This is a genomic window from Falsiruegeria mediterranea M17, from assembly GCF_900302455.1.
GTDB classification, from domain to species: domain Bacteria; phylum Pseudomonadota; class Alphaproteobacteria; order Rhodobacterales; family Rhodobacteraceae; genus Falsiruegeria; species Falsiruegeria mediterranea.
In genome coordinates this window covers 114,051-171,721 of record NZ_ONZG01000007.1, presented here as the reverse complement: position 1 = coordinate 171,721, position 57,671 = coordinate 114,051, and the positions used below count along the sequence as shown (strand labels likewise).

44 protein-coding genes, 1 tRNA gene and 2 pseudogenes (2 of these 47 cut by a window edge) are annotated in these 57,671 nt (G+C 57.9%); 16 read left to right on the top strand and 31 right to left on the bottom strand.

Features of this window, described 5'->3' with window-relative positions:
- From TRM7615_RS14745 to TRM7615_RS14730, 4 genes are all read right to left on the bottom strand, one after another.
- Positions 1 to 1,099, bottom strand: the 5' portion of a protein-coding gene (locus tag TRM7615_RS14745) for a pyruvate dehydrogenase complex E1 component subunit beta (RefSeq protein ID WP_108788848.1). The gene continues 284 nt to the left of window position 1, outside the view; only the first 1,099 of its 1,383 coding nucleotides appear in the window; the start codon lies at positions 1,097 to 1,099; its stop codon lies beyond the left edge, outside the window.
- Positions 1,100 to 1,113: 14 nt separating this feature from the next.
- Complete coding sequence (gene pdhA, locus TRM7615_RS14740) at positions 1,114 to 2,103, bottom strand: pyruvate dehydrogenase (acetyl-transferring) E1 component subunit alpha (RefSeq protein ID WP_108788846.1); 990 nt, start codon at positions 2,101 to 2,103, stop codon at positions 1,114 to 1,116.
- Positions 2,104 to 2,238: 135 nt separating this feature from the next.
- Positions 2,239 to 2,538, bottom strand: a complete 300-nt coding sequence (locus TRM7615_RS14735; RefSeq protein ID WP_108788844.1) for an FtsB family cell division protein — start codon at positions 2,536 to 2,538, stop codon at positions 2,239 to 2,241.
- Between the two features lie 139 nt (positions 2,539 to 2,677).
- Complete coding sequence (locus TRM7615_RS14730) at positions 2,678 to 3,874, bottom strand: phosphoglycerate kinase (RefSeq protein WP_108789106.1); 1,197 nt, start codon at positions 3,872 to 3,874, stop codon at positions 2,678 to 2,680.
- Between the two features lie 132 nt (positions 3,875 to 4,006).
- On the opposite strand from TRM7615_RS14730, the gene TRM7615_RS14725 reads away from it, so the two are divergent.
- The 4 genes from TRM7615_RS14725 to TRM7615_RS14710 all read left to right on the top strand — a co-directional run bounded on the left by TRM7615_RS14725 (position 4,007) and on the right by TRM7615_RS14710 (position 6,631).
- Positions 4,007 to 4,513, top strand: coding sequence for a peptidylprolyl isomerase (locus TRM7615_RS14725; protein WP_108788842.1), 507 nt, complete (start codon positions 4,007 to 4,009; stop codon positions 4,511 to 4,513).
- Positions 4,506 to 5,054 (top strand): peptidylprolyl isomerase, encoded by a 549-nt coding sequence (locus TRM7615_RS14720; protein ID WP_108788840.1) that lies wholly within the window; start codon positions 4,506 to 4,508, stop codon positions 5,052 to 5,054. The genes TRM7615_RS14725 and TRM7615_RS14720 overlap by 8 nt, the downstream gene beginning before the upstream one ends.
- 126 nt (positions 5,055 to 5,180) lie before the next feature.
- Complete coding sequence (locus TRM7615_RS14715; RefSeq protein ID WP_108788838.1) at positions 5,181 to 6,140, top strand: DUF3179 domain-containing protein; 960 nt, start codon at positions 5,181 to 5,183, stop codon at positions 6,138 to 6,140.
- 116 nt (positions 6,141 to 6,256) lie between these two features.
- Complete coding sequence (locus tag TRM7615_RS14710) at positions 6,257 to 6,631, top strand: hypothetical protein (RefSeq protein ID WP_108788836.1); 375 nt, start codon at positions 6,257 to 6,259, stop codon at positions 6,629 to 6,631.
- Positions 6,632 to 6,636: 5 nt separating this feature from the next.
- Here TRM7615_RS14710 and TRM7615_RS14705 read toward each other — a convergent pair whose 3' ends face one another.
- From TRM7615_RS14705 to TRM7615_RS14675, 7 genes are all read right to left on the bottom strand, one after another.
- Positions 6,637 to 6,963, bottom strand: coding sequence for a hypothetical protein (locus TRM7615_RS14705; RefSeq protein WP_108788834.1), 327 nt, complete (start codon positions 6,961 to 6,963; stop codon positions 6,637 to 6,639).
- A gap of 194 nt (positions 6,964 to 7,157) precedes the next feature.
- The gene (locus TRM7615_RS14700; protein WP_108788832.1) at positions 7,158 to 7,679 is read right to left on the bottom strand and encodes a bactofilin family protein; all 522 of its coding nucleotides are present in this window, start codon (positions 7,677 to 7,679) and stop codon (positions 7,158 to 7,160) included.
- Positions 7,669 to 8,997, bottom strand: coding sequence for a M23 family metallopeptidase (locus TRM7615_RS14695; protein WP_108788830.1), 1,329 nt, complete (start codon positions 8,995 to 8,997; stop codon positions 7,669 to 7,671). Before TRM7615_RS14695 ends, TRM7615_RS14700 begins: the two co-directional genes overlap by 11 nt.
- Before the next feature lie 237 nt (positions 8,998 to 9,234).
- Positions 9,235 to 10,083, bottom strand: coding sequence for a ferritin-like domain-containing protein (locus TRM7615_RS14690; protein WP_108788828.1), 849 nt, complete (start codon positions 10,081 to 10,083; stop codon positions 9,235 to 9,237).
- A gap of 39 nt (positions 10,084 to 10,122) precedes the next feature.
- Positions 10,123 to 11,139, bottom strand: a complete 1,017-nt coding sequence (locus tag TRM7615_RS14685) for a glutathione S-transferase C-terminal domain-containing protein (RefSeq protein ID WP_235824097.1) — start codon at positions 11,137 to 11,139, stop codon at positions 10,123 to 10,125.
- Positions 11,140 to 11,143: 4 nt separating this feature from the next.
- Positions 11,144 to 11,713: a hemerythrin domain-containing protein gene (locus TRM7615_RS14680; RefSeq protein ID WP_108788826.1), complete on the bottom strand. Its 570-nt coding sequence runs from the start codon at positions 11,711 to 11,713 to the stop codon at positions 11,144 to 11,146.
- A gap of 422 nt (positions 11,714 to 12,135) precedes the next feature.
- Complete coding sequence (locus TRM7615_RS14675; protein ID WP_108788824.1) at positions 12,136 to 13,239, bottom strand: alpha/beta hydrolase; 1,104 nt, start codon at positions 13,237 to 13,239, stop codon at positions 12,136 to 12,138.
- A 246-nt stretch (positions 13,240 to 13,485) separates the two neighbouring features.
- On the opposite strand from TRM7615_RS14675, the gene TRM7615_RS14670 reads away from it, so the two are divergent.
- Complete coding sequence (locus TRM7615_RS14670; RefSeq protein ID WP_108788822.1) at positions 13,486 to 14,535, top strand: alpha/beta hydrolase; 1,050 nt, start codon at positions 13,486 to 13,488, stop codon at positions 14,533 to 14,535.
- Between the two features lie 360 nt (positions 14,536 to 14,895).
- On the opposite strand, the gene TRM7615_RS14665 is transcribed toward TRM7615_RS14670, so the two are convergent.
- Positions 14,896 to 15,357, bottom strand: coding sequence for a peroxiredoxin (locus TRM7615_RS14665; protein WP_108788820.1), 462 nt, complete (start codon positions 15,355 to 15,357; stop codon positions 14,896 to 14,898).
- Positions 15,358 to 15,454: 97 nt separating this feature from the next.
- On the opposite strand from TRM7615_RS14665, the gene TRM7615_RS14660 reads away from it, so the two are divergent.
- The 4 genes from TRM7615_RS14660 (at position 15,455) to TRM7615_RS14645 (ending at position 21,973) form a co-directional block, all read left to right on the top strand.
- Positions 15,455 to 18,817: a YhdP family protein gene (locus TRM7615_RS14660; RefSeq protein WP_108788818.1), complete on the top strand. Its 3,363-nt coding sequence runs from the start codon at positions 15,455 to 15,457 to the stop codon at positions 18,815 to 18,817.
- 41 nt (positions 18,818 to 18,858) lie between these two features.
- A complete protein-coding gene (gene queA, locus TRM7615_RS14655; protein ID WP_108789104.1) occupies positions 18,859 to 19,908 on the top strand; it encodes a tRNA preQ1(34) S-adenosylmethionine ribosyltransferase-isomerase QueA in 1,050 nt (349 codons plus the stop codon).
- 107 nt (positions 19,909 to 20,015) lie between these two features.
- Complete coding sequence (locus TRM7615_RS14650; RefSeq protein WP_108788817.1) at positions 20,016 to 21,278, top strand: MFS transporter; 1,263 nt, start codon at positions 20,016 to 20,018, stop codon at positions 21,276 to 21,278.
- A 116-nt stretch (positions 21,279 to 21,394) separates the two neighbouring features.
- Positions 21,395 to 21,973: a DUF924 family protein gene (locus TRM7615_RS14645; protein ID WP_108788815.1), complete on the top strand. Its 579-nt coding sequence runs from the start codon at positions 21,395 to 21,397 to the stop codon at positions 21,971 to 21,973.
- Between the two features lie 9 nt (positions 21,974 to 21,982).
- Here the strand turns inward: TRM7615_RS14645 and TRM7615_RS14640 are convergent, their stop codons facing one another.
- Positions 21,983 to 22,408, bottom strand: a complete 426-nt coding sequence (locus tag TRM7615_RS14640; protein ID WP_125133694.1) for a hypothetical protein — start codon at positions 22,406 to 22,408, stop codon at positions 21,983 to 21,985.
- Between the two features lie 226 nt (positions 22,409 to 22,634).
- On the opposite strand from TRM7615_RS14640, the gene lpdA reads away from it, so the two are divergent.
- Positions 22,635 to 24,029 (top strand): dihydrolipoyl dehydrogenase, encoded by a 1,395-nt coding sequence (gene lpdA / locus TRM7615_RS14635; RefSeq protein WP_108788811.1) that lies wholly within the window; start codon positions 22,635 to 22,637, stop codon positions 24,027 to 24,029.
- Positions 24,030 to 24,077: 48 nt separating this feature from the next.
- On the opposite strand, the gene TRM7615_RS14630 is transcribed toward lpdA, so the two are convergent.
- Positions 24,078 to 26,006, bottom strand: a complete 1,929-nt coding sequence (locus TRM7615_RS14630; RefSeq protein WP_165821444.1) for a vWA domain-containing protein — start codon at positions 26,004 to 26,006, stop codon at positions 24,078 to 24,080.
- Between the two features lie 330 nt (positions 26,007 to 26,336).
- On the opposite strand from TRM7615_RS14630, the gene TRM7615_RS14625 reads away from it, so the two are divergent.
- Positions 26,337 to 26,897 carry a class I SAM-dependent methyltransferase gene (locus TRM7615_RS14625; protein WP_108788807.1) on the top strand — a complete coding sequence of 187 codons (561 nt, stop codon included), beginning with the start codon at positions 26,337 to 26,339 and terminating at the stop codon, positions 26,895 to 26,897.
- A 108-nt stretch (positions 26,898 to 27,005) separates the two neighbouring features.
- Positions 27,006 to 29,864: an excinuclease ABC subunit UvrA gene (gene uvrA, locus TRM7615_RS14620; protein ID WP_108788805.1), complete on the top strand. Its 2,859-nt coding sequence runs from the start codon at positions 27,006 to 27,008 to the stop codon at positions 29,862 to 29,864.
- A 58-nt stretch (positions 29,865 to 29,922) separates the two neighbouring features.
- On the opposite strand, the gene TRM7615_RS14615 is transcribed toward uvrA, so the two are convergent.
- On the bottom strand, positions 29,923 to 30,369 hold the full coding sequence (locus TRM7615_RS14615; RefSeq protein ID WP_108788803.1) for an excinuclease ABC subunit A: 447 nt from the start codon (positions 30,367 to 30,369) through the stop codon (positions 29,923 to 29,925).
- Between the two features lie 118 nt (positions 30,370 to 30,487).
- On the opposite strand from TRM7615_RS14615, the gene TRM7615_RS14610 reads away from it, so the two are divergent.
- A complete protein-coding gene (locus tag TRM7615_RS14610; protein WP_108788801.1) occupies positions 30,488 to 31,237 on the top strand; it encodes a helix-turn-helix domain-containing protein in 750 nt (249 codons plus the stop codon).
- Here the strand turns inward: TRM7615_RS14610 and TRM7615_RS14605 are convergent.
- From TRM7615_RS14605 to TRM7615_RS14590, 5 genes and pseudogenes are all read right to left on the bottom strand, one after another.
- The gene (locus TRM7615_RS14605; RefSeq protein ID WP_108788799.1) at positions 31,220 to 32,563 is read right to left on the bottom strand and encodes an MmgE/PrpD family protein; all 1,344 of its coding nucleotides are present in this window, start codon (positions 32,561 to 32,563) and stop codon (positions 31,220 to 31,222) included. The genes TRM7615_RS14610 and TRM7615_RS14605 overlap by 18 nt on opposite strands.
- Positions 32,564 to 32,682: 119 nt before the next feature.
- Positions 32,683 to 33,609, bottom strand: a complete 927-nt coding sequence (gene mmsB / locus TRM7615_RS26170) for a 3-hydroxyisobutyrate dehydrogenase (protein ID WP_503100520.1) — start codon at positions 33,607 to 33,609, stop codon at positions 32,683 to 32,685.
- A gap of 27 nt (positions 33,610 to 33,636) precedes the next feature.
- Positions 33,637 to 34,602 (bottom strand): annotated as a pseudogene (locus tag TRM7615_RS26165) (enoyl-CoA hydratase/isomerase family protein); the annotation flags it as partial.
- A 10-nt stretch (positions 34,603 to 34,612) separates the two neighbouring features.
- The gene (locus TRM7615_RS14595; RefSeq protein ID WP_108788795.1) at positions 34,613 to 35,755 is read right to left on the bottom strand and encodes an acyl-CoA dehydrogenase family protein; all 1,143 of its coding nucleotides are present in this window, start codon (positions 35,753 to 35,755) and stop codon (positions 34,613 to 34,615) included.
- 188 nt (positions 35,756 to 35,943) lie between these two features.
- Positions 35,944 to 38,205, bottom strand: a complete 2,262-nt coding sequence (locus tag TRM7615_RS14590) for an FG-GAP repeat protein (protein WP_108788793.1) — start codon at positions 38,203 to 38,205, stop codon at positions 35,944 to 35,946.
- Between the two features lie 515 nt (positions 38,206 to 38,720).
- Between TRM7615_RS14590 and TRM7615_RS14585 the strand changes: the two genes are divergently transcribed.
- The 3 genes and pseudogenes from TRM7615_RS14585 to TRM7615_RS26255 form a co-directional block, all read left to right on the top strand.
- Positions 38,721 to 38,795: transfer RNA gene (locus tag TRM7615_RS14585), tRNA-Asn, on the top strand.
- A gap of 624 nt (positions 38,796 to 39,419) precedes the next feature.
- Positions 39,420 to 39,854, top strand: coding sequence for a hypothetical protein (locus TRM7615_RS14580; RefSeq protein ID WP_207775240.1), 435 nt, complete (start codon positions 39,420 to 39,422; stop codon positions 39,852 to 39,854).
- Positions 39,851 to 39,931: pseudogene (locus TRM7615_RS26255) on the top strand (integrase core domain-containing protein); the annotation flags it as partial. The gene TRM7615_RS14580 and the pseudogene TRM7615_RS26255, both read left to right, overlap by 4 nt.
- 164 nt (positions 39,932 to 40,095) lie before the next feature.
- On the opposite strand, the gene TRM7615_RS14570 reads toward TRM7615_RS26255, so the two are convergent.
- The 11 genes from TRM7615_RS14570 to TRM7615_RS14520 form a co-directional block, all read right to left on the bottom strand.
- On the bottom strand, positions 40,096 to 41,736 hold the full coding sequence (locus tag TRM7615_RS14570) for a hypothetical protein (protein WP_108788791.1): 1,641 nt from the start codon (positions 41,734 to 41,736) through the stop codon (positions 40,096 to 40,098).
- Positions 41,723 to 42,499 (bottom strand): hypothetical protein, encoded by a 777-nt coding sequence (locus TRM7615_RS14565; protein WP_108788789.1) that lies wholly within the window; start codon positions 42,497 to 42,499, stop codon positions 41,723 to 41,725. Before TRM7615_RS14565 ends, TRM7615_RS14570 begins: the two co-directional genes overlap by 14 nt.
- 360 nt (positions 42,500 to 42,859) lie before the next feature.
- Positions 42,860 to 43,855 (bottom strand): hypothetical protein, encoded by a 996-nt coding sequence (locus tag TRM7615_RS14560; protein ID WP_108788787.1) that lies wholly within the window; start codon positions 43,853 to 43,855, stop codon positions 42,860 to 42,862.
- 7 nt (positions 43,856 to 43,862) lie between these two features.
- Positions 43,863 to 44,558 (bottom strand): hypothetical protein, encoded by a 696-nt coding sequence (locus TRM7615_RS14555; protein WP_108788786.1) that lies wholly within the window; start codon positions 44,556 to 44,558, stop codon positions 43,863 to 43,865.
- Between the two features lie 297 nt (positions 44,559 to 44,855).
- Complete coding sequence (locus TRM7615_RS14550; RefSeq protein WP_108788784.1) at positions 44,856 to 47,993, bottom strand: DEAD/DEAH box helicase; 3,138 nt, start codon at positions 47,991 to 47,993, stop codon at positions 44,856 to 44,858.
- Positions 47,986 to 49,299 (bottom strand): EH signature domain-containing protein, encoded by a 1,314-nt coding sequence (locus TRM7615_RS14545; RefSeq protein WP_108788782.1) that lies wholly within the window; start codon positions 49,297 to 49,299, stop codon positions 47,986 to 47,988. Before TRM7615_RS14545 ends, TRM7615_RS14550 begins: the two co-directional genes overlap by 8 nt.
- Positions 49,296 to 50,393 carry an OmpA family protein gene (locus tag TRM7615_RS14540; protein WP_108788780.1) on the bottom strand — a complete coding sequence of 366 codons (1,098 nt, stop codon included), beginning with the start codon at positions 50,391 to 50,393 and terminating at the stop codon, positions 49,296 to 49,298. Before TRM7615_RS14540 ends, TRM7615_RS14545 begins: the two co-directional genes overlap by 4 nt.
- Positions 50,393 to 52,477, bottom strand: coding sequence for a hypothetical protein (locus TRM7615_RS14535; RefSeq protein ID WP_108788778.1), 2,085 nt, complete (start codon positions 52,475 to 52,477; stop codon positions 50,393 to 50,395). The genes TRM7615_RS14540 and TRM7615_RS14535 overlap by 1 nt, the downstream gene beginning before the upstream one ends.
- Positions 52,478 to 52,599: 122 nt before the next feature.
- A complete protein-coding gene (locus TRM7615_RS14530; protein WP_165821443.1) occupies positions 52,600 to 53,265 on the bottom strand; it encodes a HEPN domain-containing protein in 666 nt (221 codons plus the stop codon).
- Entirely contained in the window at positions 53,262 to 56,594 is a 3,333-nt protein-coding gene (locus TRM7615_RS14525) for a TM0106 family RecB-like putative nuclease (RefSeq protein WP_108788774.1), read from the bottom strand. Before TRM7615_RS14525 ends, TRM7615_RS14530 begins: the two co-directional genes overlap by 4 nt.
- A protein-coding gene (locus tag TRM7615_RS14520) for an AAA family ATPase (RefSeq protein WP_108788772.1) crosses the window boundary here: on the bottom strand, positions 56,591 to 57,671 show its final stretch. The gene runs 1,544 nt beyond the window's last position; 1,081 of the gene's 2,625 nt are visible here — the last part of the coding sequence; its start codon lies beyond the right edge, outside the window — the gene reads right to left on this strand; its stop codon occupies positions 56,591 to 56,593. The genes TRM7615_RS14525 and TRM7615_RS14520 overlap by 4 nt, the downstream gene beginning before the upstream one ends.

The following is a 57,671-nucleotide window of genomic DNA, read 5'->3' as shown; positions in this document are numbered from 1 at the left end:
CCTCGGCTGAAATGCCCTCTTCGGCCAGTTTGTCGGCTGCTTCCAGAGCATATTGCATACCGATGCCGAAGGAGACGATGGTAACATCCGTACCTTCGCGCCAGATGCGGGCCTTGCCAAACGGCACGGTGAAATCATCCATCACCGGCACGTCAAACGAGCGACCATAGAGGATCTCGTTTTCCAGGAAGACCACCGGGTTGTTGTCGCGGATGGCGGTTTTCATCAGGCCCTTGGCGTCCGAGGCCGAATAGGGCATGACCACCTTCAAACCGGGGATCTGCATGTACCAGGCGGCGTAGTCCTGGCTGTGCTGCGCACCAACACGGGCGGCGGCGCCGTTGGGACCGCGGAAAACCATGGGCGCGCCCATCTGACCACCGGACATATAAAGCGTCTTGGCGGCCGAGTTGAGAATGTGGTCGATCGCCTGCATGGCGAAGTTGAATGTCATGAATTCGACGATCGGGCGCAGACCGGCCATGGCCGAACCCGTGGCAATGCCGGCAAAGCCGTGCTCGGTGATCGGTGTGTCGATGACGCGCTTGGATCCGAACTCGTCCAGCATCCCTTGTGAGACTTTGTAGGCGCCTTGGTATTCGGCGACTTCTTCTCCCATCAGGTAGACGTCTTCGTCGCGGCGCATTTCTTCGGCCATGGCGTCGCGCAGGGCTTCGCGGACCGTTTGCTGCTTCATTTCGGTGCCTTCAGGCCAATCCGGTGTCAGATCAACCTGCGGAGCGGCGGGGGCCGCTGCGGCAGGGGCAGGGGCGGGCGCCTCGGAGCCTCCTGCGGGGGCCGCCTCGTTGCCCGCGGCGGCGGCTGTTGGCGCGCTGACGATGGCATCGGCGCTTTCGCCTTCTTCGAGCAGCACCGCGATGGGAGTGTTCACCTTGACCCCTTCGGTGCCCTCGGCCACCAGGATCTTGCCGATGGTCCCTTCGTCAACAGCCTCGAACTCCATCGTGGCCTTGTCGGTTTCGATCTCGGCCATGATATCGCCCGAGGATACGGTATCGCCCTCTTTGACCAGCCATTTGGCCAGCGTGCCTTCCTCCATGGTCGGCGACAGGGCGGGCATGAGAATTTCGGTTGCCATGTCAATCTTTCCCCTCAGGCGTAAATGTCTGTCCAGAGCTCTTCAACAGCGGGCTCGGGGCTTTCCTTGGCGAAATCGGCGGCCGCGTTCACCACGTCCTTGATTTCCTTGTCGATGGCCTTGAGGTCATCTTCGCTGGCGTGCTTACCGGTGAGCAGCATCGAGCGGACCTGTTCAATGGGATCACGCTCTTCGCGCATGCGCTGCACCTCTTCGCGGGTCCGGTATTTGGCCGGGTCCGACATCGAGTGGCCGCGGTAGCGGTAGGTCTTGATTTCCAGGATGTAAGGGCCCTTGCCCGAGCGGCAGTGCGCCACCGCCTTTTCGCCAGCTTCCTTGACTGCCAGCACGTTCATGCCGTCGACCGCCTCGCCGGGGATGCCGAACGCCTCGCCACGGGTGTAGATGTCGGGTGTCGAGGTCGAACGCGCTTGCGCCGTACCCATGGCGTATTGGTTGTTCTCAATCACGAAGACCACCGGCAGATCCCAGAGGGCGGCCATGTTGAACGCCTCGTACACCTGGCCCTGGTTTGCGGCTCCATCACCGAAATAGGTGAAGGTCACGCGCCCATTGCCCTTGTACTTGTCAGCGAACGCCAAACCGGCGCCCAGGGGTACCTGCGCGCCCACGATACCGTGACCACCGTAGAAATGCTTCTCTTTCGAGAACATGTGCATCGAGCCGCCCTTGCCTTTGGACAGTCCACCTTCGCGGCCTGTCAGCTCGGCCATGACGCCGCCCGGGTCCATGCCACAGGCCAGCATGTGGCCGTGATCGCGGTAAGATGTGATGCGTTTGTCGCCTTCTTCGGCAGCAGCCTCAAGGCCGACAACAACGGCTTCTTGTCCGATGTAGAGGTGGCAGAACCCACCGATCAGGCCCATGCCATAAAGTTGACCGGCCTTTTCTTCGAATCGGCGGATCAGCAACATCTCTTTGTAATAATTCAAAAGCTCTTCAGCAGAAACGTTTGGTTTCTTTGTACTTTTTCGCGCGGCCATCGTGGCGATCTCCCCCTTCCGGCAAGATAGTTTAGCGTTAAACTATCTAATAGAGTATTTCCCACGACAAGGCGAGCGAAATTGTGACGCGGGGGAAAGTCGCGCTGATATCTGCTTGGGAGATGTGCGAAAGCTCTAGCGAATGACGATCTCGTCGGCCCGAAGCAGGCCCAGAACCGAGCGAGCCTGTTGGTCGAGAAGATCAAGATCCAAATAGCTGTCCGACAGGCGCAGGGTCAGGTTGCTCATCTGATCAATCTCGGCATTCAGCCGATCCAGATCGCGCGACAAGGCGTCGGCCTCGGCTGCAATCTCGGCCCGACGGAACAGCCCGAAATCCCCCTGCACGGCGGCAAAGGTGAAATAGGTGCCCAGGGCAAACGCCACTGCGAAAAAGATCAATGCACCAAAACTGGGTCTGTTGGAACGGGGCACGCCGTTGTCCTGCCTCTGGATTTATTCTGCTCGCACCCTTTGCGGGCGTCTGTTGTGCAGTATGGCACAGGCGAATCACCTTGTGAATCCCCAAAATGCAGGGAATTCACAATGATTTCAGCCGTTAAGGTTGTGTGGCTCAGCCTGCTTGATCCAAAGCGGCAACACCTGGCAGAGTCTTGCCTTCCATCCATTCCAGGAAAGCGCCGCCTGCGGTTGAAATATACGAGAAGTCGCCGGCCGCACCCGAGGCATTCAGGGCTGCCACTGTGTCGCCACCACCCGCGACCGATGTCAGCTGCCCGGCGCGGGTCATTGCGGCCGCCTTGAGGGCAGCTGCATTGGTCGCCGCGTCAAAGGGCTCCAACTCGAACGCGCCCAGGGGGCCGTTCCAGATCACGGTCTTGCTCTGACCGAAGATTTCGGTGATGCGCGCAACGCTGTCGGGACCCGCGTCCAGGATCATGCCCTCTTCGGGGCATTGATCGGCGGGCAGCACCTGATGCGGGGCGTGGCTTTTAAAGGTCTCGGCGACGACGATGTCGGTTGGCAGGATGATCTGGCAACCCAGACCTTCGGCTTTCTTGATGATCTCGGCGGCGGTGTCCTTCATGATGCGCTCGGCCAGCGATTTGCCGACACCCATGCCTTTGGCGACCAGAAAAGTGTTGGCCATGCCGCCACCGATCACCAGGTAATCCACCTTTTCGATCAGGTTGCTCAGCAGTTCCAGCTTGGTCGAGACCTTGGCCCCGCCCACAACGGCTGTCACCGGGCGCTCGGGCTGACCAAGCGCGCTTTCCAGAGCCTCAAGCTCGGCCTGCATCAGTCGGCCGGCGCAAGCGGGCAACAGGCGGGCAAGCGCCTCGGTCGAGGAATGCGCGCGGTGCGCTGCCGAAAAGGCGTCGTTGCAATACACATCACCCAGGCGCGCCATGCCAGCAGCCAGGTCGGGGTCGTTTTTGGTTTCCAATGCGTGAAAACGGGTATTTTCCAACAGCAGAACTTCGCCGGGCTGAAGCAATTCGGCGGCCAGCTCGGCCTCGGTGCCCACACAATCGGCGGCAAACAGCACTTTGGTTTCAAACGCGCGCTCGAGCGTTGGCACCAGTTGGTTCAGCGACAGGTTCTCGCGGCGTTCACCACCCGGACGACCAAAGTGCGCCAGCAGGATCGGACGGCCCCCGGCGGCCAGGATATCGCGCACGGTGGGGGCGATGCGGCGGATGCGGGTCGAGTCGGTCACGACGCCATCCACGATCGGCACGTTGATGTCCACGCGCACCAAAACGCGCTTGCCGTTCAGATCCATGTCGTCGAGTGTTTTCCAGGCCATCATGTGCTCCGCGTAAAATCAACAAATCTGCGTGCTCTTTCCCCGGAATCCGCTCTCAGGTCAATGCGCGACTTGGCATTCGGTCGGGGGGCGCTTAGGTATTCGCCCAACAACTTGCTACAGGAGGGCCCAATGGCCGAGATCAAGGATCCAGAAAACACCGTCATCGTCGAGCTGAAGGGCGGCAATGTCGTCATCGAGCTGCTGCCGGATGTGGCACCCAAACATGCCGAACGCATGAAAGAGCTGGCACGCGCGGGCGAATATGACAACGTGGCCTTTCACCGTGTGATCGACGGCTTCATGGCGCAAACCGGCGACGTACAGCACGGCGACATGGAAGACGGGTTCAACCTTCGCATGGCGGGCACCGGTGGGTCATCGCTGCCCAACGTTCCGGCCGAGTTCTCGAAACTGCCGCATGACCGTGGCACCCTGGGCGCGGCGCGTTCCGCGAACCCCGACAGCGCCAACTCGCAGTTCTTCATCAACTTCAAGGACAACCACTTTCTGAACGGCCAATACACCGTTTACGGCCGCGTCATCGAAGGCATGGAACATGTCGACGCAATCGTGCGTGGCGAGCCGCCTGCAAGCCCCGACCGCATGATCAGTGTCAAGGTGGCCGCAGATGCGTAAGCTGGCCGCTGCCTTTGCGCTGATGGCCAGCCCTGCGCTGGCCACTGGTTTGCAGATCGAGGTCGAAGGCGAAGGCGCCAATGGCACGATCACTGTCGACCTGCTGGAAGACGTGGCACCCAAGCACGTGGAACAGATCGCAGCTCTGGCGGCTGAGGGTCAGTATGACGGCGTGGTGTTTCACCGCGTGATCGACGGTTTCATGGCGCAGACGGGCGATGTCGAGTTCGGCAAGCTTGGGGGCAACATGGCAGCTGCTGGTCGCGGCGGCTCCAGCCGCCCGGACCTGCCGGCCGAATTCTCGGACATCCCGTTTGATCGTGGTGTCGTGGGAATGGCGCGCGCGCAAAACCCCAACAGCGCCAACTCTCAGTTCTTCATCATGTTCGACCCAGGCCATTTCCTGAACGGTCAATACACCGTAGTGGGCAAGGTCACCGGCGGCATGGACGTTGTCGACCAGATCAAGCGCGGCAAAGGCCAAAACGGCTCCGTCGTCGGTCAGCCGGACGTAATGAAAAAGGTCACCGTGACCGAGTGATGCTTTTGGCGGTGTCCCAAGCAATTGGGGCACCGCACCTTTGGTCAAATCTGCGTGTTGGGGGCTGTTCAGCAGTGCCTTGTGCCCGCAGACTTTGCGCGTCGTATCACTGAACAGGTGTGACCCATGCGCGGACTGCTTTTCTTACTCTTTTCTCTGATCGCCACCACCGTTCTTGCCAGCCCCGAGTTCTGGCGCAGCGAATGGCCGGATACCGACTTTTCCCGCAGCAGCGTCAAGAACTGGGGAGAGATCCTATCAGGCGGCCCGCCCAAGGATGGCATTCCGGCCTTGAGCGACCCCAGCTTCCTGCGCGTGGGCGATGAACGCCGGATCAAGGGCCGCGAGCCGGTGATCACGGTGGAAGTCGACGGGGCCGAGCCGCGCGCCTATCCGATCCGCTACCTCATGTGGCATGAGATCGTGAACGACAGCGTGGGCGGCGTCCCGGTGGCGGTGACCTTCTGCCCGCTGTGCAATTCCGGGATCACGTTTGACAGGCGGGTCAGGGGACAAGTGCTGACTTTTGGCGTTTCGGGCAAGCTGCGTAACTCTGACATGGTGATGTATGATCGCGAAACCCAAAGCTGGTGGCAGCAGGCCATTGGCACCGCTATTGTCGGAGAGCTGAATGGAACCCAATTGAGGGCGCTGCCGACCTGGATGGAAAGCTGGGCTGAGTATAAGGCCCGCAATCCCCAAGGCCTTGTCATGGCGCAACCCAGCTACAACCGGTCCTATGGCCGCAACCCTTACGAGGGCTACGACAGCCTGAGCAAACCGTTCCTGTACAACGGCGAGCTGCCGCCCCATGGCATTCCACCGCTGGCGCGGGTGGTGCGGGTGGGCGATCGTGCTTGGCCGGTGTCCAGGTTGCGCGATACCCCCGAACTGCGCGAGGCCGGAGTTGTACTGTCCTGGACTGCCGGTCAGGCTTCGGCGCTGGACACGGGTCGCATTGCGCGGGGCAAGGACGTGGGCAGCATTCGCGTGACAGACGGGCAGGGGCGTGATCTGCCCCACGACGTCATGTTTGCCTTTGCCTATCATGCGTTCTGGCCCAATGGTCAGTGGATGTTGAAGTAGCCCTCGCCATCGACCCCGGAATGCACTAACCGCGGCACCAAACACCCAGCTTTTCGTCAGCTAGCAATCAAGGACGCGCACGGCGCACTCCTGCCCCTGTTTGATGGCGAATGAACATGCTGAAAATTGCCTTGCTGGCCCTGACCCTGTCCGCGGACGGAGAGTTGCCGATGCAAGTTACGGAAACCAACGATTGGGTGGAAAACGCGATGCAGTATGAGCGCAGCGCTCAGCTCTACAAGGCCACTGGTGTCGAGGCCGTTGAAACCGTCTGTGGTGAACACGATCTACCGCTGAGCGAGATCCCGGCTTTTGCAGCCCCTGCGCCAGAGCCGTTCCGGTTTCGCATGACGATCGGTCAGAACGGACGCTTCCGCATTGACCCATTGGGCGAGCGACAAAGCTGCACCCTGTCGAACGACTGGCCGAACCGGGCCTCTTGCCCGCTGTCCGGCCAGACTGTTGATCTCGAGCGGTACGCCTGCTTCTGAACGGCTTAGCCGTCAGTGAAGGTGTAGGACCCCAGGTCACACAGATCGAGGCCATAGTCCTCGAACTCGGCCCCGTCCGAAAATTGGCCGCGGATGTCATAGACGCAGGTGCTCAGACCATCAGCAATCACGACGCCGATCTCATAGCCCGGAGCGAGGTAGCCGCCTTCGAGCAGGTTGCCTTCCCAAGCATCAGAGGTGGCCGCGCTGACGTTGAAGCCGATCAGGTCCGCGCTGGACTCATTGATCAAAAAGAACTCCAGATCTTCGGCTACAGCCGCCGAACCAAAGGTGAGTGCGGCCAATGTTGCCCCAAGCAGAATGCGTTTCATGATGATCCCCTACATGTGAATGCTGCAACTCATGCGATTTGCAGGGGCTGCATGATCGCTATTGTGCGGAATTCCGCCGAAGAGGGAAGGGGTTACGTTCAACTTCCGCGAATCTGGGACGCCAGGCACAAAAATCGCCGACACGGAGTCCCCGTATCGGCGCGTTCTGTTTCGTCTGCGAAATTGTCGCGAGATTACTTGCCTTCAGCCGGGGCCGCTGCAGGCGCTGCTGCCGGGTTGGCAGCGGGCTTGGCAGAGCGGCCGGGGTTCAGCGGGTCGTCCTGACGCTGTACGGAACCTTCGAAGTGGGCGCCGCTTTCGATCGCGATGGTCTTGTGGATGATGTCGCCTTCGACACGCGCGGTCGAGGTCAGGCGCACCTTGAGGCCACGCACGCGGCCCACGATGCGGCCATTGATCACCACGTCATCAGCGGTCACTTCGCCTTTGATTGTTGCGCTTTCGCCGATGGTCAGCAGATGAGCGCGGATATCGCCTTCGACGGTACCTTCGACCTGGATGTCACCGGTTGTCTTCAGGTTGCCGGTGATGTGCAGGTCCGACGAGAGCACCGATGCGGGCGGCTTGGCTTTGGGGGCACTGGCTTTGAAATCGCTTTGGGCAGGCGCTGTGGGCGCAGACGTCGGGGCCGCCGGCTTGGCGGCGGCTTCGGGGGCCTTGGCACCCGGCTCGTTGATTTTGCTCTTAGAAAACATTTCGTGCAGCCTTGATGTAGATCATGGGGTTTACGGGTCTCCCGTTCACGCGTACCTCATAATGCAGGTGGGTTCCAGTCGACCGTCCGGTGCTACCCATATCAGCAATATGATCCCCGCGCGAGACCCTTTGACCCTTCTTCACGCGAATCCGCGTGTTGTGGGCATAAAGTGTCTCAATTCCAAAGGCATGTTGGATTTTGATCATCCGTCCGAACCCCGACTGCCACCCGGCGTGTGTCACCACGCCATCGGCGGTGGCAAAGATGTCGGTGCCGTGGGGGCCGGCAAAGTCCGAGCCGTTGTGCATGCGCCGACCGCCGGTCTTGGGGTCTCGGCGGAAGCCAAAGCCGCTGGTATAGCGCACGGCGGTGCGCACCGGGCTGGCAAAGGGCGCCTTTTCGGCCGCAATGCGATAGAGGTTCAACTGATCCATCTGCTGTAGCAGTTGGTTCGCGCGGGCCTCGTCAGCCGAGGGCTCTTCACCGCGCGTACTCAGGGATAAAGGGGTCAGCGGACCGCCCTGACCGCTGTAACCCCGCCGGACCTGCTCGATGATGCGGTCGGTGGGCATGCCTGCACTGCGGAACATCTTGTCCAGCGGCTCGACCGAGATGGTCATTGCCTCTTCCAACTGACGGAAGATCTGGTCGTTCTGTTCCCGCATCAGGCGGATTTCCAATTCCAACTCATCGCGCTGATCCAGAGCGTCCTGAGCGTCGGTGATGACCTGATCGCGCTGCTGTGCCGTGCGTTCCAGTGCATCTGCCATAAAGGTCATCTGAACAGGGGCAGTGGCTGCCACGTGGTGGACCGTTGTCTCGTCCTCGTTCTGCGCCTCAAGCTGTGCCAGCGCGTCACGGGCCGCTTCGCGGTCTTTCATCGTGTTGCGCAGCGTGCTTTGGATCACGTCGATGCCGGTCTCCAGCTCGCGACGGCGCGTTTCGGACTCAAGCAGTTCAGACTGCATGACCGAGATCTGTGCCAGGGCTGCATTGAACCGCTCCTGGGCTGCGATGGCCTCTACAGCGCGGGCGTCGCGTTCATCCGAAAGGGCGTTGAGACGGTCCTGATAGGTCATCTGATCGCGTTTCGCCTGCTCGCGAAAGTTGCCCGACCCAATGCTGTCCATCAGCAGGATCGCGGTGGCCACAATGGCCCAGGCCACAACTACGGTAACGCCGGCATAGGCGATCAGCTGTGTTTCCGGCCTAAGCCGGATGAACCTGGTGTCGGTGTCGGATTTGAGAAACAGGCGGCGTTCGGGAAAGACACTTTCCAGAAACGCGTGTATCTTGATTGCCAGACGTGTTCGCACGCGTCTTTCCTTGTCTTACCCCTCTGACGGCGTTTTCGGTGAGTGACCGTCAGCCTTGGGGCGATTGAATAACCAGACAGGGCCGTTTGGGCAAGTTTGTTAACCTGTTGGTCGAAACTGACGGGGTTTCGTGCCGAACGTGAGCGGATTTCTGCCGATGGCGCGGTTTTTTATGCGGACGTTCAGGGGGTTGTCCCTGATCCGCATCAGAAAACCGTCAGCACGCACAGGGGCATATCACCGAACATGCGCCGGATACTGATCCGCCAGGGGCCAGTAGAAATCAGGTGGCAGGCCCGCAGCTGCGCGCTTCTCTTCGTTGAAAGGGGGCTTTAGCCCGCCTTTGAAGTAATGACGCACCAGTTTGTGAAACTCTTCCTTGGGGTCGATGTTGTCGCGCCCGCACAGGAAATTGAACCATTTCGAGCCATAGGCCACATGGCTCACCTCTTCGGCATAGATCGTTTCAAGGCATCCAACGGCTTGTGCCTCGCCTGCTTTCTTGAAGATGTCGATCATGCCGGGGGTCACATCCAGACCACGCGCTTCGAGGACCATGGGAACAATCGCCAACCGTCCCAGCAGATCCCCGGCGGTGTCGATAGCTGCACGCCACATACCTGCATGCGCGGGCAGCGCGCCATAATGGCTGTCCATCGCCTCAAGGCAAGCGCACATCATGTTGAAATGGTTCGATTCCTCATCCGCGGCCTGCACCCAGTCATCATAGAACCCCATGGGCATCGGCACATCGGTAAACCGCGCGATGATGTCCCAGTGCAGGTCCACCGCGTTCAGCTCGATATGGGCCACCGCATGCAGCAGAGCGATACGGCCCGCAGGCGATCCGGGTTTGCGCTTTGGCACGTCACGGGGGCTGAGCAGATCGGGCTTCTCGGGACGGGCTGGATGCTCGGGCGGCGTGGCTTCACCAATCTCGATGGCCTCACCGGCTGCGCGCGCGGCCTTCCACCGTGCGGCATAGGCGCGAGATTTGGCGGTTTTGGCGCGGCCATCTGCGGTGGTCAGCACATCGACGGCCATGGCGGCCAGGGTCTTGGGGGTTTGTGATGTGCTTTGATCCATCGGCTTGCCTGTTGTGTCTCTGGTTTCACGCGCTGCATATCAGGTTTCACCGCTGATCCAACCGCTATGGATCGCGCGCCAGCTCTGGATGGTCATAGGCTTGGGGGTAGGGCAGTGGCTTGTCTGGCCCCAAGGGGACAACACCATTCCAACTGCGCCCGAAGTATCCCTGACGGCAATGCTCCAGAGAGCAACTGTCCGCGACACCCGGCACAGCCATTGCCACAGACGCGGATAGTCCAGGATCTTGGCCCCGTTCAGTTTCATGCGCAGGTAATAGACCGGATCATGACGATAGAGCGTGGGGAAGAGGCGCAGGTCAGCCTCGGTAAAGCGGTCGCCCGTGAGGTAGGGACGGTCATCGCTCAGGCGGTGCTCCAATTCGTCGAGGGTATGGAAGTAGGCGGCATAAGCGCTGGCATAGACCGACTGGTCTGAAGAAAACCCTGCTTTGTAGGCCCCGTTGTTGATGGTGACATAGATTTGCTCGTTCAACGCGTCGACCTCGGCGCGCGCGTCCACCGGGTAAAGGTCAATGCCGCCGTCGCCGCCAAGGGCCTGCGCATGTTCCCCCAACATCCGAATGATCTCGGCGCTTTCGTTGTTCACGATGCGCTTTTGCAGTTTGTCGTAGAGGATAGGGACAGAGCGCTCGGAAGCCCCTTCGGCCTCATAGATCTGTTTGACCAGGCGAAACCCTTGCCCGGTGCCGGTTTCAAGGGTGCATTCCGATAGAGGAGCCCCTGTGAGAGTGGCCACCATATCCGGCGCGAACTGCCAGTTGTTGGGGCCGTCTGTGTCATTCTCATCCGTCCGATTGGGAAAGGCCACGTTCAGGGTGATGCTGTCCTGTAGCCCCAGCACATTGCGGGCTAGGGTCACGCGGTGGCACCAGGGGCAGTTCAACGCCACAAACAGATGATAGCGCCCGGGTTCTACTGGAAACTCGGGATCGCCAATGGCATGGCGGAACCCGCTGACGCCGCGCACAAATTCACCTTGTGCGCGGCGCGTTGTGGCACCGGTCTGGTCTTCTTGGGTAGAACGATCGCCCATGGGCTTATCCTCTCAGCCGGTGATGCAGGATGATTGGAACTGCCAGTTCCTCTTCATCGCTCAGGTGACGCTGCAGGAACGCCTCGATTGTTTCCGAGGTGCGATGCAGGGCGCCCACTTCGTCGCGGACCTGACCGGGATCAAGCTGCATCAGTTTGATCACACGATTTGCCGTTTTGGTGTAGCTGTCCAGTACCTTGTCCAGATCGGCATGGTCCTGTTCCAACACCTCCAGCCCCTGATCAAAGCGCGGATCGGCTTCAGACAGCTCAGGGAAATAGCTGTGGTCCTCCCACCCGTGATGACCGTGCAGGTTCCCGACGAGGGCGTTTCCATAGTAGGACAGCCGCCCGGCGTAATCTTCGTCCGACATGTCCTTGCCCAGATAGGTCTGGGCATCCGTGCGCAGCAGCTCGGCCAAGCGGCGGAACATCTGATGGGCCCCCAACCAATGGCGGGTCTTCTCGTGGAAGCCGGGGTGAGCATCCCAACTGTCGCGCGGATAGGTGTCGAGCAAGACACGCATCTCGTCCGGCATGTTGTGGGTTCTGATGTCAAAAGTGGTTTGGGTCATGATCTCGCTCCTTTCGCCACAGAAGGTGGGACTGGAGAGGGGCCTATCCTATCTCTGTTAATGCACAGGCTCTGTGCCCGGCGGAGCAGACATGAAAAAGGGGGGGTCTTTGAACCAAGCCTCTTACCAGAAGTGTTGCTGATCATGTGCGAGCGGGGGCGCGATCGGCGGCACGTTAATGTCCGGATCGAGCCCAAACCGGAAGTGCTCTGTCCTTTAATCTCGCAGTCGCAGCGATGATTTAGCTGAAGCTTTGGGCTGCGATGCAACAAGAAAAACCGACGTTCGGTTGAACTGCCGCGAGTTTAGGGTGCCAGGCGTCCGAGTTGCAGGACGGATCGGTTGTTTCTGATGATTGGTTCGAACGGCCGGTTCAGTGAAAAATGAAGGTCAACGTCGACGCAGATCCGAAGTATTGTTATTCATTCAAATGCTATTGTGATTGGGATACCGCCAATGACTTCGTCAAGTCGTGTCGCTCGTTGGCTGCGATCAAACCGACTGTTGTCATTCAGTCCATTTCCGATCAGCTTGACTACTTCGGGAGAGCCAGCAAACTTTGAATGACTGCCGGAACTGGAGTTACTGACCTTTGTTAGATCAATGGCGATAACCCCAAGCGTGGCAAGTTCGTCGATATCGGACGCACCGACTCGTGGCACTCCCCCAGCTATTTTTCGAGAAACGCTCAAGGCGCTGTCATCTCCAGATAACAGAACGAAAAACCGGTCGAATTTTGTGTCAATTTGCTCGAGTTGGGAGCGGAATAAGTCCATATCGATATCGGGTGCGGCCAGGATGATGGTTTGAAGTTTTCCGGTGGCATTGAACCTACCTGTCTGGACCGCATCCTTCATGGCTTCCATGGTGAGGAACGCGCCCATGGAGTGCGCGAAGATGTCGATTCCATCCGCATTTGTTCGGGCTACAATTTCACTTATTTCCGGAAGTCTTGGCCTTGCTATTAGGGCACTGTTCAAGTCGTAGACGTAGCGTGTAAGACGTGCGGCTGACGCCCAATCAAATAGTACGGGCACACCCTGAAATCCGCTGTCCTCAACAAATTGCGCCAACCTTAACACTGCGTCGCTGGTAGTATTGTTGTAGCCATGAACAAAGAAGAGAATATCCCTTTTACCCGGAGGGATGTTGTGCAGCTCTCGGTTCACAGAAGCAATAAAGGCTTCCTCATTTGCGTAGATTGTCGGCTCGACAACGGCAAACTCAGTTCTTGGATCAGGCGGCAACCTTTTAGGGCGCTCCAACTCGCCCACGACGTGCGTTGGTGGTATTGAAACCTGCACAGACGCCAAGCCCAGTTCTGGAGCCCGCTGGTCGGAGTAGAGTGCGCCAACGGTTTCTGTTGGTTGGCGCGTTGTCATAAGAAAAACTTTTTGCTTCACTGCTGATTCAACGGAAGCAACAGGTGTCTTGGGGTTGTCTATTCCGATGAGTTCCGGAGGCGGCGAACACGCCACCATCAGTATTGCTGCCGCCAAGCTTGAGAAAAAACGTACATAGAGCATAACGTACACGCTACGGTGATAGCTATGGTCTTTCAATGACTCAGATCAAGCTTGGACTGTGGCAAAATTTGGTTGACGAAATGGCGCGACAGCGTTTCCGGGAGGGATAGGTTATAATGTGGGCCAGAGCCCAAGTGAGAAATTCAATGCACGACCGGCAAAGCGCAAGATGACCTGAGTCAATTTAAACTTGAGAAAATCAGTTATCATCGCACAGAACTACGGCAGCTCAGGAGTGTATCCGCTATGAAGCATCGCAACCGTCCGATCTGGCTTATAGCAAGTGTCGTCGCCGTTGCACAAATCGCAACCCAAGCTCCAGCGCAAGGTGCCGAACCGCTTTGGGCGCACGCGCCGGAGACAATCTCGTCTGAATGGAGCGCAGTGCTTTCCGCACTCGGCCAAGGGCGGGACGCAGCGGTTCCTTCCCCGGATGATGTGCAAGCGTGGCAAGCACTGCAGGACGCCGACAGCACTGCTAAGATCAAAGCAGCGGCACCGTTCGTTGAGGCGTTCAACGGTACGTTTCGGGATATCACGCTTGGCGGCGTCCCAGTGGTCGAAGTCATGCCTGACAAACTGGCACGTGATGACAAAATAGCAGTTTACCTACATGGCGGTGCCTATGTCTTCAACTCCGCCAGAGGTGCGATTACCTCGGCGATCCTACTTGCAGATGAAACGGGTCTTACTGTCATGGCCGTCGACTACACTCTGGCGCCACATGCCAAGTGGCAAGAAACCACAGATGAGGTCCTATCCGTCTTCGCCGCTCTTGGTGAGCAAGACTTCGCGGCTTCAGATATCGTGCTCTACGGTGACTCTGCAGGCGGTGGCCTCTCGGCCGGCAGTACCTTGAAGATGCGTGATCAGGGCATGGAAATGCCCGCAGCATTGGTTCTCTGGTCGCCTTGGACCGATATCTCTGAGACTGGGGATAGCTATGTGACGCTCCAGGATGCCGAGCCGTTCTTCACGTACCAGGACGTCCTCGGTCCTTCGGCTCTGGCTTATGCCGATGAAACGGACCACCGGCACCCTTACGTCTCTCCGGTTTACGGCGACTTTACAAAGGGCTTCCCGCCAACTCTCATCCAAGGAGGCATCAAAGAGATTTTCCTCAGCAATTTTGTAAGGCTCTATCAGGCATTGGATCAGGCCGGGCAGACAGTGAAACTCGATCTTTATGAGGGGATGCCGCACGTCTTTATGGCGGCATTGCCGGAATCGCCTGAGTCAAGAGTTGCCGTGAGAAAGACAGGCGATTGGGTCTCCGAGTTCTTGCTGGATGAATAGATTGAGTCGCAGCTAGCGAATTGGATGAAAAGCAACAGCAACCGAGCCCGAAAGTGAGACTCCGAGAGGTCGATTTGAGGCGCGACCCATTTGATCGTTCTTAATGTCTGGTTCGGGGAAGTGTGCAGCACTGCCGTGACATGTTCAGTAAATTGGCCGACACTTTGAGTGGAATTTCTCTGCATCAGCATCAGGCGGCTTTGTCCGCATAGCCGTCGTTCCACACTACAGAACCCCGCAGAGATCTGCGACGGTGTACTATCGTAAGAGCCTGTTGCGCCGTGCGTTGTTATTGGCCTTGCAACACTTCTGGTAAGAGGTTTGTTTTTGAACCGCGCCCTGTCAGTCGTCCGGAAACGGTCAAAGCGCTTGGACGGCCTCCAGAACCTCATCCACGTGACCGGGCACTTTGACCTTGCGCCAGACGTGCGCGATCTTGCCCTCGCGATCCACGACAAAGGTGGACCGCTCAATGCCAAGGAATTTCTTGCCGTACATGCTCTTTTCCTTCCACACGCCGTAGTCCTCGCACATGGTGCCGTGCTCATCGGACAAGAGCGGCGTCGTCAGCTCATGCTTGGCAACAAACTTGTCGTGTTTTGCCACGCTGTCCTTGGAAATGCCGAAAACTTGAGCACCCGCGTCGGCAAAGGCTTGCAACTGTTCAGAAAAGCCAATGGATTCCTTGGTGCACCCCGGGGTATCATCGCGGGGATAGAAGAACAGGACAACAAGATCGCCCCGCAAATCAGACAGGCTGACCGTACCACCACCATCCCGGGGCAAGGTGAAATCAGGTGCGGTATCGGAAACTTCGGGCATCAGGCAACTCCGGTAAGGGTTTCAAAAGTGTTCGCTTGGATAATAGGTGTCGAGAAAGAAGTTGAAAGGCACAGACGGAAATTCCCAGGGATCTGACGTGACCAAGGATCAAAAGATCACCAAGGCCACGGCACCGCGTCGACGGGCCAAGGTGGGGCGTTGGACGTTTCGTGGTGTTCTGATCCTGGTCTGCCTTGCCTCGGTCACCGCCGTCATGGCCATTGGTCAGACGTTCAGCGCACCCGATTGGCTGCGCGATCGAGTCGCCGACCGGATCGAGCGGAACCTGAATGGCCTGCAGCTTGAGTTCGGGCAGCTGAAATTCATCATTCTCGACGGCTGGCGCCCGCGGATCAGCCTGCAAAACGTGGCGCTCAGGGACACAGAAGGGCAGATGATCGCACAGCTGGCCGATGCCGAGGCCAGCCTGGCGATGCGGCCCTTGTTGCAGGGGCAGGTCAAACCCAAGCGGATCGTGCTCAGTGGGGCTTTTGTCACAATGCAACGCGACGCGCTGGGCAATCTGTCGGTGTCGCTGGGCGAGGGGGCGGCCCCCGTGAGACAGGCGGCCAGCCTGCCGCAGATGATCGAAGCTGCGGACAAGGTGTTCCTGTCGGATCAGCTGTCGGCTCTGGCCGCGGTCGAAGTTCAAGGCATCACCCTGAGCCTTGAGGATTTGGGCAAAGGGCGCGTCTGGACATTGGATGGGGGGCATATCCAACTCACGCGCCATGATCAGGACATGCGCATCGCCACCGGGTTCTCGCTGCTTTCGGGCCGCGACTATGCCAGTTCGATCGAGGCGAACTACACCAGTACGCTTGGCTCGCCCGAGGCCAAGTTCGGCATTTCCGTCAGCGATATCGCAGCCGAAGACATCGCCTTGCAGAACGCCGCCGTCTCATGGCTCGAGGTGCTTGAGGCGCCAATCTCGGGTGCGGTGCGCGGTGGCATTGATGCCCAAGGCGCGCCCAGCCAGATCTCGGCCACGCTGCAGATCGGAGAGGGGGCGGTGCAGCCGAACGCCGAAACGCGCCCCATTCGGTTCACCGGCGCCCGGACCTATTTCACATATGACCCGACCGAGCAGTTGCTGGATTTCAACGAGTTTTCAGTAAACAGCTCTTGGGGTTCGGTCACCGCCGAGGGGCAGGCGGTGGTCAACGGCGTAGAAACTGGTGTGCTGGAGAGCTTGGTGGGGCAGTTGCGGTTCACCGCCATGTCGCTCAACCCCGCTCAGGTGATGACGCAGCCCGTTGTCCTGGACAGCGCCGAGATCGATCTGAAGCTGGAATTGAATCCGTTTCGCGTGCAGGTGGGTCGCCTGACGGTGTCGGATGACGACAAATTGCTGAACGCCTGGGGACGGCTGGCCGCTGACCCCCAGGGCTGGCGCGTATCGCTCGATGGTGCCTTGGACCGGATGACGCCCGGCGAGTTGCTGGGCTATTGGCCCCGCGCTGTGGCACCCAAACCGCGAAAATGGGTTGAAGAGAACCTGACGCAGGGCAATTTCACCAATGGTGACTTTGCGGTGCGGCTGAAACCGGGACAGCGGCCCGATCTTTATGCCGATTTTGATTTCGACCGGACCACGATCCGATTTGCCAAAACCCTGCCGCCCGCGACGGATGCCCGAGGACAGGCCAGCCTGACCGGCCAACGCTTTGCGGTGCTGGCTCATGCAGGTCAGGTTGTGACCGACCATGGCGACATCATCGACGCTGCAGGCACGTCGTTTATCATCCCCGACATCTCGATCAAAAAGGCCGCCCCCGGCATCGCGCGCATCATCGGAACGGGAAGCGTTCCGGCGGTGCTGTCTCTGTTGGATCGGCCACCTTTGAACCTGATGTCAAAATCGAAACTGCCCATCGAACTGGCAGAGGGCCTGGTTTCGGTGCAGGGCACACTGTCCCTACCACTCAAGGACAAGGTCAAGATCCACGATATGGAGTTCCACCTGACCGGAGAAGTGGCGGATGTTCACAGCACCGTTCTGGTCCCGGGGCTGGAGCTGAGAGCGCCGCGCCTGACGGCGGTGGGGGATCAGACGCAGATCGTCCTGTCGGGGAACGGCTTTCTGGGGCAGGTTCCGATGACGGCAACCTGGACCCAACCCATCGGCGACAAGGATACGGCAAAAGACAGTCAGGTTGTGGGCACCATCGAACTGTCCAAGGCCTTGATGCAAGAATTCGACTCTGCCTTTGCCATCCGCGCGCTCAGCGGCAAGGGGCAAGCGGAATACACGCTGGATCTGCAACAGGGGCAGCCGCCCCGCCTGACGGCGCGATCGGATCTGGCAGACGTGGGGTTGAGCGTGGCCGAGCTGGGATGGAGCAAACCACCGTCCGCAACCGGAGAGCTGTCACTGGCGGCCGAGTTCGGCGAGAGCGACGCGATCGAAGACTTTAGCCTGCAGGTGGCCGGGCTGACAGCGGTTGGCAGCATGAGGTTCAACACAACCGGCACGATGGAAAATGCCCGGTTTGATACCTTGCGTGTTGGCAATTGGCTGAACGTGCAGATGGACATGATCGGCCGTGGCAGTCAGGCACCGGACATGATCATTCGGGGCGGTACAGTCGACATGCGTGGCGCAAACCTCGGCGGCGGCAGCGCGGCGGCAGGGGCCTCGGGCGCGGATTCGGGGCAAAGCGTGACCGCGACCCTCGACAGGCTTCAGATCACTGACAGCATTGCGCTGACGGGGTTTCAGGGCAAGTTCGCGCAGGCAGGGGGAATGTCGGGCAACTTTGCAGGACGGATCAACGGCCAAACGCCTGTGAACGGTCAGGTGCTGCCCAAGGGCGGGCGCAGCGGGTTCTTTGTGCAATCCAATGACGCGGGAGGTGTGTTCCGCTCAGCGCAGCTGCTCAACCAGGCACGCGGCGGGTCATTTCAGCTCTCGCTCTCGCCAATCGATGGGCCGGGTTCGTATGACGGATCTCTCAAGGTGCGCAATACACGGATCAAGGATGCGCCCGCGATGGCCGCGTTGCTCAATGCGATCAGTGTTGTGGGCCTTTTGGATGAAATGGCCGGTGCGGGGATTCAATTCTCGGCCATCGACGGCCGGTTCCGATTGGATCCCGAACAGGTGACCGTCTATGAGGGCAGCGCCGTTGGCCCGTCGATGGGGTTGTCGGTGGATGGCACCGTCGACACCGAGCGGCGGTTGTTGAACCTGCGCGGCGTGATCTCTCCGGTCTATCTGCTCAACGTGATCGGCAGCGTGCTGTCCACCCGCCGCGGGGAAGGGTTGGTGGGGTTCAACTATACGCTCACTGGGGCGATGACTTCGCCGCAGGTTTGGGTGAACCCGTTGTCGGGACTGGCGCCCGGGTTTCTGCGCGACTTTCTGCGCGAGCCTGCACCACAAGCGCCTGCGACACGGGGGCAACCACCCCAGGTGCAAAAGGATCCAACCCAGGACAGTGGTGCCGGAGACCGCTGAGGGGTGTGGCCAAGCGCGCGCGGGCGACGTATAGCGCGGGCATGAAACTGAGTGATTTTGATTTCGACCTGCCAGAGACGCTGATCGCCACCCGCCCGGCGCAACCCCGCACCTCGGCTCGCATGCTGGTGGCCGAAGGTGAGGTCATCACCGACGCGGTGGTGCGCGACCTGACGGATTGGCTGCGCCCCGGCGACCGGCTGGTGCTGAACGACACCCGTGTGATTCCCGCGCGCCTGAGCGGACGCCGCCATCGCGACAGCGCCCAAGGGCCGGTGTCGGCCAAGATCGAGGTCACATTGCTTGACCCGGCGGCGGACGGTAGCTGGTCGGCGCTGATCAAACCGCTCAAGAAGGTGAAGCCGGGCGAGACCATCGTTTTCTCGGATGACCTGTCGGCCGAGCTGACCGGTGTCGAGGACGGGCAGGGGCGGCTGCAGTTCAACCTGTCGGGTGATGACTTTGACGCGGCGCTGGCGCAGGCCGGTGCCATGCCGCTGCCGCCGTACATCGCGGCCAAACGACCCGCGGACGAGCAGGACAAGACCGACTATCAAACTGTCTGGGCCAAAAACGCGGGGGCTGTAGCCGCGCCAACGGCCTCACTGCATTTTGACGACGACCTGTTGCAGGCGCTGCGGGATATGGGCGTGGGGTTCACCTATGTCACGCTTCATGTGGGCGCGGGAACCTTCCTGCCCGTCAAGGTCGATGATGTGACAACCCACAAGATGCATTCTGAGTGGGGCCGCGTCAGCGAACAGGCCGTGGCCGAGATCGAGGCGACAAAGGCCGCAGGTGGCCGTGTGATCCCGGTGGGCACCACGGCGCTTCGTCTGATCGAAAGTGCCGCCCAAACCGGCAGGCTGAAACCCTGGGACGGTGACACGGACATCTTCATCTACCCCGGGTTCGATTTCCACGTCACTGACGCGCTGATGACCAACTTTCACCTGCCCAAGTCCACCCTGCTCATGCTGGTGTCAGCGTTGATGGGGCAGGAGCGGATGGCGCAAGTGTACGAGCATGCGGTGAAATCCGAATACCGCTTCTTCTCTTACGGCGACGCGTCGCTTTTGATCCCGGCTTAGGCGAAAACGCCAAACCCGACTCGGCAAATGTCGTAGACAAGCGGCCCTGTGCTGGTGTCTGATGAGATACCGAAGCCAATTCAGTCGGATACGAGCGAGGACGCCCGATGCTTCAGGTTCTTTCCAGCGCATGGGCGCTGCTTCTGGGTATTTGTCTGTTGCTCGTTGGCAACGGGCTTCAAGGCACCATGCTGGGTGTGCGCGGCGACATCGAGGGGTTTTCGACCTTTGAGATGTCGATCGTCATGTCGGCCTATTTCATCGGCTTCCTCGGCGGTTCCCGGATGGCCCCCAACATGATCCGTCGTGTGGGTCACGTGCGGGTCTTTGCGGCGCTGGCGTCGTTCATTTCGGCGGTGATGATCCTGTATCCCTTTCTGCCGAACATGTGGGTTTGGATTCTGGGTCGTGTCATCATCGGTTTCTGCTTTTCTGGCGTGTACGTGACGGCCGAAAGCTGGCTGAACAATGCTGCCGACAACTCGAACCGGGGCAAGGCGCTGTCGCTTTACATGATCGTGCAGATGATCGGGATCATCTCGGCCCAGGGTTTGATCCAGGTGGGTGACCCCGCCGGGTATGACGCTTTCATCATCGCCTCGATCCTGGTTTCGATCTCTTTTGGTCCTATTTTGCTGTCGATCTCGCCCACACCTGCATTTGACACCACCAAGCCGATGACCCTGCGCGAGATCATGAAGATCTCGCCCTTAGGCTGTGTCGGCATGTTTCTGTTGGGCGGTATCTTTTCGGCACAATTCGGCATGAGCGCCGTCTATGGTGCCACAATTGGGCTGTCCCTGACCAACCTGTCGCTGTTTATTGCGACCTTCTATATTGGCGCGTTGTTCCTGCAGTACCCGTTGGGCTGGGTCAGTGACAGAATGGATCGCCGCGTCTTGATCATGCTTGTCGCTGCCGTCGGAGGTGTTGCGGCAGTTGTGGGCATGATGTTTGGCGACCAGTTCTCGATGCTGTTGGTGTCTGCCTTCCTGATTGGCGGCATGTCGAACCCGCTCTATTCGCTGCTCATCGCTTATACCAACGACTATCTGGAACACGATGACATGGCCGCAGCCTCGGGCGGGCTGGTGTTCATCAACGGTCTGGGTGCCATTGCTGGCCCGATGATCACAGGTTGGCTGATGGGCGACGCCCTGCTTGGTCCGCCGGGCTTTTTCGCCTTTATGGCCGCTTTGCTGGCAGCGATGGCCGTCTATGCGCTTTACCGCACCACACAGCGCGCCGCGATCCCGGTCGAGGAAACAGGCTCCTTTACCGTCATGACGCCGACTTCGACCCCGGTAGCCGTTGAATTTGCGCAAGAAGTCGCCATCGAGGCCGAATTGGAGGAGCAAGAAGCGCAATAAGTCGCTTTTTGCTTCAAAATATGTCGCGGATGTTGCAATATGTTACTGTAACAATTGTGTAAAACATTTTTTAATACCTATGTTCCCTGGGGGAAATTAGAAGTGGGGTGAGGCCAATGGTTGGTCCCGAAGATATTCTGAGTTTCTGGCTGGATGAAGTTGGTCCGGCTGGGTGGTATTTACAAGACGACGCGCTTGATGCCCAAATCACCGAAAAGTTCAAATCGACGTGGGAGGCCGCCTGTGAGGGTCGCTTCTCGATGTGGTTGACCTATCCAAGTGGTGCTTTGGCTTACATCATCCTGACGGATCAGTTTCCCAGAAACATGTTCCGCGGCGATGCCCGTGCTTTCAAGACCGACAAGGCGGCTCTGGCGGCAGCCAAATGCGCGGTCGATAAGAAGTGGGACATACGCATCGATGAACCGGCGCGGCAGTTCTTTTATCTGCCGATGATGCATTCAGAGAACCTGTGTGATCAGGAGCGCTGTGTGCGTCTGCTGTGCGAACGCATGCCAGAAAGTGGCGCCAGCAACATGCTGCACGCCCGCGCGCATCGCGAAGTGATCCGCCAGTTCGGACGGTTCCCGTATCGCAATGATGCGCTGCACCGGACACCAACCGCGCAAGAGGCTGTATATGTCTCGGATGGTGGATACGGTCAGACTGTGCGTCAGATGCAGGCTGCGGGCTAGCGACCTGCCTCAGGATGCGGGAACGCATCCTTTGACATCCGATATGCTGCGGGTGAGGGCATCCGCAGCCGTTTCGATCGAATGATCGATCAGCATCTCAGGCGTGTCGACCAATTGGCGCACCCGGGTCTGAACCCCCTGTACATTCGCCTCCAAGGTTTGAACCTTTTGCTGCAAGCTGTTCAGCGTCGCAGTGCTGAAGGTGCCCGTTTGTGCCTTGAGCGACGCCAGGTCGTCGCGAATGCCCGACAGATCGCTGCGCAACCCGGCCACCTCGTCGCGTAGCGGGGTCACTTTGATCAGGTTCTCTGAAAATGTGGCTGTCAGCCCGTCGGCGGTTGCAACCACCTTCCAGGCCAGAAATAGGCACAGCGCCAGCAGGATCAGTGTGGCGTTGAGCAGGGCGAGGGCGAGGTCCTTGAGGGTTTTGGCCATGATGCATCCAATGTTTGAATTCAAAAACAAATCTTTAACGCCTGCAAAACGGCGCCGTTGGAGCATTTCTAGCGTTTTGCAAGTGAGGGGTATAGGCTGATTCCAGCGCATACATTTGTCATCTTCCCCTGCGTCACACATGTCGCAGGGGGCAGGGATTGATGTGTGTGAAAAAATAGTTTAACGGTAAACTAGTTTTCGAAAACGCCTGCGGCGAGGAGTGACCATGGCTGCGAAATCCTTTGATCTGATTGTTATTGGTGCCGGTCCCGGCGGCTATGTTGCGGCTATTCGTGGTGCGCAACTGGGCCTGAAGGTGGCTGTGGTTGAACGCGAACACCTGGGCGGCATCTGTTTGAACTGGGGTTGCATCCCAACCAAGGCGCTGCTGCGCTCGTCCGAGGTGTTCCACCTGATGGAGCGTGCCAAGGACTTTGGCCTCAAGGCGGAAAACATCGGCTATGACCTGAGCGCGGTCGTCAAACGCTCGCGCGGGGTTGCGGCGCAACTGTCGGGCGGCATCGGCCACCTGCTGAAAAAGAACAAGGTCACCGTGGTGATGGGCGAGGCGACGATCCCTGCCAAGGGCAAAGTGTCGGTCAAGACGGACAAGGGCACCGAAGAGCTGACAGCCAAGAACATCATCCTGGCCACCGGCGCTCGGGCACGCGAACTTCCGGGGCTTGAGGCGGACGGTGATCTGGTCTGGACCTACAAGCACGCGCTTGATCCGGTCCGGATGCCCAAGAAACTTCTGGTCATCGGCTCGGGTGCCATCGGCATCGAATTTGCTAGCTTCTACAATACGTTGGGTGCTGACACGACAGTGGTCGAGGTGATGGATCGCGTGCTGCCGGTCGAAGATGCCGAGATCAGCGCCTTCGCCAAGAAGGCGTTCACCAAACAGGGCATGACGATCATGGAAAAGGCCATGGTCAAGCAGCTGGACCGTGGCAAGGGCAAGGTTACCGCGCATATCGAAGTGAGCGGCAAGATCGAGAAGCACGACTTTGACACGGTGATTTCTGCCGTGGGGATCGTCGGCAATGTCGAGGGGCTGGGGCTTGAGGCGCTTGGCGTCAAGATCGACCGCACCCACGTCGTGACGGACGAGTTCTGCCGCACCGGCGTTGATGGTCTCTATGCCATTGGCGATATCGCGGGCGCGCCCTGGCTGGCGCACAAGGCCTCGCACGAGGGCGTCATGGTTGCCGATCTGATCGCGGGCAAACATGCGCATCCGGTGAAACCCGAAAGCATCGCGGGCTGCACCTATTGCCACCCGCAGGTCGCATCGGTCGGCTATACCGAGGCCAAGGCCAAGGAACTGGGCTATGATATCAAGATCGGCCGCTTCCCCTTTATTGGCAACGGTAAGGCGATTGCACTGGGCGAGGCCGAAGGCATGGTCAAGACTATCTTCGATGCCAAGACCGGCGAGCTTTTGGGCGCCCATATGGTCGGCGCCGAGGTGACCGAGATGATCCAGGGCTATGTCGTTGGCCGCCAGTTGGAGACCACCGAAGAGGACCTGATGAACACGGTCTTCCCGCACCCGACCCTGTCCGAGATGATGCACGAAAGCGTCCTGGACGCCTATGACCGTGTCATTCACATGTGATCCCGTGAACTGAGATGAAAAAAAAGGGGGCCTGTGCGGCCCCCTTTTTTATTTCACTTCGATGGTCTGCCGCATTGCCGTTTCGCGGTCTCGGAATTTGTAGCGCAACTCGTAGGTGCCGGGGGTATCGGGGGCCGTCAGCGTCACCGGGTTCTTGCCGCGCGTATAGGCATAGTTGGTGTAGCTGTCAGAATCGACCGGCCCGATCTGGATGTTGTCTCCCCCCTGATCAGGGCCTTTCCATCCGACCTGAAACTGACTGCCCGCCGCGACGCTTTCCGGCGCGATCAGAGAGATTTCCGGAGCCGTCACGGTCAGTGGCATCCGCAGAATGTTTTCGCGGTCGCGAAAACTGTAGCGGACTTCGTAGTTGCCGGGTTGGATGGGGGCCACCAGGTTCACGGTGCTGCCCTCGCGCGTATAGACATAGTGGGTGTATGTGTCCGATCCCGCCGGACCGATTTGAATATTGTCGCCGCCCTGGTTCGGACCGATCCAGGTCACCGGAATGACCTGACCCCCTTCGACAGTTGCCGGAAACTCCAGGGTCACAGTCATGGCCGTCACCGTGATGGGCAGCCGCAGGATGTTTTCGCGGTCGCGGAAGCTGTATCGGATTTCATAGTCACCAGGCTCGGCAGGCGCGATCAGAGTGACCGGATTACCCTTGTTGGTGTATTGATACCCCGTGTAGCTGTCTGATCCGCGTGGACCGATCTGGATGTTGTCGCCCCCTTGGTTGGGTCCAGCCCATGTGACCTGAAAGCTTGACCCGGCTTCGACCGTATCCGGGTGGGATAGCGCCAGCTCTGGCTCGGTCAGGGCAATCGGGTAGGTCGCGATGGTCTCGCGGTCGTTCAGCACATAGCGCAGTTCATAGCTGCCGGGGTGAGGCGGCAGGATCAGGGTCAGCGGGTTGCCGTCCTTGGTGTAGGTGTAGCTCAGGTAGCTGGTATCACCCACCAGGCCGATTTGAATGTTATCGCCAGCCTCGTTCGGGCCGTCCCATCCCACAGACAATGTCGACCCCGCGATGGCACTGTCGGGGGCGATGATCCGTGCTTTGGGCAGGGCTTGCGGAAAGGTAAGCACCACTTCGATCGGGCCTGCGCCGACAGCCACAAACTGTCGGCTGACCTCGGTTTCCGTAATCAAGCGATAGGCTGTGGCGGTATAGGAACCTTCGGTCAAATCCTGCGTAACAGGATTGCCCTGCACCGCGTCGAACACGGCTGATCCATTGCCGTTGAGGGACCACAGAACCGGGTCGTCAAAGGCTGTGCTCGCGTCCCCTTCAACCGCGCGGAACGTGGTCGGGATTGGTACAGGTTCGGGTTCAGGTTCAGGTTCAGGCGGGGCAGCGGCAACAGTGGTCAGGGCCGCGGCCAATTCCGACGCATTGGCTGCGCTGCGAAATGTGCCGCCGGTCTCATCCGCCAGGCATTGCATCTGCGCCAAGGCTTCGGGGTCTTTTACATCAAAACCAACCACATGCGCAGTGAAGTTCACCCCAGTTTCTTCGAGCGTTCGGGCCACGGCGCAGACATCGGGGACGCAGGTTTCGATCCCGTCTGAAACAAGAATGACTGTTGCGGCTTCTTCGGTGTGGCGCAGGGCCTGGGCGGCGGCCACCACCGCATCGGCCATTGGCGTCTTTCCCTTGGGTTTGATGCCGCGCACTGCGCCTGCGATCTGATCACGGGTGCCGGCCCCCGGCGTCACCAGCGTTTCGATGTCCGAGCAATCCCCCTTGCGTCGATGGCCATAGACAGTCAGCCCCAAGGCTTGTTCACCGGGCAAAGTGGTCAGCAATTCCTGCACAACGTCCTGGGCGATCGTGATCTTTGCGGTGCCGTCGATCTGCCCCCACATGGAGCCCGATCCATCCAGAACGAGAATGGCTGATTGGCGCTCTTGGGCGAGCAGAGGTGTTGCTCCCACAGCCAACATACAGGTGATCAAAAAGGGCAAGCGCATGCATACCTCCAAACGTCTTGATATTAAAATGCCAATGTCAAAAATGATCTGTCGGGACAGTTTACCGGCGTTTTCAAAAAATCGAAGGGAAAAGTGCCGGGCCGCGAGAGGCGCCAAAAATTGGAGACCGTCAATGAGAAACGGATGGTCCTGGTTTTTCTGTACTCGAAGCGGTGTACCCGGCATCCTGGCAACATTTGGCGCGGTATTCTTGGGTTCTTAGGGGGTATGCTTGAAAATTTCTGACGACCGTCGCATTGCGATGAAAGGTGCCTAGACCCGTCAATGCCAGGTTGTATAACGGGCAGGTGACCCAGAAAAGGACACGTCATGCCCAGTCTAAATCGCATTGTCATGGCTCGATCCAGCCGCGCCATGATCCGAGAGCTTGATCCACCGAAACTGAAGGTGGCCGAGATTTCCGGATGGTGGGGCAAGATGTTCGACTTTGGCAGCTATGAACAGTTCAATTACCCTGAGTATGATGTATGCGCCGCGCCCTTTCTGGATAATGAGGGCAAGATCCGGCAATTTGACCTCATCCTGGCCAATCAGGTGTGGGAACACTTGGATCGACCGTATGAGGCCACGCTCAACGTGCATGAGATGTTGCGCCCGGGCGGGTACTTCTGGCTGGCGGTGCCTTTCTTTGTTCCCTTCCACGCGGCGCCCATGGATTGCAGCCGGTGGTCGGCTCGGGGTCTCAAAAATTTTCTGGTCGAATGCGGTTTTGCGCCTGATGCCATCCGGGCCGAGCAATGGGGGAACAAACAGGCTGCCTTGCGCAATCTCGAAGATCGTTGGCCCCCACAATATGATCCTGAAACGGATTCGCTGGAAAATGATCCCAACATGCCCATCTGCTCGTGGGCGATGGCGCAAAAAATCTGACCCCTCTGTGCGGCGAAAAAATGCAAGTTCTCACTTTGTTCTAACTTTTCGGTTGGAGACTCGGCTGCGCTCAACTATCTCTTAACCACTTGAGTGCAGGGGGCCCGAATGGCTGAGCTGAAGAACATCGAGGTGCGCGGCGCGCGTGAACACAACCTCAAAGGCATTGACGTTGATATCCCTCGGGATCAGCTGGTGGTGATCACCGGTCTGTCGGGGTCTGGCAAGTCCTCGTTGGCGTTTGATACGATCTATGCCGAAGGGCAGCGGCGCTATGTCGAAAGCCTGTCGGCCTATGCGCGCCAGTTCCTTGATATGATGGAAAAACCCGATGTGGATCACATCAGCGGGTTGAGCCCTGCGATCTCGATCGAGCAGAAAACGACGTCGAAAAACCCCCGCTCGACCGTCGGTACCGTGACCGAAATCTACGACTACATGCGCTTGCTGTTTGCGCGCGCGGGTACGCCGTACAGCCCGGCCACCGGCAAGCCCATCGAGGCGCAGCAGGTGCAGGATATGGTCGACCGGATCATCAGCATGGAGGATGGCACGCGCGGCTATCTGCTGGCCCCCATCGTGCGCGACCGCAAGGGCGAGTACAAAAAGGAATTCCTGGAACTGCGCAAACAGGGGTTTCAGCGGGTGAAGGTCGACGGTGAGTTCTATGAACTCGATGAACCGCCCACGCTGGACAAGAAATTCCGCCATGACATCGACGTTGTAGTCGACCGTCTGGTTGTGCGTGAGGGGATGGAAACCCGTCTGGCCGACAGCTTGCGTACCGCACTTGATCTTGCCGATGGCATCGCGATCCTTGAGACCGCGCCGAAAGAAGGTGACCCCGAGCGGATCACGTTCTCCGAGAATTTTGCCTGTCCTGTCAGCGGGTTCACCATCCCCGAGATCGAGCCGCGCCTGTTCTCGTTCAACGCACCCTTTGGGGCGTGCCCCAGCTGCGATGGCTTGGGGGTTGAGCTGTTTTTTGACGAACGGCTCGTGGTGCCGGATCAGACGTTGAAGGTCTACGACGGGGCTTTGGCGCCCTGGCGCAAAGGAAAGTCGCCGTACTTCCTGCAGACCATCGAGGCCATCGCCAAGCATTTCGAGTTTGACAAGAACACGCCGTGGAAAGATCTGCCCAAGAAAGTGCAGCAGGTGTTTCTCTATGGGTCCGGTGAGGAAGAGATCGAGTTCCGCTATGATGAAGGCGGCCGTGTCTATCAGGTGACGCGCGTATTCGAAGGTGTCATTCCCAACATGGAACGCCGCTATCGCGAGACGGATTCAAACTGGATCCGCGAGGAGTTCGAACGCTACCAGAACAACCGTCCCTGCGGCACCTGCGAAGGGTTTCGTCTGCGGCCCGAGGCCCTGGCGGTCAAGATCGCGGGCCTGCATGTGGGGCAGGTGGTTCAGATGTCGATCCGCGAGGCTCTGGCCTGGGTCGAAAGCGCGCCCGAGCATATGAGTCAGCAGAAAAACGAGATTGCCCGCGCTATTCTGAAAGAAATCCGCGAACGTCTTGGGTTTCTGAATAACGTTGGTTTGGAATACCTTACGCTGTCACGTTCAAGTGGTACGCTGTCGGGTGGTGAAAGCCAGCGCATCCGTCTGGCCAGCCAGATCGGTTCGGGTTTGACCGGGGTTCTGTACGTGCTGGACGAGCCGTCCATTGGCCTGCACCAGCGCGACAATGACCGGCTGCTTGGCACGCTCAAGAACCTGCGCGATCAGGGCAACACGGTGATCGTCGTCGAACACGACGAAGAGGCCATTCGCGAGGCCGACTATGTTTTTGATATCGGCCCGGGGGCGGGTGTCCATGGCGGGCAAGTGGTCAGCCACGGGACACCGGCAGACATAACAAATGACGCAGCTTCGATCACCGGGCAGTACCTGTCTGGCGTGCGCGAAATTTCGGTCCCGATTGAGCGACGGTCTGGCAATGGCAAGACACTTACGGTGGTCAAAGCCACTGGCAACAACCTGAAAAAGGTCACGGCGGATTTCCCGCTGGGCAAATTTGTCTGCGTGACGGGCGTGTCGGGTGGTGGCAAGTCCACGCTGACGATCGAAACGCTGTTCAAGACCGCCTCGATGCGCCTGAACGGCGCGCGGCAGACACCGGCGCCCTGCGAGACGATCAAGGGACTGGAGCATTTGGACAAGGTGATCGACATCGATCAGCGTCCCATCGGGCGAACACCACGTTCAAATCCAGCGACTTACACCGGAGCCTTCACCCCGATCCGCGACTGGTTTGCGGGATTGCCCGAAGCCAAGGCGCGCGGCTACAAACCCGGCCGCTTCAGCTTTAACGTCAAGGGCGGCCGGTGTGAGGCGTGTCAGGGTGACGGTGTCATCAAGATCGAGATGCACTTTCTGCCAGACGTCTACGTCACCTGCGAGACCTGCAAGGGCGCGCGCTACAACCGTGAAACGCTTGAGATCAAGTTCAAGGGCAAGTCCATTGCCGACGTATTGGATATGACGGTCGAAGACGCGCAAGACTTCTTCAAGGCGGTGCCCTCGATCAGGGACAAGATGGATGCATTGGCCCGTGTGGGGCTTGGCTATATCAAGGTGGGCCAGCAGGCTACGACCCTGTCAGGTGGCGAGGCGCAGCGGGTGAAGCTGTCCAAGGAGTTGTCGAAACGCTCAACTGGGCGCACGCTTTACATACTGGACGAACCAACAACAGGTCTGCATTTCGAAGACGTTCGCAAGCTTTTGGAAGTGCTGCATGAATTGGTCGACCAGGGCAACACGGTGGTGGTGATCGAACACAATCTGGACGTGGTGAAAACCGCTGACCACATCATCGACATCGGCCCCGAGGGCGGTGATGGCGGTGGTCGGATCGTGGCCAAAGGCACGCCCGAGGAGGTTGCGGAATGTGAAGGCAGCCACACCGGGCACTACCTGAAACCGATGCTGAATCCGGAACGGGTCGCGGCGGAATGATTGGATGAGGGGCTTAGCCCCTCTTTCCCTGGCATTTCTGAAAAAACGAAGGGGCGGTTCAAGCGACCGCCTCTTGGCTTGTGCGTGTCATCAGGATCGGCACAAGGAAAAGCGCCAAAAATCCCGAATTCATCACCACATTGAACCAGGCCCCAGCCGCGAGTGAGCCCAGGCTGTCGGGAACGTACCACGCCAGCAGAGTGAGAGTGATCATGCGCCGCGCCAAGGCGGAATCGCGCGCATAAAGCTGGTCGGTGATCAGCCAGACGGCCGCACCCAATCCACACAGCAATCCACCACTGATGGCGCTCAGCAGCGCCTCTGTGTCGGTATTGATCTGTTGTGCGCCGTCAAGCGGCAGATGGGCCAGGTCCACAAAGAAGCTCAGAGCGGGGGCAAGAAAGGTGAACGGGGCCATCGCCATGGCCAAACCGATCGCGATGCAGAACACGGCTGTGGATTTGAGCCACTGGGTGGTGTTGTGGGCAGTTTTGGTGTCGGTCATGTCAGGGTCTCCTGTTTGGTCCCCTCAACCCTTGCTGGTATCACATAGGTAAAACAATTACCTCTGAGGTAAGTGCATTTCGGCGCGGTCCCGGTAGACTGACCCACGGAGGTGTTTTATGGCTGATTTTGGTCCTGCGCTGAAAGAATGGCGGACAACGCGGCGGATGAGCCAGATGGACCTTGCCCTGTCGGCAGGCGTGTCTGCACGGCATTTGTCGTTTCTGGAAACCGGGCGCGCGCGGCCCAGCCGGGGTATGGTGTTGCGGCTGTGTGATGAGTTGAGCGTGCCCAATGCGGGTCGCAACCAACTGCTGACAGCGGCGGGTATGGCCCCGGCCTATGCCTCTCGCGCCTCCGACGCCGAGGATCTGAAACCGTTGAAAGAAGCGGTGGCATGGATGCTGGACAACCATGCGCCATACCCGGCGATGGCGTTGAACCGACATTGGCAGCTGGAGGCGATGAATGGCCCGGCGGCGATGATGTTGAGCGCGTCGGGTTTGCAGCTTGGGGACAGTCTGATCGAGGCTTTGGTGAGCAATGAAGCTTTGCGGGGCGCTTTGGACAATCTGGAAGAGGTTGAGCGGCATACGCTGGCACGGCTCAGAACGGAACTTACGCATTTTGGCCGTGATCCGGCGATTGAACGGGCGGTCGAGGCGTTGCAGGCGCGAGTGTCCAGGGATGATGCGGTTCTGCCTGCTGTCATCCCGGCGCGCTATCGGCTTGGGGATCAAGTTTTATCGTTCTTTTCGACCATCGCGCAGTTTGGTACAACCGGCGATCTGGCGATGTCCGAGTTGAAGGTGGAGCTGATGTTCCCAGCGGATGACGCGACGCGTTTGGCGTTAACCGGGGGCGTTTAGACACAGGTCGAACAGGCGCGAGACCTCTTGCGCAGAAAGGCTGTCGAAACGCGTGCTCAGATCTTCGATCTCATCTGCGCGGGTCCGGCCCAGAACCGGATCGGCAAACAGGTGGAACTTGTCCGAGATCTCCTGATCGCTGAGCGGTAGGTCGGTGTCGCCACGCGGCGTGCGGGGCTCGGACGTCAACCGTGTGCCATCCTGTAGAACAAGCGTCACTTGCGCCCACCGTTTGCCGACGCTGATTTTGGTGAAGTGGGGATCATCGATCAGCGTTGTTGCCCGGCTCAGGCGCAGAATGTCTGGGTCGGTCAGGGTTTCCGGGGCCAGTTCCGGCACGCCGACCTGACCGCGCACGATCTGCGTCGCGACCGGGAAAGCGATGGAATAGGCAAACTCGTCCGGCGTGGCCGGTTCGTGACCCGCCAATCGGGTGGCGTTGTGAAAAGTGCGGATTTCGACCTCGGCCACCTGGTTGTGGGTCAGATTGTAACCAGACATCAATTCGGCCACGGCGTCCAGCGCCGGGTGCGCCCATCGGCAACAGGGGTAGGGTTTGTAGTGGGTGTCTTCGACCAACCTCCAACCATCCCCCAAGTCGGTCCAGAATTCGGCGGCATCGTCACCTTCGCAGGTCAGGGCAGGGGCCCCGGTGAACCCCATGGTCGCCAGATAGGCGGCTGTCACACCCGACGGCGCGCCCCAACCCACACCGTCGCGGACCATGGTGGGGTGGTCGATGCAACGCATCATCTGGCTGCGGGGGCCGTGGTATTCGCCGATGCCCGCCGCGTGACGGATGACATTGGCATCGCCGCCCAATTGACGGGCCACGGCGGCGGCGACCCCGACAGCCGTCCAGGCGCCCGAGGTGTGGTAGTCGGCGCAGGTGGCGTGCTGCGCCAATCCCGCGCGATAGCTGACCTCATAAGCGATCGCGAGGAGGGTGGCCAACTCGGCCCCCGTAGCGGGTTGCTCCTGCGCGTCTGCGACGGCCATGAGGGCAGGGAAGATCGCCGATCCGGCATGGCCTTTGCAGGGCGAGGTGCCGTCGTGCGCGTCGATGCTGTCGATGGTAAGGGCCCCGGCCATGGCTGCACCTGCGGGGCTGACTGCGGTTCCGTTCATCATCATCCGGGCCGGGCCTGCTTCGGTCACGCCAAAGAGCGCGGCGGCGCCTTTGCGGGCGATGTCGGCAAGCTGTGTGGTGGACCCGACCGCCGCGACGCCCATGGTGTCGAGAAAGCTGCGACGCAGGACCTTCAAGACCGGTTCAGGCAGGTCGGCACAGGTCAGGTCAGCGGTGAAACGGTCGAATGTGGGCATCTGGAACTCCGGTCGTTTGACCCGAGCCTAGAGGCGGCGCCAGCAGATGCGTTGTCTGTTTGCGACAGAAAGTTGTTTGGTGCGCGCCAAGGGTCGGCGCGCACCATCGCAGGCGCGTGTTATTCGCGCCCGCGCTTTTCGAACCGGGGCAGCATGGCGCTGAAATCTTTGCCTGCGCCATCCTCGCCCTCGACAAACTGCGCATAAAGCGCCTGTGCCAGCTGACCCATCGGCGTGTCTGCATCGGCGCTTTCCGCCGCTTGCTGTGACAAGCGCAGGTCCTTGAGCATCAGGTCGGCGGCAAACCCAGGGGCATAGTCATTGTCGGCCGGGCTTTGCGGGCCAACGCCGGGTGCCGGGCAATAGGCGTTCATGGTCCAGCTGTAGCCCGACGAGGTCGACACCACATCGAACATCTTTTGCCGATCCAGACCCAGCTTGTCGGCCAGAGCAAAGGCCTCACACGTGGCGATCATGGTGACGCCAAGGATCATGTTGTTGCAGATCTTGGCGGCCTGACCGGCCCCTGCGTCACCGCAATGCACGGCCTTCTGGCCCATGATATCGAACAGAGGCTCGGCCTTGGCGAAGGCATCCGCACTGCCGCCCGCCATGAAGGTGAGCGTGCCGCCAGCAGCGCCGCCAATGCCGCCCGATACCGGTGCATCGACGAACAAAAGGCCAGCCGCCGCCGCATCGGCATCCACCGCACGGGCGCTGTCGACGTCCACGGTCGAGCAATCGACCAGGGCCGCGCCCGCCGCCATCGCCGGGATCACATCTGCGGCCACTGCGCGCAGGATCTGACCGTTGGGCAGCATGGTGATGACAACATCCGCGCCCGCCGCCGCTGCAGCGGCGCTATCGGCCATGCTCACGCCGTCGATGGCGACGTCTGCCATGTCAAAGCCGGTGACCTCGTGGCCGGCCTTGGCCAGGTTGGCGGCCATGGGGCCGCCCATGTTTCCAAGTCCAATGAACCCGATCTTCATACCCTGTTTCTCCTCCTCGAATGACAATGCGTCTTTGCCTAATGGCTGCAGCATTTTCGACACCGCTGCAACGGGCACGTTTTGGTCGGCAAACTGCCAGGCCGGGTTGCGGTCTTTGTCGATGATTTGTGCGCGGATGCCTTCCAGGAAATCGCCATGCTCCATCGCACGATATGTAAAGCGGTACTCCAGCTCCAACGCCTTGCGAATGGTCAACGACGGGCCACGCAGGCGGCGCAGCATCTCGATGGTGCAGGCCATCGACAGGGGCGAAATGCGCGACATCGTCTTGAGCGTGTCGGCGGCGAAATCGCTATCCAGCGTGCGCAGCGTGTTCAGGATGTCACCCAGGCTCTCGCCGCCAAACGCCTCGTCAATCTGGGGCATCTGCGCCTCTAGCACGCTCTCGGGGGCGGGCTGCGCGTGGGTTTCCACGTGCGACGCGTCGCCCGACGCCTCGAGCATGGCGATCAGATCGCCCCAGCTGTCACGCGGGATAAAGTGATCGGCGAACCCGGTAAAAATCGCATCGCCGGGGCCCATGCGCCCTGCCGTGAGCCCGAGGTATTCGCCCAACCGACCCGGTGCCAGGGCCAGCATCAAGGTGCCGCCCACGTCCGGGACCAGACCGATGCCATTTTCCGGCATGGCAATCTTGGAGCTTTCGCAGACCACCCTGTGCGAGCCATGGCAGCCGATGCCAACCCCGCCGCCCATGGTGAAGCCCTGCAAAAAACTGATCACGGGTTTGGGGTATTCGAACAGCAGCGCGTTCATCCGGTATTCGTCGCGCCAGAAGGTGCGGCCATACTCGAAATTGCCCTTGGTGCCGGTGTCATAAAGCTCGGCAATGTCGCCGCCGGCACAGAACGCCTTGTCGCCCTCGGCGTCAAAGATCACCAGATCAACCGCGTCATCCTCGCGCCAATTGCGCAGGGCGGCATCAATGGCCATGCACATGTCATAGCTCATGGCATTCAGGGCCTGAGGCCGGGTCAGAGTGATGCGGCCCGCACGGCCGGTGACGCGGATGTCGATGTCGCTCATGTCAGCTCTTTCAGCGGTTGGCCAGCAGGTGGCGGGCGGTGATCACGCGCATGATCTCGTTGGTGCCTTCCAGGATCTGATGCACCCGCAGATCGCGCACCAGCTTTTCGATGCCATAGTCGGCCAGATAGCCATAGCCGCCATGCAGTTGCAGGCATTGATCGACGATCTTTGATCCGGCCTCGGTTACGAATTTCTTTGCCATGGCGCAGTGTTTGGACGCATCCGGCGCGCCTTGGTCCAGCTTCCACGCCGCTTGGCGCAGGAAGACACGGGCGGCTTGCAGCTCGATCTCCATATCCGCGAGACGGAATTGCAGGCCCTGGAACTGGTCGATGGATTTGCCGAATGCCTTGCGCTCGGACATGTATTGCAGCGTCAGGTTCATCGCGGTTTGCGCCGCCCCCAACGAACACGACGCGATGTTCAGACGCCCACCATCCAGACCCATCATCGCGTATTTGAACCCGTCGCCCTCGGTCCCAACCAGGTTGCCCGCAGGCACCTTGCAGTCATCGAATTGCACCTGCGCGGTTGGCTGGCTTTTCCAGCCCATCTTGTCCTCGAGCCCACCAAAACTCAGGCCTGCGGTGCCATCCTCGACATAAACGGTCGAAACGCCTTTTGGCCCATCTTCACCCGTGCGCACCATGCAAACATAGGCGTCGGAATAGCCGCCACCCGAGATGAATGCCTTTGTCCCGTTGAGCGTATAGCCTTCATTGGTGCGTTCCGCGCGGGTTTTGAGCGCGGCGGCGTCCGAGCCCGAGCCGGGTTCGGTCAAGCAATAGCTGAGCACCGTGTTCAGGCTCAGCACATCCGGCATGATCCGTGCCTTCAGCGCCTCATCGCCAAAGCTGTCGAGCATCTTGGCGCACATGTTGTGGATCGACAGGAAGGCCGCGACCGAGGGGCAGGCCATGCTGAGCGCCTCGAACACCAGGGTCGCGTCCAGCCGGGTCAGGCCCGAGCCGCCGGCCTCTTCCGAGACATAGAGCCCGCCAAACCCCAGCTCGCCTACTTGGGGCCACAGCTCCTTCGGGATGGTGCCCTCGGCCTCCCACTGGCGGGCAAAAGGTGCGATGTGCTCTTGTCCGAACTGATGGGCCATGTCGAAAATGGCGGTCTGTTCCTCGGTAAGCGCGAAATCCATGTGGTGCCTCCTCCCCAGTGACGATCCAAGTGAATATGAATTGAACGGCTGTTCTATTTCGCGATTCTTACAGAACTATTGCAAGCTCAGAAAGGTCATAAGTCAGCGTTTAGCGCGACGCAGAACGTCGCACGGCGAAACACAGAGCGCTGCAGTGCCTCGTGTTCAGGTGTGATTGGACCTGCGCCTTACAGAATGAAATCCCCGTCGGCGAATTGCAGCACCTCGGCGTGGCCGATCACGTCGTGGCCGTCGCGGCCCAATGTGTCGATCACCTCGGTGCGGATGCCGTTCTGGAGGATGGTGTAGTCCGATCTGTTGCCCGAATAGATGATCGTATCGGTGCCGTGGCCGGCAAGGATGTAATCATCGCCACCTGCGCCCACGATCTCGTCATCGCCATGGCCGCCCGTCAGTTTGTTGTCGCCATGATCGCCCCACAGGAAATCATCGTGGTTGGTGCCGGTCAGATTCTCGATTTCTAAGATCAGGTCGCCCTGGGCGTCACCGCTCCAGCCTCGGCCCCGAAACAGAGAGGCGGACACGCCTTCGCCGGACTGAATGTAAGTGAGCGTGTCGCTGCTGCCGCCGCCCTGATAGGTGTCGACCCCGGCGTGGCTGCCATAGAAGGTGTCCTGACCGCCCAACCCGCGAAAGACCTCGGCCCGGTCCGAGCCGTTGAAGATGTCCGCGTGGCTGGTGCCGGAGACGTTTTCGATGGACGTCATGATGAGATCGAAAGGCGCGCTGGCGAAACCGCTGTTGGCCTGACCGGTCGTGGTGTTGGCATAGATGCCTGCATCAAGTCCGGCAAAGGACATCATGTCGGTGCCATCGCCGCCGTCGATTTGGCGCAGACCCAATCGCCAGTCCGCGGGCAGGGTCAGCCAGTCATTGGCGGCGGTGCCCAGAACGGGGGTCGCCCCACCAAAGCCGTTTGCGGAGCCAAACACGACATAGCTTTCTCCGGCCTGATCTTGACCATTTGGATCAGCATAGCGTGCCCCAATGAGGATATCATCAAACCCGTCGCCGTTCACATCCCCTGCAGAGGCAGCCGTGAGGCCGCTGCGGTCACCCGGATCAATCCCGTCTAGGCGAAACCCGTTGCGGCCATCCAAATCGGCCAGCGATAGCGAAGGGCCAAATCCAGTTGCCGCGCCAAACACCACATAACTTTCCCCAGCGCTACCTTTTCCGTTTGGGTCGGCATGGGACGCACCAATGAGGATATCATCAAACCCGTCGCCGTTCACATCCCCGGCAGAGGCAGCCGTGAGGCCGCTGAAGTCATTGTGATCAATCCCGTCTAGGCGAAACCCGTTGCGGCCATCCAAATCGGCCAGCGATAGCGAAGGGCCAAATCCAGTTGCCGCGCCAAACACCACATAACTTTCCCCAGCGCTACCTTTTCCGTTTGGGTCGGCATGGGACGCACCAATGAGGATATCATCAAACCCGTCGCCGTTCACATCCCCGGCAGAGGCAGCCGTGAGGCCGCTGAAGTCATTGTGATCAATCCCGTCTAGGCGAAACCCGTTGTTGCCATCCAGATCGGCCAGCGATAGTGAAGGGCCAAATCCAGTTGCCGCGCCAAACACCACATAACTTTCCCCAGCGCTACTTTCTCCGCTTGGGTCGGCATAGGGCGCACCAATGAGGATATCATCAAACCCGTCGCCGTTCACATCCCCGGCAGAGGAGACGGAGTCACCGATGCGGTCATTCACCTCTTTTCCAGAAATGCGAAAGCCGTTGCTGCCATCCAAATCGCTCAACGACAGGGAAGGCGCAAAGCCCGCGTTCGTGCCAAAAACCACATAGCTCTCTCCCGCGTTAATTTGTCCGTTTGGATCGGCTCCAATTGCTCCGACAAGAACATCATCAAAGCCGTCGCCATTCACATCCCCGGCAGACGCAACAGATTTACCACTGAAATCACCGTAATCGACCCCATCGAGACGAAAGCCGTTGCTGCCATCCAGATCCGACAGGGACAACGAGGCAGAAAAACCAGAGGCTGCACCAAAGACCACATAGCTCTCTCCCGCGTTAATTTGTCCGCCTGGGTCAGCAAGTCGTGCACCGATGATTATGTCATCGAACCCGTCACCGTTTACATCCCCGGCAGACGCAACAGAACTACCGCTCCAGTCAATTGCGTCGATCCCGTCGAGGCGAAAGCCGTTGGTGCCATCCAGATCGGCCAGCGATAGCGAAGGGCCAAATCCAGTTGCCGCGCCAAACACCACATAACTTTCCCCAGCGCTACTTTCTCCGTTTGGGTCGCCATTCTCCGCACCAATGAGGATATCATCAAACCCGTCCCCATTCACATCGCCGGCAGAGGCAACAGAGATACCGCTGAAGTCTAGCGCATCAATCCCATCGAGGCGAAACCCGTTGGTGCCGTTGAGATGGGAAAGTTGGAAAACGGAATTGTCTAACATAATTGAATTTCCTGAATTTATTAAATGAAACTTACATCGACCCTTTAGGTTGTCGGTCACCTAGTCAACACAAATTCCACGGCCAAAGTCAGCTCGGAAGATGGGCAGCCGCCGAAGAAACGCGAAAATTGCCGAGTGCGCTGCGATGAGACACAGATTGCTGCAGCAACTCGTTCTTCATCCATTGTAGGTGACAGGCGTGTTGCTGGTCGCTGAACGCACCCGCGCCAAGAACTTAGAGTTGCCCCGGCAGAATGCGAAAGCTCCGTTCGGAAGTGGTTCGGCTCGCCGTACTTGGAGCAGCGGGCGCGGGATTTCGATGACCGTGGGCTTGGCCAAAATAAACCCGGTCAAAAGAGAGTAATCTCGAGTTTCCTGTGTGCTCGAGGAGGGGCTCATTTATGCGGCTTGGGACATCGATTTCCGCGGTTCACTTGGACAGGCCTTCAACTCGCAAATTTTTTTCTTTCGCCTCTGGACGTCCCCAAATGCGGTTGCTATACGGCGTGCACCGTTCCGGCGTAGCTCAGCGGTAGAGCAGTTGACTGTTAATCAATTGGTCGTAGGTTCGATCCCTACCGCCGGAGCCATATCCCAAAATACCACGATATTTCAACGTATTGCGCGTGTTGCGCACGGGCGTGGGTTTTCGGCTCATTTCTTCATTCTCTGGACTTCCCGACCGCCTTCGGTCCGGGCTGAATCAAGAGCAGTGTGGAGTTTTCCGCCGTATGGCCTCTGGTCTGAAAAAAGGGCGTGTTTCGTGCGTGGCTGCGCTGCGGAGCCCGCTAAGAAGAAGCAAAGAACAGGGCCGCTGATAGAAGCGTAGTCATCTCTGTGCTGGCCATGATCTTGACTGAAGAGGCCGTTGACAAGTCAGCAAAAAAGCCCTCAAGTCACTACAACTTGAGGGCTTTTTATGGCTCCGGCGGTAGGGACATCATCCTCGCCGTAAAACCTTATGATTTCAAACGAAAAATCTCGACCGATATCATCGTGGACTCTACGTGTGCCACTGACGGTGCCATAATGTGGAGTCGCGTGCAACAGGTACTGTGCCATCGCAGTTCAAATTGAGAAGGTTGAAAGGGATGGGGCTGGAATATATCGCCATGGACACTTTCGGCTGTTGATCTTCCGTTGGATTGAAGCTTCCCTTGGCCCGGAATTTCCCGCGACAAGAAAGTCGCGGCAGGACGCACGGGTTTTGAAACATGATGAATTTCCTCAGCCGCGGATCGGACACGCCCGATGCAAAGGAAATCTTGGAGCAACTTCTCGAGGCTACGCCTCAGCCGACCGCGATGGCGCCCAGGGATTGTCGGGGGATCTATGGCCTCGTCGACCATTTCGGCGACCTCCGCTACATCGGGTCCACGACGTCAGAGAGTGAAACCTTCTACAAGCGGATCCACCAGCGTCATCGCACGGGTTCCGAGACAACCAGCCACTACTTCTCGCGCATGTACAAAACCGGCAGGATGTGGCGACAGCGGAACGACCCCGCGACCAAGGCCGACGGTGATATCGCGAAGAAACTGCGTAATGAATTTGTCGCCGAGTATTGCAAGGCAGTCTGGGTGCCCTTGGCAGACGCGTTGGACATTGCTCGCCTGGAGCAGGAAGTGATTGCGCTGGCTGATCAATGAGCCTTGACGACGCCCGATCAAAAATGGAGGAGTGGCGTAGAGACTACAACGAAGTTCGTCCACACAGCGCAATCGGGAACAACCCACCGATCACGCTGATGAATGGCTCAGAGATGCAGCAAACGCCCTGAGCACAAACCCCGGAAAATCTCCAGCCGGGTGGTCCGAACAAGGGTAGCAGCCCAGGCCAACCATGCACTAACTTTCAATTTGGACCACTCAAATGGGGCTGCTCAAAAGACTATTGCGTGCAAAACTTCGGCAGTTCACGACCGGGCAATATCGCCCCGCCCGGGATCAGCACGACCTCAACCCGTGGAGCCGGCCCCCCTTTATTCACCGAGGCCATAGTCAGCGAGATCGCCGCTTTCGGAGCAATGCCCGAGCCTTTGGAAAAATTTTCAGAGACATCAAGCCAGGCAATGCCCTCAAAGTCCCGGTTCCATGAGGTCCAGCCTCGATCCTGAACCAGTTCCAGTTCAAGCCGCCGCTTTCCCTCAAGAACGATTTTCTCTCCAACGTCCGCTCTCAGGCTGTATTTTCCGTCCGAATCGCTTTCCGTTTTGACGAATTCAATAACCGTTTCTGCGAGACGAAGTTCACCCCATATCTTGCGCCCTTCATGCAACTCGTCTGGAAAATCGACATTCAAGATTACCGGACCGAAGATCCAGGGGCGAAGGTCCTGATCGGTGATTGCGGCCTTCATCGTGTCAATCCAGGGGGCCAGAAGATAGCTGGTCTCCTGCGCCCTCAAATCGGCTTGGAAGGACGCGATATTCGTCGACGAGCGCGCTTGCAGATTGCCACGAATTTCAACGTAGCGACCAAGAATGCTGGCCGCCGCCTCGCAAACCATCAATCGATCCGCATCCTTCAACTCAGACAGGGAGATGTCTCTGACGACGACCTTGCGCTCAGTTTCGACAGCAAGGATCTTGCTGGCCAGCATTTGCTCCATCGCATGTTGGGTCTCTTTTTTGTGATCGTCGATAAGCGCGCGCAAATCACGCTCGAAATCGTCGCGCGTAACATATTCATCCAGATTTATCATTGCCACGTCCGTGACAACCCATGTGATAGCAGCTCCGACCACGGCACAGGCCACAGCCCCCGGCCCTGTCCATGAACAGGCAGCAGAAGAAGCCGCGCCGCCAGTGACAGTGGCAGCCCATTTCATTCCGGTTTTTGTTCCCACCTTTGCTGCGAGCTTTATGGCAAGCTTCTTCGCGAACGCTGTGGTGAATACCTTCAAAGTCGCCCCCCCCACCAGGACGACGCCGACGGTTCCCGTCGTTTTCTTCATCCGATTTTGGGAATCTCGCAAGGCTCTGGTTGCCACAGGCCCGAATGCCTCTGCCCCGCCCGGCTCAGCGGCCATAGCCTCATCCAGCGCCTTCTGAAATATTTGGTCAAATTCCAGCGCGAGGTGTTCTGACACAGCGCCTAAACGCGTATCAAAACCGTCGAAGAGATGTTCCTCCAGACCGCCTCCCAGGTTCCCTATCGCAGCCGCGCCCAATTCCAGCCACTCGCCTGTCAGAGAATAGTGAAAATCCATATACTTCGGGATGCCTGCATAGACTGGCGCATAGGCCTCTTCCAAGAGGCCAGGTATCTGCTCCCTGACCTTTCTTGCTTCCTCATTCGCCGTATTGAACCACTGTTCCACCTGCTTAGCGTTCTTCCCTGTCTGATCGACAGAGCTGCCACTGCCATTTTCAACGCCTTGTCGACCAGCTTGCCAGGCTGCAAAAAGCTCAAGGCTGACCGTAGTCACAAGCAAAAGAACAATGGTTCCCCAGAACCAGCGTGACAGATTTGGTCTTTTGTGGCCTTCGGTATTGCTGTTGTCTTTTGGGGCTTCTTCAGACTGGGGCATTCGGCGTTCCGTGGTAATGTGTTTCAACAAAATGCGTCATGACCACGCTTGCCCTTGCAGCAAAAAAGCCGAACAACGCCATGTCCAGATTGAACAAAATCGCGATAAGGGGATAGTCCCTCATCTGCACCACCAGCCACATTTTTGATGCTTCAAAGGCGTAGCCAAAGGCAAGCATCTCAGAAATCCAGCCGCGTCTTTCCGGAAGTTCGCCCAACCTGGACCGCAGCGTAACGGAAAAGTCCGCAGTGAGCATTTCTGCAGGAATGCTCTGGGCATACCATGTGACGAAAAAGAGGATGATCGAGAAAGGCAATCCAACCATCCATGCGCTCGGTCCGGTTGCGACAATCCTGTCGAAGGGAGGGATGAAATGCCTGATCAGAAAACTCTGCATCCAAAGGAAAAGCCAGGCCGATGCGAAAACCAGGGCAAGAGAAACGACAACCTCAGCTCCTGACATCGTCAACGCATTCCAGGCCAACGCCGGCACGAGCAGAAAAACCAACAGCGTTGAGGAGAGAAATGCTCCCGTCCGTCCGGTGAGCCACCCTGCAAGCCACGACCCAGACCTTAGAAATATTCCGCGTTCGGCCTTCCAACGATCAATGGTGATCGACCAATTCCCCAGAAATATCATGGCTGCTATAAAGAGCAGCCAGATAGCGGCCCAGTCGGAAAAGCCATAGGTCAACTTCCAGAGCCAAAGGAACGCCGTAGGCAGAAGGGTAACCACCAAGGCAATTGAAAGCCTACGCTGCATGAAATTCCCGTCAGCTGCCCCTCGTTTGACCACTATTCAATCAGGCGTCGTCGCGCAAGTCTGGACCGCCCCTTTTCATTGGGTCCGGCTGGTATTTGGCTGTGCGACCCATAGCCTCCCCGCCCGCAAGAGACTTCAAAGCTAAATCTGACACCTCGTGTAGGTGTGCGATCCCACGGTTTGATCTTACGTTCCTTCCTTTGAGCCTCCCCAACTGAACTGGTCCACCGCTATGTTTAGGAAACGGAGGACCAAGAATGGCAAACAAGCGACTGAAGCCCGAAGAGATTGTCACGAAGTTGCGGCAGGCTCAGCCCAACGCAAGTATCCGCCGAGGATGCTTGGCACGGGTTGCCCGGATCAGCGGCTATCGCCCGTGCCTGGGGCCGCAAGGACCAAAAGCGGTTCGACCTCTTCGTCTTGTGCGACCTCGAGATACTCCGGGCCGCGAATACGCTGAAGCGTCAGTGTTTCGGCCAAACCCGGTAGTGACGCTATACGCAGGCGTATTTCTCCGACGAGGGCGTCGACATTTTCAGATGCGCCAGCTTGTTGTCCGAATTTTTCGGCAAGCTTGTCCTGGGGCATGGCGAAAGCGATTTCTCGAAGATGACTTGCCTGCACGGTTGCGCGTGTATGCGCCCGCGGAAGCTCGTCCAGCCGCAACAGGGCCTGGAACTGCGCGGAACCCGAAAGAGCAAGGGCCGAAAGTAGCAAGGTAAGGAAATCTGGGTCTACCTGCTCACGGTTCAGAATGTGGATCGTGCCGCGATGCAGTTCACCGAACCCCTTGTGCAGTTCATGTTCCGTTGTCGACAGCACCGCGTTCGGTTTGCCACTCAATTCGGCCTCGGCCAAACGTTCCAATTGAACCTCGACCGATCTAAGCGTCCGATGGAGATCCCAATCCTCGTGAAGTGCGCGTGCGGCATCAATCTTGTCTTCGATATGCGAGAGCTTTTGATTGATCTTCTTGAGACGCGACAGAATGAGCGCGGTGCTGGCGGCGGTCACGCCGAGACCGACGACCGAAGACACCATGGTCGCGGTTTGCAGGGCTTGCATACCCCCCATCATCGTTTGCAGCGCATCAATGCGGCCCTTGATCTGCTCGTTCTGGACTACGGTCACCAACCCCGAGGCGGCAGCCAGTGGATCGGGGATCGTGCTTTGCAATACGCCGCCGGCTTGTTCCATCACCGTCTTTACGATCGATTGAGTTGCGCTCGTTTCCTGAAGATGCGCCATGATTTTCTTTGTCGTGGCGTCCCTGACCACCATGCCGATGCGCTCTGCCGAGCCTTCGGCGACTTTTTCGATCAATTCTGGGGGGATGCGCGCGAGGATGTGCTGCATGAAGAACCTATTTTGTTATGAGGCGTTCAAGGCGAAGATCTCTCGCCCTGTCCAGTTCGTGGAACAAGATCGTCCGCGTTCCTCCGGTTGGTTCTTTCCCACCCGAAGACATCAAGCTCTGTTCCACAGTTTTCTTGATATGCGCCTTGAAACGCGCCTGAATCCCCCTTCGCCCCTTTGAAACCAGTGTCGGAGAAGTTAGGGCCGCCGCTCCCGCGGTAACGCCGACAATCGCGAAAACAGGCCACGAAAAGGTCACCAACGTGCCCGTTGCAAAAAAACCAAGAAAGGTTGTCGCCGTTGTCGTCGTAGCGATGACAGGCGCCGCAGCCGCGATCGCAATGGCGCCAAAGCCGACCGCGCCGCCTGCTGCCAAAGTGGCGTTATCCCGAAGGGAGTTGCTCGAAAACTGTTCAAGTCCTTCGATTTTCTCGATTGAATCCGACAGGGCGTCTTGCAAAGAGCGCTCCATGCGACGGTTGAACATGTTGATGTCCGATTGAAGTCCGCGCTCAATATGCTTCCTCTGCTCGGACGGGAGTAGCACCTGTTTGAGGGTCAGCTCTTCTATCTGATCGCAGGCTTTCTTGATGAAACGCTCTGCCGCCGCGCGACATTCCCTGTCTACGCGTCCACGTTCCGAGGACCACCAAGACAGAATTTCTTGTTCGGACAACAGGGTTTCAGCAGTTTGAATTGTCATCGCCTGGTATCGTCAGTTCGTCGCACAATGCTCCATCCTTGATACGTTGTCACGGAGTTTAGGAAAAGTCTTTGATATTCATGGTGTTTGCGGCGCGTCCCTTGGTTGCCTTGATCAGTTTCACCTGAAATGGAGATCCAAAGAAAATATTTTCGTCTCTAACAGTCGACATTACGAGCGAAACAACAGGGCTTGGGCAGCTCTATCAACAGCGAACTTTCCGCTTCCAGCCATCTATGTAGGGAGTGTTATCAAGAGTTTCGTTCATCTGGTTGTTCGGAAGGCAGGCAGAATTCTTCACAACATCAAGTAGGCTCCTTGTTCGTTTTGAGTAGGCTGCGAGAGACCATCCCGTTGAAACATTGCCTGCATGCTGGTCGAGATAACGTTCCCGGTTCGAGCGTCTCGTAATGCTTCCAATCCTGATTGGAGCCCGGAAAGGTCGCCCCTTGTGTCGCCCATGGGCCATAGTGCTTGTGAAGCCAGTTTTCGCTTTTTTTGCATGAGACTTTGGAGCAGGCAGTCAAATGAATGCTCGCCGTATTCTGGGTGTATGGCCAAGGGTACATGGACTTCTACAGGGTGCGTCTGACCAATTCGATGGATTCGATCGTTGCACTGTTCTTCCACGGCCGGGTTCCACCAACGAGAAAGATGAATGACGTGTGTTGCCGCTGTTAACGTAAGGCCTGTTCCCGCAGCTTTCGGTCCGAGGACAAGAAGATCGAAGCCAGTGTCGTGATCCAAGTTGCTCTGGAAACGGTTCACAATTGCTTGGCGTTTCGGGATTGGGGTGTCACCGTTAATGATGTCTATTTGTTCAAGTCCGAAGAAGTGCCGTACAAGTTCAGCAAAGCGGAATTGCATCTCGCGATGTTCAATGAACACCAGTACCTTTTCGCCTCTTCCGGCAATTCCTTTCAAGATATCCATAGTTGCCGATAAGCGCGCGCTCATTTTCACAAAGTCTTCGGGGTGAACCGTCTTGGCAAGCCCTGGGTGGACTGACACTGAGCGGATGTGGTGCAACATTTTCAATGCTGCTCCACGGCTCCCTTCAGCAAGCTTCTCTCGTGCTTCGTCATATACCTGAGATTGGACCTTGGGCATGATCCGGGGATGAAGCAGTCGTTGCTTAGCGGGTAGATCACGGGCAACTTCATCCTTCAGGCGTCGAAGGCCCAAGGGGGGATGCCCACCATGCCCCTTGAAAACTCTGTCGTGCAACTCGGCCATGTTGCTTTCGTCGGGATCTCTGTACCTTGATTTGAAATCCGTCCCCGAACCGAGCGCTCCGGGGGCAATGCGATCCATGATTGTCCATAGGTCCATCGCGGAGTTTTCGATCGGGGTACCCGTAAGACCAATCCGAAAATCGGCGTTCATTGCCTCAGCGGCTTTTGAGGCAATGGTGTCCTTATTCTTTATGTTCTGGATCTCATCCATGACAAGCGCTGAGAAGCGAATGCGACCGAGAGAGTGCTGATAGTTTGCCAGCGTAGTATAGGTGGTTAGGAACCAGTAACGGTGAGCCCGCGCTTCCTCGATCGCTTCGGTTAACCACTCGAAATCCAGTAGGGGAATTCCACTGCCGGTTTCGGTCCCTTGCGCCCCGGACTGCTTGTGTCCGGAGAGAGACGAGCCATAAAGTCGAACGAGGTGGCCGAACTTTCGAGGTGCCACGTGCCTTTCCACTTCTTCTTCCCAGTTTCGGAGTAGAGATGTGGGGGCAACGATCAGGATCGGGCCTCGATCTTCAGCGTCGGATGATTGCATGTGAGCCTGAAGCCAGTTCAGGAAAGCTATCGATTGTAGTGTTTTGCCGAGCCCTTGTTCATCTGCGTTGAGTATCCCGGGTAGTCCACTTGACCAAGCTTGTGCTGCCCAGTTGAAACTCTCGATTTGGTGCTGACGAAGCTTAGTCGTGATGGTTTCGGGGATAGAAATCGGTAAGGCGGAATGCCTTGGATGCAGCTTGGCATGCCACGACAATTCTTCGAAATTGTCCAGTGTATCGAGAATGATTGGACCAGGATGTAGGTCCTCTTCACCCTCAATATCAGAAGATATTTCTTGATCGGAATCCTCTGCCTCACGTCGATTTAGCTCGCCAGATACGGCTGATAGCCTGGCCGCCGTCACCTCTACCTCTTGGCCCGCAATAGCAGCAATGGGTTGGTTGCTGGTCTCGAGGCTTGCAGCCATTCGGTCGCGCAGAGTTTTGAGATCTGCAGTGGGCATTTCGGCAATGGCGTCAACTATGTGTTCCGGGAATACTTCGGGAAGCCAGGCTGTGCCGCTACCCTCTCGGTCGCCTGTTGGTTTCTCATAAATGACAACGCCAGTCACACGCTCTGAGTATTCAACGCTTTCGATGAACGCGGGGCCAGCAGTTGCCTCAATCACTTCCTGCTGTTCGGCCTCGTCGAGGTCGTCGAGAGCCCCGTTTTCCTTTAGATGCCGACTGACAGCCTCTGTGATGAACGTACGCGGATTCTCGATGAACGCCTTGCGTTCGTTTCGATCAGAATTCTGTACGCGTACCATTTCCTCAAGGACCGGGGTGCTGGATCGGTCAATTACGAGGTAGGAATTGTTCCCGAGTTGATAGGCTGGGCGAACCCCGATGGCTTGTACTCTGTACTGAAATGCCGCGAGCGGTTCACCTTCCAGTTCGGCGTCGCTTTCGGAGATATCGTCTTCGGAAATGGCATTGTTCTCAAGGCTGTCGGATGAGTAGGGGATAATGTCAAAGTGCCCTAAAGTGCGATCTGGTGAAATTGAAAACCGGTTGGCAATGCGAACCTGCAATCCGCGAAGAAACGCCGTCATGGCCAACCCGGCCATCCGCTGGTTTTCGGGCAGACTGTCTGGAATGATCTCATCGGGCTCCAGCGCACGCCGGAATTCTGCCAATGCCGACCAATGCTCTTCAAGCGGACGGTTGGGATCAAATCCGTCCGCAAGGTCCAGTGCACGCTTCATCCAGAGCGGGATCCTGCGTATCCCACGAGCGGTTTCGAGAAATGCTCCAGTTCGTCGTGGCATTTCCCGCTGTCCTTGCCTGTGCCACTCGTAGTGGAGGCGAAAATCAGGGTGTCCTAACACGCCGGTTACGTCCGTTTTGAGAGTTAGGTCAACGTCTACCGGTAGTCCAAGGGTTTGGGCTGCATTCGAAGAAAGGTTGGCCGCAGCATTGTGTGAAATGCGCAGAAAGTCATTTTCAATTTGAACCTCGTTCTCGTGCAAGTCGCCCCAGTTTCTGAGATCGGCAATGGCGAAGAGTAGATCACGCTGATCATCAGGAAGGTGTAGGAAGGAATTTGTGTCATCACGAGAAGATAAGAAGCGGTTCAGGAAGCCACGCTTTTCTTTCGGAAAACTAATCTCAACACCGTCTTCAGAGACTTTGGCGACAGGGCAGGAGTCAGACATATTGCATCACCCAATTCTTCCAGCTCGGGATGGAGTTGTGAGGCTTTGACCGCCTGGAACTACGCATGATGTCATCGCAGTAGTAGTAAGTACCATAGAGTTTCGGGGCTTTGGGGTCGTCTTTGTCGAAAATATGGGTTTTGTAACTGTGGCACCCATCTACGACAATTTTTCTCCCAATGCGCATGATGAGAAGCGATGTGCTTCCGCCTCGATCCAACTGCCGCCCGAAACGGTGTTTCAGATCGGTGGTCCCTGATTTCACCAGATTTGTCTGGGCGTATCGCCTGGCGCTTGACCCGAACGCCACCCAGGCTTCGTCTATCATTCCATCATCATAAAGGTTCAGCCAGAAATCGCGCCTCGGAGGCCAATGGTGGCTTGATTGGGTGGCCGTGACCGTATCGCAGAAGAATTTCATATCCTGCTTGGTCAACCAGCGCATCAAGACCTCGCGAAGGTCAGGGTCGAAGCCTGGCCAGATCCCACCATGGTGGATGCGAGGATCGTTGTAGGCGCCAATTATGGCTTCACTGATTTCGTGTCTGACGTCGTCAGAGGGCATTTTGTCTCGCCAAACCGAGAGTAGGGATTCAACGGCCTTTGTCGCACCGGTTTGAAGCACCGATCCCTCGTTTGGCATGAGCCATCGGTACAGTTGATCCCGAGCGTCTTTGTCTCGGAGCTTGGGAGTAATCCGTTCTATGAAATCTTGATGTGCATGCTGACATAGCCCAGTACCGTGGGGTGTCCGGAAGCCGATTTTTTTTAGGTGAACGAAAGGATCGGAAGATTCCTGCATGACTTTCCCAAGTGCGCTGGCGGTGCGAGAGGGAGAGAAGAAGTCTGGGATCTCGCCGACAAGGGATTGTGCTCGTGCGCCAAGTGAATCTTTCCTGGCGTTCAGGGCTTTGGCCAAATCCCGCGTATGGGATGCCTTAGGGGAAAAACTGTCGATATATACCCAGACCATCGCATTCAGAAAGGCGCCGGCAGGCCGCGCGTTAATTTCTGCCAGATAGAAGTCTCGCACTTGGGCAAGGTCGGCCCGCTCGCGTCTTTGGCTGTCGAACACCGCGACGGCAGCGGAATTGATGAAAGACGTTTTCACACCATCCCAGGACCAGCGCTGCACACGGTTTAGCATCTCCATCGCCATGCGCTCTCTGTTGTGGTCTTGAGGAACTTTGACCGCGTCGGGCCAACGTTTCAGGACACGTCCAACTGCGCTTCGGATTGGGTCGAGCGCCGGCATGGCGTGCACGGTCATTGCAGGACGATTACTCAGAACGTCGCTGCCTTTCATTGTTCGTCCCCACTAAGGCCTTCAAGTGCCGCCCGAATTGTCTCAATACCCTCCAAGCGTTGAGGAGTTACCATAATGAAGCGCAAATCGATGCGACGGTTCGTGGCCCTTCCGGCTGGTGTTTCATTGGTCGCCACTGGGCGGTCAGGCCCATAGGCGGCGACAGACAAGACGGGTTGTGCCTTGAGGTTTCGGTGTTCCATGACCGTTGGAGCTGCATTGGTCATGGCAAAGAAGGTATTGTTTGCACGGTTCGTCGAAAGTTCGCGGTTTCGTCTGTCCGAGCCAGTAATATCGGTATGACCTTCGATCTGCACAGCTTCGATCATGACGAAACCCGGATTGCAGGTGGTGTTGAATTTGGACTTTTCCCCGATCGTGTAACAGGGCAGCACCTGGTCAAGGCGCTGTGCGAGTTTTTCGACGATGCGACGCTTGTCCGAGGTGAAGGCTGAGCGACCAGACGCAAATAATCCTTCGCCTTGGAAACGCAGTGCATCACTCTCTTCGCTTAGTTCAACCTGCAGAGTGGGGAAATCCAATTGGATCGCATCCTTCAGACGCACGAGAACCTCTCGCCGGGTTTGAGCTACTTGGGCCAGGTAAACTTCGAGGGGGTCTGCCGCTTCCAATTCTTCCAAGCGCTTTTGGAGTTCTTGGATTTTTTGCTCCTTCTCAGAAAGCTGTGTCTTCAATTTCTTAATTAGCTGTTCAAGTTCCGCTATGTGCGCTTTGAGGTCCGCGATTTTTGCGTCTTGCTCGTCAATCTTCTCGTGTGCGAGCCTCAGCTTTTCTTGAAGATCATCACGCTGAAGCTTCAACTCGTCGCGCTCTTTTTCGAGCTGAGAGACTTGTTCTTCAAGTTGTGAAATTCGTTCAGCTCGGGTTTCGGCCCGTTCACGCCATATATCACGCTCGGCCAAAACCTTTTCGAAAACTGATCGAGAAACAGTATCGGAATCTCGCATTTGACTGGCGAAAAATGCCAGCAAGATCATGATGATAAATAGAAACCCAACCGTCATATCGGTCATCGACACGAACGCGCTTTCTTCTTCCTCTTCATGAGAGACCCGTCTTGCTTGCGCGCGCATCAGGCTCTCCGTGTTTGAGCAGGCATAAAGCTTTCGGCTTGGTCGACCACGCTCTTCAAGGTGTCGATGCCGGGTGCCAGCGTATCACGCATCTGGGATACGTGGTCCTGGGCAGAGCCCAACGCAGCCTCGAGTTGGGTGTTGTACTGTAGAAGGGCTCTACCCAGCATCTCGTCAATCTGATCGAGCTTTTCGGCCTCTTCGGAAAGTTGAGCCAGTGCCGCTCGGGTCGCTTCCAGTGATCCCCGAATTCCCTCACGTTCGCTCCCAAGAGCAGATTGTGCGGTTTCAAGCACGTGGCTGGCATTTTGAGCGATCTGAGAAGAATTCTTCATCAAGGTGTCGGAAACGTTTTCAACGGTTGTCCCAAGTTTCCGCAGACCTGCTTCTATTCGATCATGGGAGGATCGAATAGGTTCTGACGCAGCGATAAGATCTCGACTTGCGGTGTTGAAAGTTGTGGAGGCGCCAGCGATTGCGTTCGCACCATCCTTAAGACCTGTCGCGGCGCTCCGGGCTCCATCCGCACCATTCTGGATGGCTGCCGCCATACTTTCCAGTCGCTCCCCAACCGTACCGATGCGAGCAATAAGGTCGTCGCCGATGGTCTCGCCCATTTCGTGGCCAAGACGCGCGATGTCCTGACTGGTTGCGTCAAAAGCCGTCAGTAAGGCCTGACCGGCGCCCTCGATCGCTTTTCCAGCACTCTGAGAACTTTCTTCCATACGGGCCTCTACGGCAGTCACGCTCTCCGCTGTCGCTGCTGAAAGCTGTTCGCGGAAACCTTCCGAAGCCTTTCGCATGTCTTCCGCCGCCACCCGCATTGCGTCTGCTCCTTGGGAAGTGTTGTCGCGGATGCCTGTAAGGGTTTCATTCATTACACCGAGCAACTTCTCGGCACCTTCGGTCATTGCCGAAGAAGCAGTTTCTCCGGCTGCGGCTACTTGCGTGCGTATGTCTCCAAGAGCCTTAGCCATCTCACCCAAAGCGCTCTGAAGTCCTTCACCCGCTTGCGCATTAGAGGAGTTCATTCTGTCTACCATCAATCCGATGCGATCAGATGCTTCCCCAAGAGACTCGCTGGCTCGATTGAGGGCGTTGCCCACAGAATGAGAAAGTTGCGTGGACAAGTCACCTACCAGGCCTTCCATGTTGGAGGTTCCCATGGATGAAACTTTTTCAAAGATGGGATCAATGCGCTCCGAGATAGAATTCGTGATATGCTCAGGCAGTGCATCAAGTGGCTTCTTCAATTCCGCGACCATGCCAAAACCGATCTCACGCAGGTGTTCTCTTTGCTCTGTCGCGGCGCGAAGCTGACGAAAACCAAGATCCTCAAGGCTGACGAATACCAAGCGCCTTTCGATGAGCAAACATAATTGGTGGAGTTCCCGATCGATCGCCCCAATTCGGTTTCTCAGGAGTACTGTAAACAAAATTGAACAAAGAAGACCGACCAAGGACATGATGAATTTGGCAGACGCAATCATCATGAAGCTCTGCATGGCTTGGTCCATCCCTCCTGAAGTTCCTTCTTTTCCCATCGTTCCAGCAAATTGATTTAGGGCGGCAACCAGTCCGAGGAACGTGAGGAACAGACCGAGCGAGACAAAGGTATTGGGTAGTATCCGATAAAGCCCCGGCCCAAAGCCAAGGTCTTCCACATTCAAAAAGGACGTCGGGCGAATGGAATTCCTGAGGATGACTGGTCCGTCGAGGTCGTCAGGAACAATTGTTTCTCGAAATTCATCCCATGACTGCCAAAGAGTAAACCATGTTTTGCTGGTTTCCTTCTTCTCATCCAATCTGCTTCTGAAACTCTCGAAACTCTCTGCGAATTCGGATATTCCCTCGTATTCTCTTACAATACTTTGCATCTCGCGGATCGCCTTGAGACGCCGAGAGCACCGAACGGAGTAAGTCACGCTTGTGATGACCAGTGCGGCTGCCAGAAGCAGCGCAACAATACCAGGTGAACTCTCAGATTTGGTAAGCGTCTCTGCAAAGGAAATAACAAGATCGACCACTTCGTAGCCAATGTGCGATATCAAATCCCCGGCTTGATTCAGTGCGTTGTTTTCCAAGAGAAACTCCGAAAAAAGTCAAATGTTCAGCCACCTTAGCAGCGTGTATTCTGACTGCAATACACTGCTGGCAGTTGTTGGGTGGGCTACGCTTTCCAATATCATGGCTGTTTGAAGCAAGCTCAACTATCAACAACCGGATAGAAAGGCTTACCCCATTCCTCATTGGCGTTGTCCATCATGATGTCGATCATGAGCGGCATCTGGACCGACAGAATGGCAACACCGTTCCGAAGCTGATCGCGGTTCACGCTCGAATTCCAGGTCGCGCCGCCATGAATCAACTGATTGCGCAGGACATATAGCCGGTCGAACAGCATCGACAGGATGTCGACAGTTCTTTGTTCCGCGAGAGCTCGATGAAAGGCGCTGCGGGCTCTGTCGAAGCGGTCCTGCCAGTCCTCAAAACCGGGGTGACCGTTGTGATGGGACCAGAATGGCGAAAACACATACTGGTTTTCAAGGAAGAGCCTGATCGGGCCTGTGAACCTGTTCCAGACTGCTGTGTAGAGGCGGTTTTCTGGATCGAGCTCGGTCAGGCGGGTGAACAACCAGTTGAACATGTCGCGCTCAGTCTGCACATCGCGTTCATCCGCATAGGCTGCGTTGAAGGAAATCCAATAGAACAGGAAGGCGGCGTCGAGATCGTCACCCGCCTTTTCCGCGCGCCCAACCCAACTGATGGCCCGGTGAATTCGAAGGCCAAAGCCGTCCGGGAACCCATCGCGAATTTCGCGTTGTTTGTCCTTCAACTCCTGAAAGGTCAGGTCCGTGGGCATGTTCCTCATGACGCGGTTCCTTCGGTGGGCCAGTGGGGTAGGGCGCAGAGTGTGTTGACCAATCGCATTTGATCCACGGTTGCGCAGGGCGTTGACGTAAGACGAGGGGATGCGAAAACAAAACTGAGAGCCTTGCCGCGCGACACGGCAACATTCAGCCTCTCCCTGGAGAGCAGAAACTCGAGGCCGCGGGTCGTTTCTTCGGCAGATGATGCCGTCATCGAGACAAGGGCCACCGGCGCTTCCTGTCCCTGGAAGCGATCAACGGTGCCCACGCGGATGCCGGGGAGGGCGTCGGACAAGGCGTTTACCTGCGCGTTATAGGGGGCAACAACGATGATGTCGTTGGGGCGTATCTCTCGCTCGACCCCTTCCTTGTCGCGCCATGTTCCTTCGAGCAAAGTTTCGACGGTTTGAACGATTGCATCGATTTCTGCCGGGCATTCCTGTGCACATCCGTCATGATCGACTGGCACCATCCACGCCCCGGTTTGCGGGAGGGTGGTTGCCACGACCCGCTGGGTCTCGGTGCTTTCATGGGAATGAAGCCTGCCTTCATAGAATTGTTCAGAAATGTAGGTGCACAGGTCCGGGTGCATCCGTCGTGTCGTGGACAAGAAAATTCCTCGGTCCGGGGGCACGATCGCATGTTCCCCCAGCATCCAGTCCAGGCAGGAAAGATCCGCGGGTGGGGGATGTGAGCCCTGAACAACCTGGGGGAGCTGACGGGGGTCGCCGATCAGCACCAGGTTTCGTGCGGCGTTTGACATGCCGATCAGGTTTGCCAAAGACACTTGGCCTGCCTCATCAACAAACAGGTAGTCGAAAGTATCGGCCAATTCCGGGCGGGAAAAGAGCCAGGCGGTTCCGCCAACCACATGCGCGCCTGTCAGGCGCTGATCCTGATTGCCCTTGATGGCTGCGATGCTCTCGTACCCATCGGGCAAGGGGTCCATACCCTGACCTTCCTTGTGCGCAATCTCCACATCTTCAAGAGTGATGTCCAAATCATCGTCTTCCAAGGCATCGACACAGCCCATCAGAACATTTCGGATCGCAGCATGGCTGTTTGAGGCGACCCCGACACGCTTGCCGTCCCTGACAAGGGCCAGGATGGCCCGGACTGTCACATAGGTCTTACCGGTGCCAGGAGGGCCCTGGACCGGCAAAACGGTCTCGTCCATGGCGCCTACCGCGGTCTTCAGGGTTTCTACGGGATCCCCGTTAGGGTCGTCTTGCAACGCGAAGCCGTTCTGAAACCTGGGGGGATTTCGGGACAGAAGGTCATCCGCGGCGCGGTTTGCCTTAGCACCGCATTGATCGGACGCTACTGCTGCGATCGCATCAGGGATCGGGTCGGACTTAATGGCGAAGTTAGGCAGCAAATTAAGACGGTCGGGAAGATCGACACCCTGGGCCTTTCCAATGCGCAAGGTTAGCGAATGATTTCCTCGATCAATCCTTCCAACACTCAAGTTAACAGGCTGTCCATCTGGAAGAATGTGCACGGCTGACTTTCCGGCACGGAGCTTGGTCTCCTGCAAGGGGTAGGTATAGTCTCGGGCCCAAGATTTCTTGTCTGTCATCTGAGGGCCGACCGCGCGCAGACCTGCCAGGCAATCCAAGTCGTCACATAGCTCTTCAAAAGACTTCTGAGCTGCGTCAAATACGGCCCATGCCGCCGGCTTTCCCTCACGCCAGTGGAATATACCGAGATCGTATAGAAGTTGCTGGCGTTCGGAGGGCAGGTCCGAGGCCTCCAGCATTTCTTTCAATTCTTGTGCGGCCTCTTCCTGAACTTGGACCTTCTCGGAATCGGGCTCGACGAGGTCGTGCCAGGTTTCCATGTCATCGGGCCGGATCGACAGCAGCCAGTCGCGCAGCAGTTCGGTCGAAACACAGTCGATGCGGTTGTAATCCTCGATCTCGTCGAGGATGTCCTGTCCCCCGGCTTCGCGCCAGTTCTCGTAGGCCACAACAGAGCCGCCGGCGGTGGTCACTTCTCCCTCGCGTTCAACGTCATAGAAGGCTTCGAGATATTTGATCGAATAGGACCGTTCCGAGGCGACAACACCACCACGCACAACGCTGTATAGATCAATAAACCGGTGTTCCCTCAGCCAGCCATCCAATTGAGCTTCGCCCATGCCATGCTGTGTCGTCAGGCGGCGAAGGGCCGTGATTTCGTAAGGAGCGTAGTGATAGATGCGGGCTTTCGGGTGGCGACGGATGCGCTCTTCGAAGAAGGCAAACAGTTCTATCAGGGCCTGCTTTTCCTGGGCACGATTATGCGACCAGAAAGCCGTGAAATTCTCTCCGTCCCAGAGTCCGTGTAGGTATTCCAGACCATCCGCTCCGGCCTCTTCGTAATGCGGATCCCCTTCGATGTCGTAGAATAGGTCTCCTTCGGCAGGACGCGGCAAAAGGTCAAACCCCTTGCCCGGTTGGCGTGGGCGCAATTCGTGGGATGGAGGGCCGGATTTGCGGGCTTGTTGAAGCCGTGCCTGTGACGTCAGTTTACCAAGTGTTTCGGGGGCCATGCGCGGCACAGTGCCTCCGAATTCGGAAAGGGCTTGGAGGGTTGTGATCCCATGAGCTTCCAGCTTGCTCACTTGCGACTTGCTGATCCCTGCAACCTCGAAGAGGCTGTCTTCGTCGCGCCATGTCTCCGCACAATGCTCGCGCCAGCGGCAAAGGTCACAGGTGGCGCATGGGATCGGGCGCGTTTGGGCTGGGTCGGAGACGAACTCTTCGAGACGAGCCCGCGCTCCCCGCGCATACGCCGCGTATTCGGCCAGACGAAAGGTGAACCGTTCGCCGCTCCCCAGCACGACATGGGCGTGTTCAGGTGCCAGGCCTTGGATTTGTTCCAAAAGGTCGGAGTAGAGAACCAGTTGCAGAATATGCCCGGGGGCGGGCTTGCGCTTCAATTTGGTATCGGCCACTTCGTAGGAATAGGCGCCGAGATTTGACGGGCGTTCGACACGTTCCAGAAAATCGGAATAGCCGCCCCACATACCGCCTTCGAGGGCGCCTTGAAAAACGATCTCGGGTCCTTCTGCGAGCGCTTCCAAGGTTTTGGTGACTGACTGGGCGAAAGGGATACCGTCTGTATCGATGCCGATAACAGACTTTCCCTGATCCTTCAGAATAGCCAGGTAAGCTGCCTCATGGGCATCGCCGCGTTTTTGCAGCAAAGCGGCATCTTCGCTGTCCTCGACGTCCTTGGGGCCGATACCGTTCAGGCGCAACAGATCCAGTTTCGTCGCGTGTGGACACGCCATGAATTGCATCAGATCGGATGCCGAAAGCCGGAGGGCGCCGTCGTCACGTTTCATGCGCTGACCTCTCTTGTGGCCTGCCGGATCGCCAGCGTCTGGCCTCCCAAACCACGGAACACTTTCTGGCGACACGACAGAACAATAATCTGCATGTCACCGGCTTGCTGGGTCAGGGCGTTGAACATGCGTTCAATGCGGTCGTCATCGGTATAGACAATCGCATCATCCAGGATGATCGGGGCAGGGGTTCCGGATTTGGTCAGAAGACGCGCAAATGCCAGACGAACCAGCAATGCGATCTGCTCTTGGGTGCCGCCGGACAATTGGTCGTAGCTATCCTCGCCCTGCGGACGAGACAGCCCGGTCGGCAGCACACTGTCGGCGTCCAGGGTCAATTCTGCGCCGGGCAACACCATGCTCAGGAGCGGACGCAGTTCATTGCGGATCGGGCCGATGTAGGCGTCATGCGCCTGTTTCTGGGCCTCGGATAGGGCCGCATCGAGCCGTTGAAGTACCTTCACTTCGGCCTGAACCTGTTCGGCATGGGATCGTGCGGTTTCCAGTTTTCCTTCGACTTCCCGAAGTTTTTCCTCGACAGACAGATCCGCTTCGATTGAGATTTCGGTCTCGAGCTTTGCCAGCTGAATATTGACCTCACCCGAGCGTTTGTCGGCCTGATCGACCACATTCTGCGCGCGGGTCGCCCCGGCTTGGGCGAGCGCAAGGTCCGGCGCATTTGCCGCAAGCTCCTGAACATTTTGCTTGGCCTTCTCCAGGGCTCCCTCAAACTCAGGTGATTTTTCTCGCAGCGCCTCCAACTCACGGTCTGCTTCTACCGGATCTCCGATGGTGCTTGTCGCCCGATCGATCCGGTTTTGTCCTTCGTCTCGACGGGCCCGAAGTTCCCGCGCATCCCCGCGTTTGGCATCATGATCGGTGCGAACCCCTTCCAAATCAGCCAGGAGTTGGTTGTGCTTATCTCTTGCGGTGCGGAAGGCGGCGTCTGCATCTGCGGCAGAGGGAAGGGATGCATCTTCTGCGACGGTTTCGGGCAAGCTGGCGATCTCGTCCATCAGGGCCTGCATCCCCTCAGGTGCCACAATCCTCAGTTTTGCGTTCGCATCTCGCAGGGTG

What these genes read in the sequence shown, in the direction of transcription:
- TRM7615_RS14675 (WP_108788824.1), bottom strand. Translation starts at nt 13,239, where the DNA reads ATGCTCTATGTACGTTTTTTCTCAAGCTTGGCGGCAGCAATACTGATG.
- TRM7615_RS14580 (WP_207775240.1), top strand. Translation starts at nt 39,420, where the DNA reads ATGATGAATTTCCTCAGCCGCGGATCGGACACGCCCGATGCAAAGGAA.
- mmsB (WP_503100520.1), bottom strand. Translation starts at nt 33,609, where the DNA reads ATGCTGCAGCCATTAGGCAAAGACGCATTGTCATTCGAGGAGGAGAAA.
- TRM7615_RS14630 (WP_165821444.1), bottom strand. Translation starts at nt 26,006, where the DNA reads ATGCGCTTGCCCTTTTTGATCACCTGTATGTTGGCTGTGGGAGCAACA.
- pdhA (WP_108788846.1), bottom strand. Translation starts at nt 2,103, where the DNA reads ATGGCCGCGCGAAAAAGTACAAAGAAACCAAACGTTTCTGCTGAAGAG.
- TRM7615_RS14570 (WP_108788791.1), bottom strand. Translation starts at nt 41,736, where the DNA reads ATGCCCCAGTCTGAAGAAGCCCCAAAAGACAACAGCAATACCGAAGGC.
- TRM7615_RS14720 (WP_108788840.1), top strand. Translation starts at nt 4,506, where the DNA reads ATGCGTAAGCTGGCCGCTGCCTTTGCGCTGATGGCCAGCCCTGCGCTG.
- TRM7615_RS14615 (WP_108788803.1), bottom strand. Translation starts at nt 30,369, where the DNA reads ATGACCGACACCAAAACTGCCCACAACACCACCCAGTGGCTCAAATCC.
- TRM7615_RS14700 (WP_108788832.1), bottom strand. Translation starts at nt 7,679, where the DNA reads ATGTTTTCTAAGAGCAAAATCAACGAGCCGGGTGCCAAGGCCCCCGAA.
- TRM7615_RS14625 (WP_108788807.1), top strand. Translation starts at nt 26,337, where the DNA reads ATGCCCAGTCTAAATCGCATTGTCATGGCTCGATCCAGCCGCGCCATG.
- TRM7615_RS14640 (WP_125133694.1), bottom strand. Translation starts at nt 22,408, where the DNA reads ATGGCCAAAACCCTCAAGGACCTCGCCCTCGCCCTGCTCAACGCCACA.
- TRM7615_RS14715 (WP_108788838.1), top strand. Translation starts at nt 5,181, where the DNA reads ATGCGCGGACTGCTTTTCTTACTCTTTTCTCTGATCGCCACCACCGTT.
- TRM7615_RS14590 (WP_108788793.1), bottom strand. Translation starts at nt 38,205, where the DNA reads ATGTTAGACAATTCCGTTTTCCAACTTTCCCATCTCAACGGCACCAAC.
- TRM7615_RS14545 (WP_108788782.1), bottom strand. Translation starts at nt 49,299, where the DNA reads ATGAAAGGCAGCGACGTTCTGAGTAATCGTCCTGCAATGACCGTGCAC.
- TRM7615_RS14705 (WP_108788834.1), bottom strand. Translation starts at nt 6,963, where the DNA reads ATGAAACGCATTCTGCTTGGGGCAACATTGGCCGCACTCACCTTTGGT.
- TRM7615_RS14540 (WP_108788780.1), bottom strand. Translation starts at nt 50,393, where the DNA reads ATGCGCGCGCAAGCAAGACGGGTCTCTCATGAAGAGGAAGAAGAAAGC.
- uvrA (WP_108788805.1), top strand. Translation starts at nt 27,006, where the DNA reads ATGGCTGAGCTGAAGAACATCGAGGTGCGCGGCGCGCGTGAACACAAC.
- TRM7615_RS14725 (WP_108788842.1), top strand. Translation starts at nt 4,007, where the DNA reads ATGGCCGAGATCAAGGATCCAGAAAACACCGTCATCGTCGAGCTGAAG.
- TRM7615_RS14650 (WP_108788817.1), top strand. Translation starts at nt 20,016, where the DNA reads ATGCTTCAGGTTCTTTCCAGCGCATGGGCGCTGCTTCTGGGTATTTGT.
- TRM7615_RS14525 (WP_108788774.1), bottom strand. Translation starts at nt 56,594, where the DNA reads ATGAAACGTGACGACGGCGCCCTCCGGCTTTCGGCATCCGATCTGATG.
- TRM7615_RS14555 (WP_108788786.1), bottom strand. Translation starts at nt 44,558, where the DNA reads ATGACAATTCAAACTGCTGAAACCCTGTTGTCCGAACAAGAAATTCTG.
- TRM7615_RS14605 (WP_108788799.1), bottom strand. Translation starts at nt 32,563, where the DNA reads ATGCCCACATTCGACCGTTTCACCGCTGACCTGACCTGTGCCGACCTG.
- TRM7615_RS14665 (WP_108788820.1), bottom strand. Translation starts at nt 15,357, where the DNA reads ATGCCCGAAGTTTCCGATACCGCACCTGATTTCACCTTGCCCCGGGAT.
- TRM7615_RS14685 (WP_235824097.1), bottom strand. Translation starts at nt 11,139, where the DNA reads ATGGGCGATCGTTCTACCCAAGAAGACCAGACCGGTGCCACAACGCGC.
- TRM7615_RS14645 (WP_108788815.1), top strand. Translation starts at nt 21,395, where the DNA reads ATGGTTGGTCCCGAAGATATTCTGAGTTTCTGGCTGGATGAAGTTGGT.
- TRM7615_RS14565 (WP_108788789.1), bottom strand. Translation starts at nt 42,499, where the DNA reads ATGCAGCGTAGGCTTTCAATTGCCTTGGTGGTTACCCTTCTGCCTACG.
- TRM7615_RS14670 (WP_108788822.1), top strand. Translation starts at nt 13,486, where the DNA reads ATGAAGCATCGCAACCGTCCGATCTGGCTTATAGCAAGTGTCGTCGCC.
- TRM7615_RS14690 (WP_108788828.1), bottom strand. Translation starts at nt 10,083, where the DNA reads ATGGATCAAAGCACATCACAAACCCCCAAGACCCTGGCCGCCATGGCC.
- TRM7615_RS14610 (WP_108788801.1), top strand. Translation starts at nt 30,488, where the DNA reads ATGGCTGATTTTGGTCCTGCGCTGAAAGAATGGCGGACAACGCGGCGG.
- TRM7615_RS14560 (WP_108788787.1), bottom strand. Translation starts at nt 43,855, where the DNA reads ATGCAGCACATCCTCGCGCGCATCCCCCCAGAATTGATCGAAAAAGTC.
- queA (WP_108789104.1), top strand. Translation starts at nt 18,859, where the DNA reads ATGAAACTGAGTGATTTTGATTTCGACCTGCCAGAGACGCTGATCGCC.
- TRM7615_RS14530 (WP_165821443.1), bottom strand. Translation starts at nt 53,265, where the DNA reads ATGAGGAACATGCCCACGGACCTGACCTTTCAGGAGTTGAAGGACAAA.
- TRM7615_RS14730 (WP_108789106.1), bottom strand. Translation starts at nt 3,874, where the DNA reads ATGGCCTGGAAAACACTCGACGACATGGATCTGAACGGCAAGCGCGTT.
- TRM7615_RS14680 (WP_108788826.1), bottom strand. Translation starts at nt 11,713, where the DNA reads ATGACCCAAACCACTTTTGACATCAGAACCCACAACATGCCGGACGAG.
- lpdA (WP_108788811.1), top strand. Translation starts at nt 22,635, where the DNA reads ATGGCTGCGAAATCCTTTGATCTGATTGTTATTGGTGCCGGTCCCGGC.
- TRM7615_RS14550 (WP_108788784.1), bottom strand. Translation starts at nt 47,993, where the DNA reads ATGTCTGACTCCTGCCCTGTCGCCAAAGTCTCTGAAGACGGTGTTGAG.
- TRM7615_RS14595 (WP_108788795.1), bottom strand. Translation starts at nt 35,755, where the DNA reads ATGGATTTCGCGCTTACCGAGGAACAGACCGCCATTTTCGACATGGCC.
- TRM7615_RS14710 (WP_108788836.1), top strand. Translation starts at nt 6,257, where the DNA reads ATGCTGAAAATTGCCTTGCTGGCCCTGACCCTGTCCGCGGACGGAGAG.